Below are 57,671 nucleotides of genomic sequence, written 5' to 3'. Positions count from 1 at the left end.
GAAAATGTTAAGGAGAATCCGCCCATGACTCGCCCACCGCAGTTCGAACTCGGTCTCTCGCTGGCCGGCGGCGTGTCCTGCGGCGCCTTCACCGCGGGCGCGATCGACTTCATCGTGGAAGCGCTGGACGCCTGGCAGGACGCGCAGGAGCGCAACGACGCCGACGCGCCGGCGCACCGGGTGGTGTTGCGCACCGTGATGGGCGCGTCGTCGGGCGCCTTGACGACCGCGGTACTGGGCGCCGCGTTGCCATATGACATTCCGCCAGTGCGCCCGGGCACCTCGTACGACGACGCATGCCGCAACCCGCTGTTCGAAAGCTGGGTTCACATGACCGGCCTCGACAACCTGCTCGACACGCGCGATGCCGCGAGCGGCAGCGTGCGCTCCCTGCTGGATCCGACACAACTCGAAGGCGCCGCGCGCCAGGCCATCGAGTTCGGCCAGCGGGCCACGCCACGGCTTCGCCGCTGGCTGCCCGACCCGTTTCGCGTGGCCTTCTCGGTGACCAACCTGCGCGGCGTGCGCTACCCGTTGCTCCACGCTGGCCGCGCGGCAACACCGCCGCACACAACGGTGCATGGCGAGCTGCTGCGCTTCGCACTCACCGGCCTGGGCGACGGCAGCCACCCGCAAACCGCGCGGCGCGCCGACGAAAAAGAGATTGCCGTCGGCGCCGATCCCGCGGCCGCCTGGGATCGATGGGGGCACGGGTATGCCACCGCAGCCCTCGCCTCGGCGGCTTTCCCGCTGCTGCTGCCGGCCCGGCCGCTGCAGCACCTCGCCACCGATGCCCGCGCGTTGCAGATCGTGCTGCGCGGTGGCGCCTGCGCCCCGGATCAAGTGGTGGCCGCATCTCCGGCCGGCGCCGCCACCGAGCCGCACGACCGCGCGTTCGACGGCGTCGATGGGGGCTTGATCGACAACGACCCGGTCGACGCCGTCCGCTCGGAGCTCAACGATCGCGACCCGCTGGCCTGCAACCCGCGCGACGGCCTCCTGAGCGACCGCGCGGTGCTGCTGGTCAACCCGCTGCTCGGCACGTCGTCCACCTCGGGCGCGCCCTGGTTGCCGACAAATCTGGGCAATGCGCTGCCACGCCTGCTGTCGACGCTGCTCGACCAGGCGCGACTGCGCATGGAAGACATTGCGCTGGCGACGCGCGAAGACGTCTACAGCCGCTTCCTGATCGCGCCGCACGCCGAAGCGGACTCGTCCACCGCGTCCAGCCGCGCCCTCGCCGGCGGGAGCCTCGGCGGTCTCGGCGGCTACCTGTGCCGCGAATTCCGGCTGCACGACTACCGGCTCGGCCGCCGCAATGCACAGCAGGCGCTGGCAAACCACCTGCTGCTGCCCGAGGACAACCCGCTCTTTGCGGGGTGGACGACGACGCAGCGGGCGCGCTATGCGGCCGGCGACCGCGAGCTGCCGGTCATCCCGCTGGTCGGCCGGCTGCACCCGCGCCATGGGGAGGAAGAGCCGTCGCCCGACTGGCCGCGTGGCCAGGCCGACCCGGCCGCTTTCGGCCCGGCCTTCGACCGGCGTCTGAACCTCGTGTACCGCCACCTCATGCCCTGGTGGGCGCGCTGGCTGCTCGCACCGCTCTGGCACTTGTTCGTGCGGCGGCGCATCCGCAACGGCCTCGTTGAGGCGATGGCCTCCGGCCTGCGGCAGCACGGACTGTCGTGACCGCCGCCCTACCAGCGCGCGGGCAAGGCCCGCAGCAACAACAGGCAACGCTGCTCGACGGCGATGTAGCCGCCTTTTTCGAGGTCTTTCAGCAATCGGCTCACCATCTCGCGCGACGAGCCGATCTCGCCCGCGATCGCCTGGTGGGTCAGCCGCTCGGCGATGCGCCGGGTGCCGTCGGGCTCGGTCTGGGCCCGCTCTTCCAGCACGCGCTTGAGCCGGCTGTAGACGTCGAGCAGGGCCATGCTGCGCGCGCTTTCGGTCGCCAGCCGGGCCCGCTGGATGAGCCGGACGATCAGCCCCATCGCGAAGTCGGCGTCGGCCGCGATGTGGCGCAACAGGGTTTCGCGCGTCACCACCGCGCAGACTGTCGGCTCCACCGTCTGCACGCTGGCCGAACGCGGGCCGCCGTCGAGCGACATCTCGCCGACGTATTCGCCCGGCCCGTGGTGGCCGAGCGTGACCTCGCGGCCGCGCGCGTCAGAGACGAAGGCGCGCAGCCGGCCGGTCAGCACGATGTAGATGGCGTCACCCTGGTCACCCTCTTCGATCAGCACCGCGTGGGTGCGGTAACGGCGCTGCACGCCCAGGGCTGCGAGCTTGAGCAGTGAGGTCGGCAAGGCGGCAAGAGGGTCGGCGCGATTTCCGGCGGCGGGCGGCGGCATGCGCGGACTATAGAGCCACGCGGCGCAGCACGCCTGCGGGCCGCGGCCGCCGCGATCCTAGTCGTGCGTAGCCAGCCTGAGCGCCGACACGATCTGGGGCATGCGCGTGACGCGGTGCACCACCTCGCGGATGCTGCTGCTGCCGGTTTTCTGGCGCACGTTCTTGATGTGCGTGCGCACCGTCGACAGGCGGATGCCCTGAAGCCCGGCGATTTCCTCGGCCCCGTGGCCGGCGCAAAGCTGGGCCAGCACGTTCTGTTCGGCCCGCGTCAGTTGCTTGGCCCGGGCGAACATCTGCATGGTGAGCATTTCGCAGCCGGCGGCGCGGCTGCACATGATCAGCACGGTGTCGATCACGGCGCCGGTGTCACGCGGCTCGAGCGGGATGAAAGCCAGCGACAGTGGGTCGCTCACGTGCTCCAGCTCGACGATGCTGCGGCAGCCGCGCTCGGCGTCCCTGAGCGCCTGCCGAATGCGCACCTGCCAGGCCGGCTGGCCGGCGCACAGCATGCCGTCGGCATTGCGCAGTGCGCGCGCGGCCGCCAGCTCGCGCCGCGCAGGGTGGTTCGAATGGAGGATGCGGCCGGTCAGGTCGACCAGCACCAGCCCGTGATCGATTTCGTCGAGCACGCGCGCCAGCATGCCGGCCTGCAACGCGTCCGGCGGGGCGACCGTGGCGCCACTGAAAGACAGTGGGCTTTTTTCATGGATTGCCAGATTCATTTCGCTTCCTCATCCGTTGTGGTGAGGACAGTGTCTGGAATCCGTGCGTCGGCAGGCAGGGACTATTGCCGCGCAGTTTGTGACTTATTAACATTTGTTAAAAAACAACCCGCCCCGCCGGCCGGTCAGTCAGTCAGTCGCTGCAGCGCTTCGCGGTACTTGGCGGCGGTCTTCTCGATCACCTCGGCCGGCAGGCGCGGCGCGGGTGGGGTCTTGTCCCAGGGCTTGCCGTTGATCTTGGTGGCTTCGAGCCAGTCGCGCACGAACTGCTTGTCGTAGCTCGGCGGATTGGTGCCGTTGCGCAAGGCTTCTTCGTAGCCCTCGATCGGCCAGTAGCGCGAGCTGTCGGGCGTGAGCACCTCGTCCATCAGCACCAGCGTGCCGGCCTCGTCGAGGCCGAACTCGAACTTGGTGTCGGCAATGATCATCCCCTTGGTCAGCGCGATGGCCGCCGCGGTTTCGTAGATCTGGATGCTGGTTTCGCGGATCTGCTGGGCGAGCGCCGGGCCGACGATTTCGACCACGCGGTCGTAGCTGATGTTCTCGTCGTGCTCGCCCGCAGCCGCCTTGGCAGCGGGCGTGAAGATCGGGCGCGGCAGCTTGCTGGCGTTGGTCAAGCCCTCGGGCAACGGCACGCCGCAGACGGCTCGACCCTCCTGGTACTCCTTCCAGCCGCTGCCGGCCAGATAGCCGCGCACCACGGCCTCGACCGGGATCGGCTTCAGGCGCTTGACCAGCATCGAGCGGTCTTTGACCTGCGGCGCCTCTTCGGCCGTGACCACACTCTCGGGTGTGTCGCCCGTCAGGTGGTTCGGGCAGATGTGGCCAAGCCGGCCGAACCACCAGAGCGCCATTTGCGTGAGGATCACGCCCTTGCCGGGAATCGGCTCGCCCATGATCACGTCGAACGCGCTCAACCGGTCGCTCGCCACCATCAGGATGCGGTCGTCGCCGACCGCATAGTTGTCGCGCACCTTGCCGCGCGCGAGCAGGAGCAGGCTCTTGATGGAGGACGTGTGGACGGTGGTCATGGCAAAAAAGCGGTGTGGAAACGGAGGGGGGAACGGAGGGGGAATGGCGATTGTGCGCGCAGAAAAAAGCCACCGCGAACGGTGGCCGGCATGCGGGCAGAACGCGCCTTGGGTCAGGTGATCGAGGCGCGGTAGATCGACTCGATGGCTGCGTCCAGCGCGCTGTTGAACGCCGCGTCGGACTGCTGTGCACTCAGGCCTTCGGTCAAGGCGCGGCTGAAGCTGGCGATGATGCCGGGGTTGCGCGCCAGGCGGGCATTGGCGTCGTCGCGTTCGTAGCCGCCGGAGAGCGCCACCACGCGCACCACTTGCGGATGCGCCACGAGTTCGCTGTAGAAGCCGTCGACGGTCGGAAGCGTGAGCTTGAGCATCACCTTCGATGCGGCGGGCAACGCGTTCAGGCGCTCCAGAAAGCCCTTCTTGAGCACGACTTCGGCCTGCTGCTTGTCGGCCGCGCCGATCGAGACTTCGGGCTCGAGGATCGGCACCAGGCCGGCGTTCAGGATCTGCTGGCCGACGGCGAACTGCTGGTCCAGCACGGCAGCGATGCCCTTTTCGTTGGCAGCATTCACCACCGAACGCATCTTGGTGCCGAAGACGCCCTTGGCCGCGGCGCGCGCGAGCAGGTCGTCGAGTTCGGGCATCGGTTTCATGAGTTGCACGCCGTCGGCTTCGGCGGCCAGGCCCTTGTCTACCTTGAGAAAAGGCACGACCTGCTTGCGCTGCCACAGGTAGGCGGCGGCATCGAGGCCGTCGATCTGCCGATCCATCGTCGCCTCGAACAGGATGGCGCCGAGCACGCGGCGGCCGTCGAACGCGGGGCTGGCCACGATACGACTGCGCATCGCGTGCACGAGGTCGAACATCTCGGCGTCGCCCTGGTAGGCGCTTTCCTCGATGCCGTACAGCTTGAGCGCCTTCGGGGTGCTGCCGCCACTCTGATCCAGCGCGGCGATGAAGCCGTTGCCCTTGGAGACTTTGTCGAGTTGTTCCTGATTCACTGCGTCGCTCTCTCTCGTTCGTGGCCGTTGACACGGCGGTAGGGGGGTGGTGCAAGATTGTATCGGCGGGCCCGGATCGGCTCGATCGGCTATTTCGGCTATTTCCCGGTGTCTGGCGGGAGCCCCAGGAAAGCCAGCACCGGCGGCAGCACCGGGCCGCCCAGCCACCGCAGCGGCTTGGCCACGGCAACGATCAGCGTGATGTGGCCGAGGTCGTCGAACTCGCGCGTCTGCACCGGCACGCCCGCTGCCTGCAATCGGGTCGCCATCTGCCCGGTATTGCGCACCGGATTGACCACCTTGTCCTCGCGCGCCACCAGCAGCAGCGCGCGCGGCGAGGCGGCCGAGGCATGGGTCAGCGGCTGCGAATCCGGCGGCGTGGCCGGCCAGTTGAAAGCCACCTGCGCGTCGGGGTTCACGATCGGCAGGAAGTCATAGGGGCCGGCCAGCCCGATCCAGCCGGCGAGCTGCTTCGGGCTCGCACCCACCGCGTCGAGCCAGCGCGCGTCGAGCGCCACCATCGCCGTGTTGTAGCCGCCCGAGCTGTGGCCCATCACATAAACCTGATTCGGGTCGGCGCCGAGCCGCGCCGCGTTGTCGAGTGCCCATTTGACGGCGAGCGCACTGTCCTGCACGAACACCGGGTACTTGAACGCGGGCGACCGGCCGTAGTCAGGCAACACGACCACGGCGCCGCGCGCTGCCAGCGCCTCGCCGACGAACCTGAAGCTGGCACGCTCACCGGTCGTCCAGGTGCCGCCATAGAAGAAGACGACCAGCGGGCGCTTGCCCTCGGCGGGCACGGTGCTGGCCAGCGGCCGGTAAACGTCGAGCTGCTGGCGCGGCGCCGGCCCGTAAGACACGTCGCCCTCCAGCGCGTAGGTGTCGCTCGGCACCACGCGATTCAGCAGCTTGACGGGGGAGCAGGCGGCCAGCAGCACGGCGGCAGCGGCAATCAGCAGCGCGGGGCGCGGCTTGGGAAGGGGGTTTCTCATGGGGCAGGTACGCGCGGCGAGCCAAAACGGTTTCGCCAGCATGCGCATTGCCGCCGGCCGCACCGGTAGGACGCGGCCGGGCTTTGTGCCGACGGCGTCAGGTCGCCCGGCAGATCTTGAGCATGTTGGTGCCGCCGGGTGCACCCATGGGCTCGCCGCAGGTGATCGCATAGACGTCACCGCTCTGCACGATCCCGCGCTTCTTCAGATGCGTCTCGGCCTGCTCGAGCGCCGTGTCGCGGTCGCTCTCCGGATCCATCAGCAAGGGGCGCACGTTGCGAAAGAGCGCCATTTTGCGTTGGGTGGCAAGGCGCGACGTCAGCGCATAGACCGGGATGTGCGCCGCATGCCGGCTCATCCAGAGCGGCGTGGAGCCCGACTCGGTCATGGCCACGATCGCCTTGGCGCCGAGGTGGTGCGCGGTGAACAGCGCACCCATGGCGATCGATTGGTCGATGCGGTTGTAGGTGTGGCCGCTGAAGTCGGTGTCGAGTGTCTTGTCCTCGGCCTGTTCGGCCGCTTCGCAGATGCGGCTCATCTCCTGCACGGTCTCGAGCGGGTAGCGGCCCGAGGCGGTTTCGGCCGAGAGCATCACGGCATCGGTGCCGTCGAGCACGGCGTTGGCCACGTCGCTGACCTCGGCGCGGGTGGGCACCGGGTTGGTGATCATCGATTCCATCATCTGCGTCGCGGTGATGACCACCCGGTCCATCTCGCGCGCCATGCGGATCATCTTTTTCTGCAGCGCCGGCACGGCCGCGTTGCCGACTTCCACCGCGAGGTCGCCGCGCGCGACCATGATGCCATCGCTGGCGCGGATGATTTCTTCCAGCTTGGGGATTGCCTCGGCGCGCTCGATCTTGGCGATCAGCCCCGGCTTGTGGCCGAATTCGGCCGCCGCCACGTTGCAGAGCTGGCGCGCCATTTCCATGTCGGTCGCATTCTTCGGAAAGCTCACGGCCACGTAGTCGGCCTGGAAGCTCATCGCGGTCTTGATGTCCTCCATGTCCTTGCCGGTCAGCGCCGGTGCCGTGAGGCCGCCGCCCTGCTTGTTGATGCCCTTGTTGTTGGACAGCTCGCCGCCGAGCCGCACGGTGGTGTAGACCGCGTCGCCCTTGACCGCATCGACGATCAGCACGATCAGTCCGTCGTTCAGCAGCAGCCGGTCGCCGGCCTTCACGTCGCGCGGCAAGTCCTTGTAGTCGAGGCCGACGGCGTCCACGTCGCCGAGCTCGGTGCGGGCGCCGTTGAGCACGAACTTGGCGCCGGGTTCGAGCCAGATCTTGCCCTCGGCAAACTTGCCGACGCGGATCTTGGGGCCCTGCAGGTCGGCCATGATCGCGACCTCGCGGCCGGTGCGGCGTGCCGCCTCGCGCACCATGAGCGCGCGGTCGATGTGATCCTGCGCCTTGCCGTGGCTGAAGTTGAGACGCACCACGCTGACCTTGTTCAGGATCATCTGTTCCAGCAGCGCCGGGTCGCTCGAAGCGGGCCCGAGAGTGGCGACGATCTTGGTGGCGTGGCGCGGAATGCGGGGGTCGTTCATTTGTCTCTCGCTGTTGGTTTGGCTTTGCTGCCTTTGACGCAATTCTCACATGCGGAAATGACAGCGCACGATACGGCAAGTTCAGCCGGCAATCGGCCGGATGTTGATTTTCGTCATGGCCGGTGCGCGCCGGACACGCTACGGTTCGACCATGAACGCCCTGCCTGACTCCGCCCTGCCCCTGCCCGTGCCGCCTGAAGCGCCGCTGCCGCACCGCAAGACCCTTCGTTCCTGGCTCATCCCGCTCTCGCAGCGCAGCACCGTGCGGGCGCTGGCGTTGCTCGCCTTCGATTACACGCTGTTCATGGCGCTGCTGACTGCCGCGGTGTGGCTCGAGTCCGGCTGGCTCAAGCTGCTGTGCGGGCTGGCCACGGGATTCGTGATCGGGCGCCTGTTCATCATCGGGCACGACGGCTGCCACCACAGCCTGACGCCGCACCGGGGGCTGAACCGGTGGCTGGGCCGAATCGCCTTCCTGCCATCGCTCACGCCGTTCAGCCTGTGGGACATGGGGCACAACGTGGTGCACCACGGGTTTACCAACCTGAAGGGCGTCGACTTCACCTGGGCGCCGCTCACGCAGGCCGAGTACGGTGCGTTGTCGCCGTCGCGCCGCTTCATGGAGCGCGTCTACCGCAGCGGCTGGGCGCCCGGCCTCTACTACATGGTCGAGATCTGGTGGCACCGCATGGTGGCGCGCGACAAGTCCGGCAAGGCCGAACGCCCGGTGTTCTCGCACGATTGCTGGCTGGTGGGCAGTTTCGGCACGGTCTGGTTCTGCGCGCTAGCGGCGGCGGCGCTGGCCACCGGCCAGTCGGTGCTGCTGCTGGTCGCCACGGCGTTCGTGGTGCCGCTGCTGTTCTGGTTCGCAATGATCGGTTTCGTGGTCTACGTGCACCACACGCACGTGAAGGTGAGCTGGCACGACGACCGTGCCGCCTGGCAGCGCGCGCAGCCTTTCGTCTCGACCACAGTGCACCTGACGTTCCCGCTGCGAATCGGCTCCCTGCTGCACCACATCATGGAGCACACCGCGCACCACGTGGACATGAGCATCCCGCTCTACAAGCTGAAGGCGGCGCAGGCGCGCCTCGAGGAACTGCTGCCGAACCGCATCGTGGTGCAGCGCTTTTCATGGGGCTGGTATTTCGGCACCGCGCGCAGTTGCAAGCTCTACGACTTCACGCGCCGGTGCTGGACGGATTTCAAGGGCCGGGCGACCAGCGAGCCACGCGCCGCGCCGGCCTGAGCCGGCCGCGGCGACGCAGCTCAGCCGGCGGCGCGCTGTTCCAGGATCTGCAGCGCCGGCAGGGTCTTGCCCTCGAGGATCTCGAGGAACGCGCCGCCGCCGGTGGAGATGTAGCCGATCTTGTCTTCGATGCCGTACTTGGCGATTGCGGCCAGCGTGTCGCCGCCGCCCGCGATCGAAAAGCCCGGGCTGGCCGCGATGGCCTGCGCGATGACCTTGGTGCCGTTGGCGAAGGCATCGAACTCGAACACGCCGACCGGGCCGTTCCAGACGATGGTGCCGGCTTCGCCAAGTTGCGCCGCAAGCTGCGCTGCGGTTTGCGGGCCGATGTCCAGGATCAGGTCGTCTTCAGCCACGTCGCTCGCCGCCTTCACCGAGGCCGGTGCATCGGCCGCAAAGGTCTTGGCCGTGACCACGTCGACCGGAATCGGCACGGCAGCGCCGCGCGCGCGCATCGCTTCGATCACGGCTTTGGCCTGGTCCAGCAGATCGGGTTCGGCCAGCGACTTGCCGATCGGCAGGCCGGCCGCCAGCATGAAGGTATTGGCGATGCCGCCGCCGACGATGAGCTGGTCGACCTTCTCGGCCAATGCCTTCAGGATGGTCAGCTTGGTGCTGACCTTGGAGCCCGCGACGATCGCCACCAGCGGGCGCTTCGGCGCGGTGAGGGCGCGGGTGATGGCGTCGATTTCAGCCGCCAGCAGCGGGCCGGCCGAAGCCACCTTGGCGTATTCGGCGATGCCGTAGGTGGTGGCCTCGGCGCGGTGCGCGGTGCCGAAGGCATCGTTCACGTAGATGTCGCAGAGCGCAGCGAGCTTTTGCGCCAGCGCCGGGTCGTTCTTCTTCTCGCCCTTGTTGACGCGGCAGTTCTCGAGCAGCACCACCTGTCCGGGCTTCACCTCGACGCCGTCGACCCAGTCGGCCAGCAGCGGCACATCGCGGCCCAGCAGCTCGCCCAGGCGGGCAGCCACGGGCGCCAGCGAATCGGCAGGCTTGAAGGCGCCTTCGGTGGGGCGGCCAAGGTGCGAGGTGACCATGACGGCAGCGCCCGCGGCGAGCGCCTGCTGGATGCAGGGCACGGAGGCGCGGATGCGCGTGTCCTCGGTGATGCGGCCGGTGTCGTCCTGCGGCACGTTGAGGTCGGCGCGGATGAAGACGCGCTGGCCGGCAACTTTGCCTTGGGCGCACAGATCGGTAAAGCGGATGACGTTCATGCACCCGATTCTAGGAGCGCCTACCAGCCGAGCCACAGATGCAGCGGCAGGTAGACCGCCATGCCGACCACGATGGTGCCCAGCACGCCGCGGCGCCAGAAGTAGTACGCGGCGCCGGCCGCGGCCGCAAAGAGCCGGCCGTCCTGCCAGGTCGAGACGAAGTGTCCCTGCGTCATGACGATCTCGGGAATCACCACCGCCGCCAGCGCGGCCACCGGTGCGTAGTGCAGCGCCCGGTGCGCCCAGGGCGGAAAGCCCCAGGGCCGGTCGAGGATGAAGAAGAAGCAGCGCGTGAGCACGCTGACGCCGGCCAGGCCGACGATGATCAGCAGCGTCCAGGCATCCGTCACACCCTTCACGCCTCGTCTCCTTCGTTGGGATCGAGCCCGAGCTGCCGCTCGAACCAGAAGCAGAGCAGCACCGCAACGCCGATGCCGACCACGATGTTGAGCTTGAGCGGCAGGCTGTAAGCCGCCACCGCAGTGCCCCCCGCGATGGCGATGGCCAGCATTCGCAGCCGGCTGGTGGCCATGGAGCAGAGGATGCCCACCAGGCTCAGCACGCCCGCGAAGCCCAGGCCCCACGCCAGCGGAATGAAGTTGGCCAGCGTCACGCCGAGCAGGCTGAGCGCCATCCACGAGCACCAGGTCACGCAGTAGCCGCCTGCGAGGTAGGCCTCCTGCGCGGCGCGACCTGCCGCGTCGTCGGCCGGCACCGGGTAGCGGCGCGTGAACAGCGCATAGCTGAGGTCGGCTGTCAGGTAGCCGTTGACCAGCCGGCGCCAGCGCGGCAGGTGCATCAGATAGGGCCGCAGGTGCAGGCTGAACACCACAAAGCGCAGGTTCACGCAGAAGCCCGTGGCCAGAATCACCCAGCCTGGCGCACCGCCCACCAGCAACGGGATCGCGGCGAGCTGCGAACTGCCGGCGTAGACCAGCAGCGTCATCGCCACCGCCTCGACCACGCTCATGCCCGACTGCACCATCGCCACGCCGGTCATCAGGCCCCAGGCCGAGATGCCGAGCGCGAGCGGCGCCATCTCGCGGGCGCCCTCGCGAAACGTGGGCTGGTTGCGGACGCTGGCGAGGAAGAACACCCGTCAGAGCCCGAAAACCTGGCCGGCCTTGACGTCGAAGCCGCGCAGAAAGTCGGCGGCCGCCAGGCGTTTGCCGCCGGCGCGCTGCAATTCCGTCATCAGCACGACCGAGTTGCCGGCCGCCACCGCAATGCCGCTGGGCGCTACGGCCAGAATGGTTCCGGGCTTTTCGCCGGCCGCGCCGGACTGGACGCGGGCCGCCCAGAACTTGACGGCCTCGCCGTCGAGTGGGCTGGTGGCGCCGGGAAAGGGGTCGAAAGCGCGAATGCGGCGCACGATGGCCTCTGCCGGCTGGCACCAGTCGATCTTCGCTTCGTGCTTTTCGACCTTGTGGGCGTAGGTCACGCCTTCGGCCGGCTGCGCGACGGGCTTCAATGCGCCGGCTTCGGCCAGACGCAGCGCCTCGATGACCAGCCGGCCACCCACGTCGGCCAGCCGGTCGTGCAGCCTCGCCGTGCTGTCGTCGCCAATGGCCAGCGCCTCGCGCAACAGCATGTCACCGGTGTCGAGGCCGGCGTCCATCTGCATGATCGTGATGCCGGTTTCCAGGTCGCCCGCCTCGATCGCGCGGTGGATCGGCGCGGCGCCGCGCCAGCGCGGCAGCAGGCTGGCATGGATGTTCAGGCAGCCCAGCCTGGGCACGTCCAGCACCCATTGCGGCAGGATCAGGCCGTAGGCCGCGACCACCATCACGTCCGCACTTGCGGCGCGCAGCGCTTCGGCCGCCGCAGCTGCGTCGTCGGGGTACTTTCCGTCGAGACGCAGGCTGCGCGGCTGCGCGACCGGCCAGCCGTGTTGCTGCGCCAGTTCCTTGACCGGGGACGCCTGCAGCCTGAGGCCGCGGCCGGCGGGCCGATCGGGCTGCGTCAGCACCAGCGCGATGTCGTGGCCCGCGGCGGCAAGCTGCGCCAAGGCAATGGCGGCAAAGGCGGGGGTTCCCGCAAAAATGACTCTCAAACGGTGCTCGCAGACTTCAACGGATCAGAATTTCGAGGGACAGATCGTCACCCACGTTGTAGTACTGCACCAGGCCCTGGGGGTCTACATAGATGTAGAGCAACCGGCGTGTGTTCTGCGCCTTGTAGCGCCAGGCCCAGACCCCACCGTCGAAGGACGACACGCGCGTGATCTCGAAGGGGCGGCCATACGTCCGCAGGATGTCGGCCTCGCGCCAGACGCCGGGCCGGATGGTGCCGGCGAACAGGCCTTCGTCGAGTTCCTGCCGCACCGAGAACACGCGGCCGGCGGCGTCGACATCGACGTTGTTGACCTCGAAACCCGAAGGTGCGCGCGAATACTGCAGACGCTCGACGCCGCTCGGCAAGGCGTAGACGGCGGTGGGTGTGCCCAGCCGCTGCAAGGCTTCGGCCTTGCTGGTGTTGGGTGGCAGGCGGGTCGGTTCGCTGATGCAGGCCGTCAGTGCGAACGCCAGCGCCACCGAGGTGAGCCCTCGCGCGCCACGCAGCACGGTCATTCGCGCCCTTCGCGCTGTTCCTCGCGCTGCGCCTTGAGCAGCTTGCTCTTGATGCGGTTGCGCTTGAGCGGCGAAAGGTATTCGACGAACACCTTGCCGAGCAAATGGTCGAGTTCGTGCTGGATGCAGACCGCGAGCAGGCCTTCGGCCTCGACGGTGCGAAGCTCGCCGTCGAGGTCGAGCGCGGTGCACCGCACGGCGGTGGCGCGTTCGACCCCGTCGTAGATTCCGGGCACCGAGAGGCAACCCTCTTCGTTCAATACTTTTTCGTCGCTGGCCCAGACGATCTCGGGATTAATCAGCACCAGCGGTTCGTTGCGTTCTTCCGACACATCGATCACCACCAGCCGCTCATGCACGTCGACTTGGGTGGCGGCGAGCCCGATACCATGCGCGTCGTACATGGTTTCCAGCATGTCGGCCACCAGGGACTTGATGCGCGCATCGACGCCCTGCACCGGCTTGGCCACCGTGTGCAGACGCTTGTCGGGGAAACTCAGAATGGGTCGTTTGGCCATGAAAGCGTGCGAAAGTTGTGGCTATTTTCGCCAATTCCGCGACGGCGCGCGGCGTCCGAAAGGGATAAACGTTGCCCAATCAAGGGCTTCAGCGCAAAATTCGTTGCAAATTGTGAGGATTCGTTTCGCCCGGCGTGGCGCAGTGTGTGCACACCATCAAACCATGAAAACAACCCGAATCAACGCTCGCCTGCGCCCCAACATCCTTGCCACGCTTGGCGCACTGGCACTGCTCGGCAGCGTGACCGTCGCCAACGCACAGAACTATCCGGTCACTCCAGCGCAGCGCGCGACCGCGCAGCAGACTGCCCAGACCGGCATTCCGCTGAGCGAGTTGAACCCGAACGCGCCCGACGAATACACGGTCAAGTCCGGCGACACGCTCTGGGCCATTTCGCGCCTGTACCTGAAGAGCCCGTGGCGCTGGCCCGAGCTCTGGGGCATGAACCTGCGCGACATCGCCAATCCGCACCGGATCTACCCGGGCCAGGTGCTGTTCCTCGACAAAACCGGCGGCCGTGCCCGCCTGACGCTGCGCCGCGGCGTCGGCTCGGGTGATGGCGGCACCATCAAGCTGTCGCCGCGCACCCGCCAGGACACCGTCACGGGGCTGGCGCTGCCGACGCTGAATCCGGCGCTGATCGAGCCGTTCCTCAGCGAGCCGATCGTGGTCGACGAAGACACCCTCAAGACGGCTCCGCGCATCGTGGCGGGCAATGACAGCCGCGTGCTGCTGGCGCGCGGCGACCGTGCCTATGCGCGCGGCGAGCCGAATGCGCCGCTGCTCGAGAAGGCCGGCCCGATCAACCAGTTCCGCGTGTTCCGTACGGCCACGCCACTGAAGGATCCCGCCACCAGCGAAATCCTTGGCTACGAAGCGCAATACGTCGGCAAGGCCCAGTTGCAACGCAGCGAGTCGACCCAAACCATGATGGAGGGCGGCAAGGAGGTCACGAACGTGGTGCCCGCCACCATCGACATCGTGGCCGCGCGCGAAGAAATACGCGCCGGCGACCGCCTGCTGCCCGAGCCGCCGCGCCAGCTGCTGAGTTACACGCCGCGCGCGCCGATCGACACCATTACCGATGGGCGCATCGTCTCGGTTTATGGCAACGCAGTGCAGTTCGCCGCCCAGAACCAGGTGGTGGCGATCAACAAGGGCACCCGCGACGGCATCGAAAGCGGCCACGTGATGGCCATCCTCAAGAACGGCGAAACCATCGTCGACCGCACGGGCGGCGGCAAGGAAACGCTCAAGCTGCCGAACGAACGCATCGGCCTGCTGATGGTGTTCCGCCCGTTCGAGAAGGTCTCTTACGCCCTGGTGCTCGAGATCAACGACACGCCGAAGGCCGGCGACCTGCTCGTCAACCCATAATCCCGCGCGGCTGTCGTGGAGCGCGCAGAACTCGCGGGCTGGCTGCGGCTCACGCTGACGCCGGGCATCGGCAACAGCGCGGCGCGCAAGCTGCTGGCGGCTTTCGGCTTGCCGGCCGCCGTGTTTGCCCAGCCGCTGGCAGTGCTCGCGCAGGTGACCACCGACGCCCGGGCCGCGGCGCTGCGCGAGCCGCCACCGGCACTCGATGCGCTGGTGGATCAAACCTGGCAGTGGCTCGACGGCACCGATGACACCGGAGCCACCCGCCGCATCGTGACCCTGGGCGACCCGGGCTATCCGACGGCGCTGCTGGAAATGGCCGACCCGCCCCTGCTTCTTTACACGCTGGGCGCCCCGGCTTTCGACCTGACCCAGCTGGGCCGCAGCCTCGGCGTGGTCGGCAGCCGCAATCCGACGCCGCAGGGCGCGTCGAACGCGCGGGCGTTTGCGCGCTCGCTCGGCGAGGCGCAGATCGTCGTCGTGTCGGGGCTGGCGCTTGGCATCGACGGTGCCGCGCACGAGGGCGCACTCGATGCAGCCGGCGACGCGCCGAGGCTTGCCACCGTTGCGCTGGTCGGCACCGGGCTGGACCGTGTCTACCCGGCGCGCCACCGCGATCTGGCGCGGCGCATCGTGCGGCAGGGCATGCTGATCAGCGAGTTTCCGCTGGGCACCCCGCCGCTCACGCAGAATTTTCCGAAGCGCAACCGGCTCATCGCAGGCCTCTCGCAGGGCACGCTGGTGGTGGAAGCGGCGCTGCAATCGGGCTCGCTGATCACGGCGCGGCTGGCGGCGGAGCAGGGCAAGGACGTGTTCGCGATCCCCGGCTCGATCCACGCGCCGCAATCGCGCGGCTGCCATGCGTTGATCCGCCAGGGCGCCAAGCTGGTCGAGTCGGTGCAGGACATTCTGGAAGAGCTGCGGCTGCCGAAGGCCATGACTTCCACTGCGTCCGACGCCCGGCCAGCAGCCGCCACAGGCGCGTTCGACCCGCAAAGCCCCTTGCTCGACCCGCGAAGCCCGTTACTCGACGCGCTCGGCCACGACCCGGTAAGCCTCGACGCACTGAGTGCCCGCACCGGCTGGAGCGCCGGCGATCTTCAGGCCCAGCTGCTTGAACTCGAGCTGGATGGCCACGTGGCCCGCTTGCCGGGCGGCCTGTTCCAGCGCAGCGCGTCGGCCTGAACCCGCACGTCGCGCCGGCACAACGCACGATCGGCGAGTCACGCCGGATGGTGGGCTATATTGGGGCCATGTTCGAAGTGCTCGTGTTCGTCTATGAAAACTACTGGCGCGGCGACGCGTGCCCCGAACCCGAGCAACTGGGCCGCAAGCTCAGCGCTCACGGCTTCGACCCCGACGAGATCCGCGACGCGTTGCAATGGCTGGACGGGCTCAGTCTCGCGACGCAAGGCGTGCAGGTGGCGCGCGATGCCGACGGGACGTCAGGCACCGTCACGCTGCGCGGCACCGGCGAAGCCGCCCTGCCCCAATCGGCCAGCGCGATGCGGGTCTACTCCAGCGCCGAACAGGATCATCTGGGCGCTGAATGCCTGGGCTTCATCAGCTTTCTCGAAACTGCCGGCGTGCTCACCGGCGGGCTGCGCGAGATCGTGATCGAGCGGGCGATGGCCGCGCCCGGTGACCCGGTCGCGCTCGACGAACTCAAGATCATCGTGTTGATGGTGCACTGGAGCACCGGCATCGAGCCCGACGCCCTGGTGCTGGACGAGCTGTGCGAGAGCCGCGAAGGCCGCACCGCCCACTGAGCAGCCCTAGTTCAGCAACCGCTCGGGGTTGGCGTCCAGCTTGGCCAGCGCCTCGCGCGTGGCGCGCACGGTGAGGGTTTCCTCTTCGGCGGGCACCAGCAGACCGGCCTGCAGGTAGGAGGCCAGCCGCCCGGCCTGAATCAGGAAGCTGCGGCCATGGGTCGAAGCAAACAGATGCAACTGTTTCCGGTCGCTCCGCCAGACGAACTGCACCTGGTTGACCTGGCCGTTGTGGTCCAGCATGAACCAGGTGCCGACCTGCAGTTCGTGCGCCCAGGCCAGCATGTCTTCGCTGACCTTGCTGCCGGCGTTTGGAATCACCTCGATCGATGCCGCGTCGACGCCCAGCAGCAGTTCGATGCTGGCCTCGTCCATCGGCAATTCGCCCGAGGACTCGCCGCCTTCATCGGTCACGAAATCCTCCAGATTGCTCAGGCGCTGGGCCATGGCTTCGATCTGGGCCTGCGGAATGGCCTCGGTCTTCGACATGAACGCGTCCGACAGCGTGGCGCCGATGGTCTTGATGTGCGCTTCCTGCGGGTCGCCGACGATGCCTAGCAGGGTCATGCCGGCGCGAAGGCGCTGCAGCAGCTTGGGCAAATCCTGGATCACCCGGGTGCGGTCGTTGCGGTTGGGCTTGGCGCTCGCGGCCCACACCAGCTCGGAGGCGGCGCGCTTGAGCGTGACCGTCTGTTCGTCCTGGCCGCCATAACGCAGCGCGGCGATGGCCAGCACCTCGGCCCAGACCTTGAACAGGAACTCGCGGATTTCCTCGCGCACCGGCATGTCGTTGAGCATCTTGCGCAACTCGATGGTGTACTGGATCGCCATCGTTTCCTTCTGCTCGACCTGCTGTGCCACGCTCATCAGGCGCTGGGTGGCATCGCTCTGCGTCAGGTACTTGTTGAGGAAGGCGACGAATTCGTCGAACACCAGCTTGAACACGCGCTGGCCGGTCTCGGGGTATTGCTCGATGACCTGCACCACGCGGCGGATCTCGCCCTCCAGGGCGCTGCCCGAGATGGCGGCGGCGTCGAAACCCATCACGCAGGAGCCCATGCGGTCGATCAGCATGCGCGCAGGGTGCTGCAGCGTGCCGAAGAACTCGGGCTCGGCAATGGCCACCCGCAGCACCGGCATCTGCAGGCGGGCGAACCAGACGCGCGCCGAAAACGGAATGCGTTCTTCGGCCAGGATCGCCTGGAACATCAGGGCCACGATCTCGACCGTGGCCTTGTCGGCCGTGGTCGGTGCCTTTTTCTTGAGTTCGGCGGTGCGTCGGCGGATATCGAGCGCGGTTTGCTGCACCGCCGTAGCCTCGTCGCCGAGCACGTACTGCGAGGCAGCGATCTGGTAGGCCGCCTCGGCATCGGCAATGGCTGCAGCGAATACCGCCCCCCCCGCGCCGCCGCCCGCCATGCCGCCACCACCCATGCCCGCGCCGGCCACGCCGCCGCTTTGCATCCCGCCGCGTGTCGTGAAATCGCCGCCGATGCGTGCGGTGACAAAGCGCTTGAGATTGAGCAGCACGCCCTGCGCACGGTGGCGTGCCATCAGCAACGGTGAGCCGCCGGTCGGGCCGTCGGCACCACCCGCGCCGTGGCCGGCGCCCACCACCTGGCCCGATGTGACACCGATGGCGGCAGGCGCAAAGCTGCCCGGCGGCGCGCCGAAGCCGAACTGCTGCCCGGCGAAGCGTTGGCTCGCCGACATGCCACCAGGGGTGGTGGGAGGCACGCCACTGCTCACAAAACTGCTGCCAATCGCGCCGGGGCCCGTGTTGGTCACCCCGCCTGTGCGCTTGACGAAGCTCTTCAGGTCGATTTCGGGCATCACGCCCTTGCTGATCAGGAAGGCGTTGGCCTCCTTGTACGCCGAGACCACCACCTCGAGCAGCCGCTGGTGCACGACATCCTGCACCTTGGTCCAGAGTTGGCGCGACAGCCCGGCGGCCAGCCATTGCTCCACCAGCATCTTGGCCAGGGCCTCCGGGCGCAGCACGTCCTTGGCATCGAGTTCGCTGGTGCCTTCGAGAGACTGGATGCGCAGCCGCAGGTCGTTGAGCTCGAAGCTGGCCTTGTCCTGGATCACCAGCGCGAGCCGCGACGACAAAATGTTGTTTTCCACCACCTCGTCACCGATCAGTTCGAGCCGTGACAACGAATTGAGCGACCCGCTGCCGGTGGCGGCCTGGGCCAGCGCCTTGCGCCAGCCCTCCTGCGTCAGGGACACCCAGCTCGACGCCTTGGTCTGGAACGCCATGAAATCGTCGCGGTGTTCCTGCATTTCCCGCGCATTGGTGACCTGTTGCGACAGCGACGTCAGCCGGTCGCGGATCGCAAGTGCGGCGGGCGCGATCACCCCGCCGGTCGCAGCCACAAAGCGCTCACGCGTCTCTCGGGCAAGTTGCAGGGAGGTGGCGGGAGGCCTCACGGTGCTCATGAAGGTTCAGGACAGCTCAAAAAATCGGGGGTAGGCGCCGAGCTTGCATCGGGAAGGCATTTGGCACAAGGCCCGCCGCATGCTCGGCTGCCCGAAATTCGGCCACCCGGCTCACACCACGGCGCCCGAATTCGGATCTTCGGGGTCGCCATCGCGCTTGATTGGGCCCTTGACCAGGTCTTCACGCTTGACGCCGAGCCACATCGCGATCGCCGCCGCAACGAAGGCCGACGAGTAGATGCCGAACAGGATGCCGATGGTCAGCGCCAGCGCGAAGTAATGCAGCGTCGGGCCGCCGAAGAAGAACATCGACAACACCACCAGCTGGGTGGAACCGTGGGTGATGATGGTTCGGCTGATGGTGGAGGTGATCGCGTTGTCGATGATCTCGACCGTGGTCATCTTGCGGTAGCGCCGAAAGTTCTCGCGCACCCGGTCGAAGATCACCACCGATTCGTTGACCGAATAGCCCAGCACCGCCAGCACCGCCGCCAGCACGGCCAGCGAGAACTCCCACTGGAAGAAGGCGAAAAAGCCCAGGATGATCACCACGTCGTGCAGGTTGGCCAGCACGGTCGCGACGGCGAACTTCCATTCGAAGCGGATGGCCAGGTAAATCATGATGCCGACCACCACCATCGCGAGCGCCTTGAGCCCGTTGGTCGTGAGTTCGTCGCCGACCTGCGGGCCGACGAACTCGTTGGCGCGCAGTTCCACGCCAGGGTCGGCCGCCTTCAGCGCGTCCATCACCTGCGTGCTCTGCTGGGACGCGCTCATGCCCTTCTGCACCGGCAGGCGGATCTGCACGTCGCGTGTCGAGCCGAAGCCCTGCACCTGCACGTCGGGATAGCCGAGCTTGCTGACGATCTCGCGCACCTTGCCCACATCGGCCGACTGCTGGTAGGCCACGTCCATCACGGTGCCGCCCGTGAACTCCACCGAAAGGTGCAGGCCGCGGTGCAGCAGGAAGAACACGGCGAGCGCGAAGGTGGCGAACGAAATGATGTTCAGCACCAGCGCATAGCGCATGAACGGAATGGTCTTGTGGATTCTGAAGAATTCCATGGCGTGCCTCTTACTTTGCTTCGGCCACGGCCGTGGAATCAGTGTCGGTCTTGGGCTTCCAGACCGTGCCGATCGACAGCGTCTTGAGTTTCTTCTTGCGGCCGTACCAGAGGTTCACCAGGCCGCGCGAGAAAAACACCGCCGAGAACATCGAGGTGACGATGCCGATGCAGTGCACCACCGCGAAGCCGCGCACCGGGCCCGAGCCGAAGGCCAGCAGCGCTATGCCGGCGATCAGCGTGGTCACGTTCGAGTCGAGGATGGTGCCCCAGGCGCGGTCGTAGCCGGCGTGGATCGCGGCCTGCGGCGAGGCGCCGTTGCGCAGCTCCTCGCGCACGCGCTCGTTGATCAGCACGTTGGAGTCGATCGCCACGCCGATGGCCAGCGCCATGGCCGCGATGCCGGGCAGGGTGAGCGTGGCCTGCAGGATCGACAGGATCGCCACCAGCAGCAGCAGGTTCACCGCCAGCGCGATCGACGAGAACATGCCGAACAGCGCGTAGTAGATGCACATGAAGACCATGATGGCGGCAAAGCCGTACATCACGCTCTCGAAACCCTTCTTGATGTTGTCGGCGCCCAGGCTCGGGCCGATCGTGCGCTTCTGGATGATCTCCATCGGCGCGGCCAGCGAGCCGGCCCGCAGCAGCAGCGCCAGATCGTTGGCTTCCACCACGCTCATCGAGCCGGAAATCTGGAAGCGGTTGCCGAGTTCGCCATTGATCGACGGGGCGGTGAGCACTTCGCCCTTGCCCTTCTCGAAGATCAGCATGGCCATGCGCTTCTTGAAGTTCTCGCGGCTCACGTCGCGCATGATGCGGCCGCCCTTGGCGTCCATCGTCAGGTCGACCTTGGGCTGGTTGTTCTGCGAGTCGAAGCCGGGTTGCGCGTCGGTGAGGTTCTCGCCGGTCACGAGCACCTGCTTCTTGACGATCACCGGCCGGCCGGTGCGATCGAGAAACTTCTCGGAGCCGAACGGCACCGGCCCACTGCCGGTTTCGGCCGCGCGGCCTTCGGCACTCTCGTCGACCATGCGCATTTCGAGCGTGGCGGTGCGGCCCAGGATGGCCTCGGCACGGGCCGGGTCCTGCACGCCGGCCAGCTGCACCACGATGCGGTCGATGCCCTGCTGCTGGATCACGGGCTCGGCCACGCCGAGTTCGTTGATCCGGTTGTGCAGGGTGGTGATGTTCTGCTTGAGCGCCGCGTCCTGCAGGCGGCGTGCCGCCTCGGGCTTGATCGAGCCGACGATCTTCCAGTCGCTGCCTTCCTGGCTGTCGACCGTACTCAGGTCGGCAAACTGATCCTGGATCAGCTGTTTGGTGGTCTCGAGGCTGGCCGCATCGCGCATCCGCACTTCGACGGTCTGCCCGTTGCGGGTGACGGCCGTACCGCGGACGCTCTTGTCGCGCAGGGCGGTGCGGATGTCGCCGGCGAAGGACTCGGCCTTCTTGTCGAGCACGCCCTTCATGTCGACCTGCAGCAGGAAGTCGACCCCGCCGCGCAGATCCAGGCCGAGGTACATCGGGTAGGCATGGAGCGCCGTGAGCCAACCCGGCGAGCGTGACACCGACCCCGGCGTGACGACGTAGGAAGGATCGTCGCTGCTGGGCGCTAACGCGCGCTGCAGCGCGTCCTGCGCCTTGAGCTGTTCGTCGGTGCTGCCGAAGCTGGCCCGCACCGACGTGCCTTCGAGCGCAATCTTGCCAGGCGTGAGGCCGGCCGTCTTGAGCGTCTCTTCGATGCGCGCCAGCGTGGCGGCATCGACCTTGACGGTGGACTTGGCGGCCGACACCTGCACCGCAGGCGCCTCGCCGAAGAAGTTGGGCAGGGCGTAGACGAGCCCCAAAAGAAGCACGATCACGATGACCGTGTATTTCCAGACCGGATAGCGGTTCATCAATTCAACCTATTGGTGAAACACCGCGGAACCGGCTCTGCCGGGCCGCTGGTGTTGCCCCCGGCAGGGGGTTGGCGAAGCGACACGAAGTGCGCGCAGCCTGGGGGCGAGCATTATTTGATTGCGCCCTTGGGCAGCACCTGAACCACCGCGCTGCGCTGGATCCGGACCTCGACGCCGTTGGCGATCTCGAGACCGAGGTACTGGTCGCCGATCGAGGTGATCTTGCCAAGAACGCCGCCGGCCGTGGCGACTTCGTCGCCCTTGGCCAGCGCTTCGATCATGGCGCGCGCTTCTTTCTGGCGCTTCATTTGCGGGCGGATCATCACGAAATAGAGCACCACGAACATCAGCACCAGCGGCAGCATGCTGCTGAGCGAGGACAACATGTCGCCACCACCGGCAGCGGGGGCGGCAGCCTGGGCAAAAGCAGAGGAAATGAACAAGAGAGTCTCCAGCAGGGGGAAGGTAGGAACGCGGGCCCGGCCCGCAGTTCCGCGGCCGCAGCATGCGGCCCCGCGGCGCGGGGCAGGCCCGCGCGCAGCACCCAGCATTGTATTCGGCGGGGTCGGGCGGCGGTTCGCGCTAATCCGGCGCCGTGGATGGGGCTTTCAGCGCGCGGTCAGGCCGCCACCCGCCCGGCCTGCGGATTGCGCCATTTCGCCAGCAACTCCGCCCGGCGGATGCGCGCGGCGACGAGGTTGCGCTCCTTCACATGGCCATAGCCGCGGATCTGCTCAGGCAGGCTGGCGATGGCCAGCGCCGTCTCGTGGTTGGCCGCGTTCAACCCGGCCAGCACTTCCTCGATGCCGGCGCGGTACTCGCCAATCAGGGCGCGCTCGGCTTGGCGCTCTTCGGTGCGGCCGAAGATGTCGAGCGCCGTGCCGCGCAGGCCCTTGAGCCTGGCGAGGAGGCGGAAGGCGGTCAGCATCGCCGGGCCAAATTTGCGCTTCTGCAGTTCGCCCTTGGCGTTCTTCTTCGCGATGATCGGCGGGGCGAGGTGGTAGTTGAGCTTGAAGTCGCCCTCGAACATGCCGTTGACGCGGTCGAGGAAGGCCGTGTCGGTGTGCAGCCGCGCGACCTCGTACTCGTCCTTGTACGCCATCAGCTTGAACAGGTAGCGCGCCGTGGCCTCGGTCAGGCTGGTCTTGCCGGTGGCGGTGCTTTCGGCCTGCTGCACCTTGCCGACAAAGGCACGGTATTGCTCGGCGTAGGCCGCATTCTGATAGCCGGTGAGGAACTCGACGCGGCGCTTGACCAGGCTGTCGACTGTGTCGCGCTTCTTGAACTCGATCACCTGACCCGGCGACACCAGCTTTTGCACCGATGCCAGGTCGTGCGCGGCGCGGCGGCCCCATTCGAAGGCGGTCTTGTTGTTCTCGATCGCGACGTTGTTGAGATCGATGGCGCGCATCAGCGACGCGTATTCCAGCGGCACCCAGCCCTTTTGCCAGGCAAAACCCAGCAACATCGGGTTGGCATAGAGGCTGTCACCCATCAGCGCCACGGCGGCGGCATCGGCGTCGAAGCTGCCCACGCCGTCGATGCCGACCGCACGCGCGATTTCGTTGGCGCAGTCGTCCTGCGGGTTCTGCCAGTTGGCATTGCGCACGAAGGCGGCCGTGGGCGTGCTGTGCGTGTTGAGCGCCACGTGCGTGCGCCCTTCGCGCATGCGCGCCAGCGTCTCGGCGTTGACCGCCACCAGCGGATCGGCCGCCAGAATCAGGTCGGCCGCCGCGGTGCCGACGCGCGTGGTGCGGATCGCGTCCTGCGATTCGCCGATCAGCGCATGGCTCCAGGTGGCGCCGCCCTTTTGCGCGAGGCCGGCCGCATCCTGCGTGACGATGCCCTTGCCCTCGATGTGCGCCGCCATGCCGAGCAGCTGCCCGATGGTGATGACGCCCGTGCCGCCGACGCCGGCAACCACGATGCCCCAGACCTGGTCGCGTGCCAGGGTCGGCACCGCCGGCTCGGGCATCGCGCCCATTTCGAACGGCGAGTTGGCCTTGTTCTTCGACTTCTTCTTGAGCGCGCCCCCTTCGACGGTCACGAAGCTCGGGCAGAAGCCCTTGAGGCAGCTCATGTCCTTGTTGCAGGTGCTCTGGTTGATGGTGCGCTTGCGGCCGAACTCGGTTTCGAGCGGCTCCACGCTGAGGCAATTGCTCTGCACGCTGCAGTCGCCGCAGCCTTCGCACACCAGCTCGTTGATGACGACGCGCACGGCCGGGTCGACCGCGGTGCCGCGCTTGCGGCGGCGCCGCTTTTCGGTGGCGCAGGTCTGGTCGTAGATGATGGCCGTGGTGCCGGAAATCTTGCGGAACTCGCGCTGGATCTCGTCCAGGTCGTCGCGATGGCGGATCTTGACGTTGTCGCCCGGCACGTGGACGCCCTCGTACTTCTCGGGCTCGTCGGTGACGATGACGACCTTCATCGCGCCTTCGGCATGCAGGCTCTCCGCGATCTGCAGTACCGAATGGCCTTCGGGCCGCTCGCCAACCTGCTGGCCGCCGGTCATGGCGACCGCGTCGTTGTAGAGGATCTTGTAGGTGATGTTGACGCCGGCCGCGATGCTCTGGCGAATCGCGAGCAGACCGCTGTGGAAGTAGGTGCCGTCGCCCAGGTTGGCAAAGATGTGCTGGTCGGTGGTGAAGGGCTGCTGGCCCACCCACGGCACGCCCTCGCCGCCCATCTGCGTGAAGCCGATGGTGCTGCGGTCCATCCAGGTCGCCATGAAGTGGCAGCCGATGCCGCCCATGGCGCGCGAGCCTTCGGGCACGACGGTGCTGGTGTTGTGCGGGCAGCCCGAGCAGAACCAGGGCTGGCGGCCTTCGGTCACGCCACCGGCCTGCAGCACGTTCATCGAGCGCTCTTTCGCTTCGAGGATCGCCATTTGCGCCTCGACGCGGGCGCGCATGTCGGCGCCGGCCTGGCCGAGGATGCCCAGCTTCTTCAGGCGCTGCGCGATCGCCTTGGCGATCAGCGCGGGGCTCAGGTCGGCATTGGCGCGCAGCAGCGTGTTGGCGGTGGGGTTGGGCATCGACCATTCGCCGCCCGAGAAATCGCCGTCGTCGAGTTCGTTGAACTTGCCGAGCACATTGGGGCGCACGTCGGCGCGCCAGTTGTAGAGCTCTTCCTTGAGCTGGTATTCGATGACCTGCCGCTTCTCTTCGACCACCAGGATTTCCTGCAGTCCGGTCGCGAACTCGCGCGTGAGCTGCGCTTCGAGCGGCCACACCACCGCCACCTTGTGCAGGCGGATGCCCAGCTGGCGGCAGGTGACATCGTCCAGGCCCAGATCGATCAGGGCCTGGCGCGTGTCGTTGTAGGCCTTGCCGCTGGCCATGATGCCGAAGCGGTCGTTGGGGCCTTCGATCGTGTTGTGGTTGAGCCGGTTGGCGCGGATGTAGGCCAGCGCGGCATACCACTTGTAGTGCATCAGGCGCGCCTCCTGCTCCAGCGCATGGTCGGGCCAGCGGATGTGCAGGCCGCCCGGCGGCATCTGGAAATCGGTGGGGATGACGATCTCGACGCGCTCGGGGTCGATCATCGCGGTGGCGCTGGATTCGACGATCTCCTGGATTGTCTTCATGCCCGACCAGATGCCCGAGAAACGGCTCATCGCGAAGGCGTGGATGCCGAGGTCAAGGATTTCCTGCACGTTGGTCGGAAAGAACACCGGCGTGCCGCAGGCCTTGAAGATGTGGTCGCTCTGGTGCGCCGCCGTCGAGCTCTTGGAGATGTGGTCGTCGCCCGCCACCGCGATCACGCCGCCGAACTCGGTGGTGCCGGCCATGTTGGCGTGCTTGAACACGTCGGAGCAGCGGTCCACGCCCGGGCCCTTGCCGTACCAGATGCCGAACACGCCGTCGAACTTGTTGGTGCCCGCGGGCGAGAAGCCGAGCTGCTGCGTGCCCCAGAGCGCGGTCGCCGCCAGCTCTTCATTCACGCCCGGCTGGAACACGATGTTCTGCGCCTTGAGGTACTTGCTCGCCTTCCACAGCGCCTGGTCGTAGCCGCCGAGCGGCGAGCCGCGGTAGCCGCTGATGAAGCCGGCCGTGTTCTTGCCGTTCTGCTGATCCCGCAGGCGCTGCAGCATGGGCAGCTTCACGAGGGCCTGCACGCCGCTCATGAATGCGCGGCCGTAGTCCAGCGAATACTTGTCGTCGAGCGTGACGGTTTCGAGGGCCTTGCGAATGTGCTCGGGTAGGGGCGCGTTCATCGTGTCTGTCTCCAATTTGGCATGGCCTTGTGGGCCTGGCTGAAGGGTCTTGGCCCGGGTAGGGCTGGCGCCCATGATGCTCGCAAAGTGTATGCCTGGGTGCGCGATAGGTGTTTGCGTTCTTTGCCCTGATAACGAGGGTTTTAGAAAGATTCTTTCTTAGAATCGCCAATTATGGAAAGCCTTGATAAGTTCGACCTCGCCATCCTGCAAGAACTGCAGGCCGATGGCCGCCTCACCAACGCCGAGCTTGCGCAGCGCGTCGGTCTCTCGGCCGCGCCCTGCTGGCGCCGCGTGCGCGCGCTGGAAGAGGCCGGCTTCATCAAGGGCTACCACGCCGAGATCGACCGCCACAAGATCGGCCTGGGCGTGCTCGCCTTCGTGCGCGTCGACACGGAGCGCGTGCAGGGCGACGCCACCCGCAAGCTCGAGGACGCGATCCGCAAATTGCCCGAGGTGGTGGCCTGCCACTACATCAGCGGCACCGGCACTTTCGAGCTCCAGGTCGTGGCACAGGATCTGGACAGCTTCTCTGGCTTCGCGCGCCAGCACCTGATGAACCTGCCCAACGTAAAAGACCTGCAGACCAGCTTTTCGCTCGGCGAGGTCAAGGCCAGCCATGCGTTGCCGCTGGGGCATCTGGCCCCGAAGCGGTAACAATCGGGGCTGATGCCACCGATATCCCCCGAGGAGACACCCCTGCCGCCCCTGCGCCCCGAGCCGGCGCGCATAGGGGCGCTCACGCCGCTCAAGCTGCCGGTGTTCCGCATGCTGTGGAGCACCTGGCTGATCGCCAACATCTGCATGTGGATGAACGACGTGGCGGCGGCGTGGATGATGACCACGCTGACCACCACGCCGATCTGGGTCGCACTGGTGCAGTCGGCTTCCACGCTGCCGGTGTTCCTGCTCGGCCTGCCGAGCGGCGCGCTGGCCGACATCCTGGACCGGCGCCGCTGGCTGGTCGCCACGCAGTTCTGGCTGGCGGGCGTGGCGATCGTGCTGTGCGCGGCGGTGGCGCTCGACGTGATGAGTGCGCCGCTGCTGCTGGCGCTCACCTTCGCCAACGGCATCGGCCTGGCGCTGCGCTGGCCGGTGTTCTCGGCCATCGTGCCGGAGCTGGTGCCGCGCATCCAGCTGCCGGCCGCGCTTGGGCTCAACGGCATTGCGATGAACGCCTCGCGCATCATCGGCCCGCTGGTGGCCGGCGCGCTGATCGCGAGTGCCGGCACCGTGTGGGTGTTCGTGCTCAACGCAGTGATGTCGGTCGCTTCGGGCTTCATCGTGCTGCGCTGGCGGCGCGAGCACACGCCCAATCCGCTGGGCCGCGAGAAGCTCATCAGCGCGATGCGCGTGGGCGTGCAGTTTGTGCGCCAGTCGCAGCGCATGCGCGCGGTGCTGACCCGCATCTCGATCTTCTTTTTTCACTCGACGGCGCTGCTCGCGCTGCTGCCCTTGCTGGCGCGCGGCCTGCAGGGCGGCGACGCCGGCACCTTCACCCTGCTGCTGGCCGCGATGGGCGCGGGCGCGATCGTCGCGGTGCTGTTTCTGCCGCGGCTGCGCCAGGCCTACGAACGCGACCAACTGGTGCTGCGCGGCACCATGGTGCAGTCGCTCGCCACGGCCGTGATGGCCTTCGCGCCCAACGTCTGGGTCGCGGTGCCGGCCATGCTGTTCGGCGGCGCGGCCTGGATCACGGTGGCTAATTCACTGGCGGTGTCGGCGCAGCTCGCGCTGCCCGACTGGGTGCGTGCGCGCGGCATGTCGATGTACCAGATGGCGATCATGGGCGCGACCGCGGTCGGTGCTGCGATCTGGGGCCAGGTCGCGACCGTGAGCACGCTGCAACTGAGCCTCAGCATCGCAGCCGTGAGCGGCACGCTGCTGATGCTGGCGGCGCTGCGCTATGTGCTCGATCACGGCACCGACGACGACGTGAGTCCGGCCCAGGCCGGCTGGAGCACCGCGCCAGCCCACAAGGTGCCTGACGACGGGCGCATCGTGATCAATGTCGAGTACCTGATCGACCCGGCGCGCGCGGCCTCGTTCCATCTCGTGATGCACCAGACCCGGCGCACGCGCCTGAGCGAAGGCGCGATCGGCTGGGAGCTGCTGCACGACATCACGCAGCCCGAGCGCTATGTGGAGCAGATCATCGACGCGTCGTGGACGGAGCACCTGCGGCGCTTCAACCGCGCCACCGCAGCCGACCTGGCGCTGCGCGAACGCCGCCTGGCGTTTCACCTGGGCGAAGACCCGCCGGTGGTGACGCGCTACGTCGTACAGCGCTAGCAGGCGCTCAGTTCAGCGCAGCCAGCCGAGCCCGTCGGAGGTTCCCTGCGGCACTGCGCCGCGGGACGGCCGGTACTCGCAGCCGATCCAGCCGTCCCACTGGCCCGCGGCCATGAGTTCGTCGATCACCCGGAACAGGTAATCGTGGTTCAACTCGCCGATGTCGGGTTCGTGCCGCTCGGGCACGCCGGCGATCTGCAGATGGCCGACGCGGCCGGTCGGCAGGTATTTGCGCAGCTTCATCGCGACGTCGCCCTCGACGATCTGGCAGTGGTACAGATCCATCTGCACCTTCAGGTTGGGCGCGCCGACCGCTTCGAGGATCTGGTGGGCATGGTCTTGCCGGTTCAGGAAGAAGCGTGGAATGTCGCGTGTGTTGATCGGTTCGATCAGCAGGTCGCGCCCCGCCTTGGCAGCCTGCTCGGCGGCCCAGCGCAGGTTGTCGACGTAGACCGGCTGCACGTCCTCGCGCAGCGTGTCCTCGGCCACCAGTCCGGCCATGACGTGCACGCGCGGGCAATCGAGCGCCGCCGCATAGTCGAGCGCCTTCAAAACGCCTTCGCGAAATTCGGCCTCGCGGCCCGGCAGGCTGGCCAGTCCGCGCTCGCCGCCGTCCCAGTTGCCGGGCGGGCCATTGAACAGCACCTGCTGGAGCCCGTTGGCTTGCAGGCGTGCCGCGAGCTCCTGCGGCGCGTACGCATACGGAAACAGGTATTCGACCGCGCGAAAGCCGTCTTTGGCGGCAGCTTCGAAGCGGTCTAGAAAATCGAACTCCGGATAGAGCATCGACAGGTTGGCGGCAAAGCGGGGCATTCAAAAACTCCTACCAGCGCGCGCCGAAAGTGCGGCGCAGTTCATCGATCTCGGCGGCGCCCAGCGGCGCTGGTTTGGCGTTGCCCAGCAGCCAGAGCTTCGCCGTTTCTTCCAGTTCTTCAAGCGTGGCCATTGCGGCGGCCGGCGTGTCGTGCCACACGTTTGGGCCCAGGCGCTGCAGCATCACGGCGCGGATCGGCGTGCCCTGTGCGCCGTAGCGCTCGATCGCCTGCGCCACCTGTTCGGCCGCCTCTGGCGCACCGGGCCGGTGGTAGTCGATCACCGGCACATGGCCGACCTTCATCACGAAGTACGGCGTGAGCGCGGGCAGCAACTCGGGTAGCGGGTCGGGCGGCTGCGACGGGCCCAGCGGCGGCGCCAGCGTGAGGGCGACGCAGTGCGTGGAATGTGTATGGATCACGCAGCGCGTGGCCGCATCGAAGCGGGTCGCCGCTGCATAGATGCGGGCGTGCAGCGCGATCGTCTTGCTCGCCCGGTCGCCACCCGTCTGCTGCAGGTTGGCATCGAGCCGCGCGAGCCGCGCAGGGTCCAGCAACCCCAGGCAGGCATCGGTCGGCGTGATCAGGAAACCATCGTCCAGCCGCACGCTGATGTTGCCGGCCGTGGCGTGCACGTAGCCGCGCGCGAACAGGCTCGCGCCAATGCGGCAGATTTCTTCGCGGGCTTCGCTTTCCGTCATTCGAGGACTGTAAAGGCCTTGGTGAAGAAGTCCTCGGTGCCGAAGTTGCCCGACTTGAGCGTGATGTGCAGGCCGGCGCCGCCGGCGGCTTCGGCCTTGGCGTGGCACCACGGCACGCCCGGATCGATCTGCGGCCCGATCTGCAACTGCGCGATACCGAGCGCCTGCACGCAGGCGCCCGAGGTTTCGCCACCGGCCACGATGAGCTGGCGCACGCCCTGCTCGACCAGCCCGCGCGCAATGGCCGCGACGCAGCGCTCGACCATGGCGCCCGCCGCTTCGACGCCGAGTTGCCCCTGCACCGATTTCACGGCGCCGGCTTCGGCCGTGGAGTACACCAGCAGCGGCCCCGATGCCAGCAGTGGCGCGGCCCATGCCAATGCGTCGGCCACCACATCGTCGCCGGCCGCGAGGCGCAGCGGATCGATCGGGAAGGTCGGCCGGCCCGCTGCGATGAAGTGGGCCACCTGCTGGTTCGTGGCCAGCGAGCAACTGCCCGACACGACGGCCTGCAGACCGCTGGCAGCCGGCAGCGCGCTCGCTTGCGGCGACGGCGCCAGCCCGAAGTTGGCCGGCAGGGCGATTGCCACGCCGGAGCCGGCCGTGAGCAGCGGCATGTCGGCCAGCGCGGGGCCGAGCCGCAACAGGTCGTCGTTCGACACCGCGTCGACCACCGCGATGCCGACGCCTTCCGCCTTGAGTTGCGCGATGCGCTCGCGCACCGCATCGGCGCCGCGCGCCACCGCCCCGTGGTCGATCAGCCCGACCTTGCGGCGGCACTGTGCCTGCAGCACGCGCACCAGGTTCGCGTCGGTCATCGGCGTGAGCGGATGGTCTTTCATGCCGCTTTCACTCAGCAGCAGGTCGCCCACGAACAGGTAGCCCTTGAACACCGTTCGCCCGTTGTCGGGGAAGGCCGGCGTGGCAATGGTGAAGTCGCAGCCGATGGCGTCCATCAGTGCCTCGGTGACCGGGCCGATATTGCCGCGCGGCGTGCTGTCGAAGGTGGAGCAGTACTTGAAGTAGACCTGCTGCACGCCCTGCGCGAGCAGCCAGCGCCAGGCGTCGAGCGACTGGTCGACGGCTTCGACCGGCGCGATGGTGCGCGACTTGAGCGCCACCACCACCGCATCCACATCGGCATCGAGCGGCGCACCCGGCACGCCGATGGTCTGAACCACGCGCATGCCCGCGCGCACCAGGTTGTTGGCGAGGTCGGTCGCGCCGGTGAAGTCGTCTGCGATGCAGCCGATGCACAGGGCCCCCACGCTCGGCACCGTGTGTCCTCGCTGCCCCCCGAGAGGGCTCTCGCTTGCTTGGGGCGGCCCGGCGCGGCGCTCGGTCATTGCCTGCCTTTCGGGAGCTCTATGCCCGGAAAGATCTTGATCACCGCGCTGTCGTCTTCCTTCGCGAAGCCGGCCGTCGAGGCCTGCATGAACATCTGGTGGGCGGTGGACGAGAGCGGCAGCGGAAACTTGCTGGCGCGCGCCATGTCGAGCACCAGCCCGAGATCCTTCACGAAGATGTCCACGGCCGACAACGGCGTGTAGTCGGCGGCCAGCACATGCGCCATGCGGTTCTCGAACATCCAGCTGTTGCCCGCGCTATGCGTGATGACCTCATACAGCGCGGCCGGGTCGACGCCTTCGCGCAAACCCAGCGCCATGGCCTCCGCCGCAGCCGCGATGTGCACGCCGGCCAGCAGCTGGTTGATGACCTTGACCTTGCTGCCGGCGCCGGCCTTGTCGCCGAGCCGGTAGACCTTGGCGGCCATCGCGTCGAGCACCGGGTCGGCCTTCGCATAGGCCTCGGGCCGCGCGGCCGTCATCATCGTCATCTCGCCGCTCGCAGCCTTGGCCGCACCGCCGGAGATCGGCGCATCGACGTAGAGGATGCCCTTCTCCGCGAGGCGCGCCTCGAACCCGATCGACACGTTCGGGTCGACGGTGGAACACATCACGAACACGCTGCCGGGCTTCATCGTCGCGGCCACCCCGTCGGTGCCGAACAGCACGCTCTCGGTTTGCGCCGCGTTGACGACGACCGACACGACGACGTCGCAGCGGGCGCCGAGCTCGGCCAGCGTGGCGCAGGCGTGGCCGCCCTCGCGCACGAAGGCGTCGGCTGCGCCGGCTCGCACGTCGAAAACATGCAGGTCGTGGCCGGCACGGCGCAGCGACTGCGCCATGCCGCCGCCCATGGCGCCGAGGCCGATCAATCCGGTGGCGATCTTCACTGGTGTTTCTCCTCGAACAGCACGAATGATCGCCGAAAAAAAACGGCGCGCCCCTCCCGGAGCGCGCCGCTTGCGCGAAACCCGATGACGCTCAGGTGCCGACGATGCCGCCGTCGTTTTTCGTGATGACGATGGTCGCCGAGCGCGGCCGTGCCGTGGCGCCGCCCGGGCCATAGCCGGCATTGCCGGGCCAATGGCTGGTGAACTTGCTCGGGTCGGTCACGTTGGCCTTGGTGATCGTCTCGCCGGGATGCTGGATGTTCACGAACACTGCCTTTCCGTCGGGTGTTTCGCAGCAGCCTGTGATCTCGCAGTCCTTCGGGCCGACGAGGAAGCGCCGCAACGTGTCGGCGGTCGGCTTCTTGCCGACACGCGTCTGCACCGTCAACGTGGAGGTGTCCGCCTTGGTGTAGTTCAGCGTCGCCGTCGTGCCGTCGCCCACGGTGCCGGGGATGCCGACCACCATCATGCAGTTGCTGACGTCGGTGTAGGCACCGTCGTCAGTCTGGATGAAGCAGAAGCCGGTTGTCGGGCTGAACCACAGCCCATCAGGGCTGGAGAAATCCTGGTCGTTGGTCAGCCCCGACAGGTTGATCCGGACCGGGTCGGCGTCGGCCTGGGCGCCAAACAGGTACACGTCCCAGGTGAAGGCGGTGGCGGCCGACTGGTCGCCGCTTTCCTTGATGCGCACGATGTGGCCGTTGACGTTGCGCGGCGATGTCGGGGCGCTCGGCGCGTCGGTGTAGGAACGCGGGTTGGCCGCATCCACCTGTGACTGCGTGCCGGTCGGCTCGACCTTGCGGTTGGCATTGTTGGTGAGCGTGTAGTAGATCTCGCCGGTAACCGGGTGCACCGCGCACCACTCGGGGCGGTCCATCTTGGTCGCGCCCACCGCGTCTGCGGCCAGGCGGGCGTTGACGACCACGTCGGCCTGATCGGCGAACGCGTAGCCGGCGTAGCCCGCGATCGCGGGGTTGCCGATGTCGAGCTCGATCCACTGGCCGCTGCCGTCGGCGGCGAACCTGGCCACATAGAGCTTGCCGCTGTCGAGGTACTTGTCGCCGGTGGTGATGCGGTTGGCCGGGGCGGCATCGGCCGCGTCCCAATTGGCGGTCGACACGAACTTGTACATGTACTCGTTCTGCGAGTCGTCGCCCATGTAGACGGCCAGCGGCTTGCCCGGCACGAGCTTGCCGAAGTTCGCGCTCTCGTGCGCGAAGCGACCAAGGCCGGTGCGTTTGCGGATCGCGACGTTCTTGTCGTAGGGGTCGATCTCGACGATGTAGCCGAAGGTGTTGAGCTCGTTGCGATAGTCGTCGCTGCCGTCCAGCGAGGCGCCGGTCTGCGCGATGTTCCAGCGTGCGTACTTGTCGTCCGGCCCGGCGGTTTCCCAGCCATGGCGGCTGGCAACGCCTTCGGCACGGCCGTAGCGCTTGAGCGAGATCACGCTGCGTGCCACGGCACCGCCGCGGGCGGCATCGTCGCCGGCGGCGCGGGTGAAATAGCCGGCCCAGTTCTCTTCGCCGGTGAGGTAGGTGCCCCACGGCGAGTACCCGGTGCCGCAGTTGTTGATGGTGCCGCGGCAGTCGTTGCCGCTGGTCGAATACTTGGTCCTCATTAGCGCGTTGCCGCGCGCCACGCCCGACAGGATGACAGGCGTCAACGGGGTGATGCGGCGATTGAAGCCCGACGCCTTGTCGGTCGCGAACTTGCCGTTGCTGCCCTTGCGGATCTCGACGACCGAAACGCCGTGCGCCGGGATCTCCTTGTCGGCCTCTGCCACCGGACGCGGGTTCGCGGTGGTGCCATTGACGTGCAGGAACTGGTCGGTCAGCGCCTCGTGGTTCATCACGAGCAGGCCCCGGTCGGTTCCCTTGGCGTCGCGCGCCGTCCCTGCCGCGTTGAGGCCATAGAACTCCATGCCGTCGTGGTGGTCGCCGGCACGGTTGTCGAAGTCGGTGTCGCTGCCGTCGTTCACATACGCAGGCGTCGCGGACGCGAGGGGATCGCCCAGCGCGTAGATCACGGTGGCGGTGTAGCCGGCGGGCACGCTGACCACGTCGGCCAGGCTCTTCGGCACAGCCGTGAAGCCGAGCTTGGGCGCCACCGGCGCAGGGGCAGGCGCCGGGCTCGGTGCGGGCGCGGGTGCCGGAGCTGGCGCAGGGGCAGGCAGCACCGGGAAGCTGCCGCTGCCGCTGCCACCGCCGCCGCAGGCCTGCAAGACGGCAACGCCGGCGCCGCCGACGCCCAGACCGAACAGGCGACGCCGGCTCAGGCGCGCCTCAATCAGATCGCTGATGGCGGGATGGGAAGTGGGGTTGTGGTCAACCTCGTCCGGATCGATCAGGGCGGTTTCAGTGCGGGTGTTCGCGGTCATGCTCTATGGCTTTCGTGGGGTGAACGGAAAATCAACCCGCGACGGTAGGCAATGCCGATGACGCTGTCGCGGCAGCGGTGTGTCAGAACGATGAAGGGCTCAGGGCGGCGCTGGTTGCTCGTTGCGGGTCGCCGGGGTCGGCACCGGGCGCTGCGGGCGCTCCTGCAAACTCAGCCTGCACAGCAACGCCAGCATCATCAACGCGCCGAAAAACAGATAGGACTGCAGGAAATTCAAGCGCGTGTCGGCCAACAAGTTGGTAGCGGCATTGAACGACTGGCTCGTGAGCACGAAGGTTGCCCACAGGAACGGCAGCGTCCACCGACCCCACGGCCGTCGTTGCAGTGCCGCCGGGAACACCACCGCAAAAATCGGGAAAAGCACGCCGTAGTGGTGATCCCAGGCGATCGGCGAAGCGATGGTCAGTGCCAGCATGATGAGTGCCAGATCGAGCGTGCCGGGGCGCTTGGCCATGTTCCAGAACAGGGCCAACCCGAGAACCAGCATCGACGACACGAGCGTCGCCGCGTACACCACCGGATGGAACGGCGGAAAGTCCGTGCCGGACCACACCAGCCCCGCGCCCTGCAGGTTGACGCCATTGAAGAGCAGGCGGTTCATGAGCCCGTTGACGGACTGGTTGATGAAATAGCTCTCGCCGTGGCGGCCCAGGAACGACACCACCGAGACGTAGTCAAGCATGTTGCCAAGCCCGTACATGGCGATGGCGATCAGGAGGACCACGCCGGTGGTCAGTGTGGCCGACACGGCAAAGGCCCACTGCCGCCGCAGCAGCGCCCACAGGATGACGATGGCCCACTGCGGCTTGATGACACAGCACAGGGCGATCAGCACGCCGGCGAGCTTCGGATTGCCGCGCTGCCATGCCAGCAGCGCCAGCGCCGCGGCCAGCGTCATCGAGGTCTGGATCTGGCCATGAAACTCGGAGCGCGAGATCGGGTAGAACAAGACCACGCTCACGAAACACAGGCCCATGAGGAACGCAGTCGACTGCAGCGGGAGGCGGCTGTCCGGATTCGACGGTTGCGCAGCGCCCATGAAGAGCTTGAAGAACACCACGCCGATCACCGGAACGCAGAGTCGCGACAGGATCTGCAGCGCCGTCACGACGGTTGCGCCGTCGACCCGGAACAGCGCCATCGGGAGGTCGAGCACCAGCAGGGCTGTGAGCGGGTACTGGAACTTCACATGCTGTTCGAAGAACACGGCGGGGAACACGGGGATGTCGGGATGCATCCGCAGGTGGTCCGACGCGCGCAGCATCGGCATCCAGGAGTCGGTGCCCGCGTGCGCCGAAAAGAGCCAGCGGGCGTAGCCCAGGGCGCTTTCGATGCCAGGCGCATCGACCAGCAGCATGAGCGCGGAACTTGCCGCCATGCTGCTCAGCAGGAAGCACGTCCAGGTGCGCCAGTACGACTCGACATCGGGGGTTGCCGACGAGCGGGGCCAACCCGGAATGCCAGGCCGAAATCGCCAGACCAGACAGAGCAGCACGACGGACAGGGCCATCAGGCCAGCCAGAATTGACATCTTCATGCGGCAGCCTGAAAACAGAACGGATTGAAAGAGTGTCGGAGCACGTGCAATACCCGTGCGGACGATCGATTGCGCAACGCGCTGCAGCGGCAGGTCATCGCTAGCACGCGTTAAGCGCAGGCGCAGCCGAAAGCGCCGCGGGGGTGCGTTGCACCAGCTGATGGGCCGCCGTCGTGAAGACCGCCGTGTTGTTGGCTGCCGCGAAGCCCGCGGCCGCGAGCGCCAGGGCGGGGGCCAGGCGGCCCAGCGGCGAACGCTGCGCGAACACCGCCAGCGCCAGGAGCATCGGCAGGAAGTGCGCGGCATAGAGAAAGGTCTCATCGCCGTAGAAGAGGTGCATCAGTGCGTGGCCGCCGAGAGTCAGACCAAGCACCGTGGCAAAACCGCGCCAGCGCGATGCCGATGCCGATGCCGATGCCAGACCCCAGACACCTGCCACCAGCAACAGGCTCCACAGTCCAAGCGCGAAGGCCCCGGCCCAGCTGCCCGACGCCGGGGTGCTCAATTGCACCGTCAGAAAGTTCAGCTCGGGTCCGGCCTGGCGTTCGGTCAACACCCCGGGCACGCTCAGCGGTGACCAGAAGATCGCCGCCAGCTTGTCGAACAGCGAGCCGCCCCGCGCAAGATTCACATAGCCCAGCTCTTCGCTGCTGCCGAGAAAGAAGAGCTTGGCGACGCTGTAGTAGCTGCGCTGCACCACCGCCAGGACGGCCACCACCGCAAAGGCGATGGCGCTGATCCGGACGGCGCGGCGCCAGGGTCGCTGCGAGATCGCCAGCGCCAGGCCGGCGATCCAGTTGGTGACGGTGATGCTCAGGCTCACCGCGCTGGCGATCGTCAGCAGGCGGTCGCTCACAGGTCGATGCACGGCGAGCGCCGCTGTCAGCAACACCAGCAGCAAGCTCAATGAACTGAATGCGTAGGTTTCCGGCACCGAGAACCAGAACTGGAAGCCGGCGCTGCCGATGGCCAGTGCCGAAAAGCAGGCAGCCGCGATGCGTCCGGAACCCAGCAGTCGGCACAGCGCGTAGAAACCGGCCACCCACAGCATCCCGCCGCCCCACACCACGCGCATGGCGGCCTGGAGATCGCTTCCCGGCCACAGCGCCCGCAGACCGGCAACCAGCGGATGGATCGTGATCGACGCGATCGGATGAACCTTGGTTCGGTAGTGGTTGCTGCTGGCGTCCACCATGTTGCACAGTGCCCGCGAAAGGTCACCCTGAAACCATGCATCGTTGCCTTCCGGGGTGAACAGCGCCCCCGGCAGCTGGGCCGACAGCGCCGGCAGCACGAACAGTGCCACACTGCCCAGCGTCCCCGCGATGAGCGCATCGAATGCCAGACTCCTGCGTCTCATCCGGCCTCAGCCCGCGATCCACAAGGCCGCAGCGCCGATGCACACGGCCACGCGACTGACCCAGTCGCGCGCGGCGAACACCACCGGATCGTCGTGCAACACGCCGCGCACCGCCTTGAGCCAGATGCGAATGATCCAGAACAGGAACACCGGGATCAGCATCCACAGGTAGGCCGGGTGGGCGTAGCGCGACATGATGTCCTGGTTGTTGATGTAGAGGCTAAGCAGCAGCGCCGACATCTGCCCGGCGCTGACGCCTGCGCACAGCACGAAGGTTGCGTCGGTGATGTAGTAGCCGCGATCGTTCTTCTCGGCCGTCACCGTACTGTGCGGGCCGGTGAGTTCCACATAACGCTTGGCGAGGGCCAGGCTCAGGAAGATGAACAACGAGAAGGAAAGGATCCAGAACGAAAGCGCCAACCCGGTCGCCGTTGCGCCGGCGGCGAGCCGGATGGTGTACAGACCGGCCAGCGCGAAGACATCTACCACCGCGCGCCGCTTCAGGAACACCGAGTAGGCGGTGGTCAGTGCCATGTAGAGCAGGAGGACGCCGACGAATTCCCGCGGCAACAATGCCACCGAGAGCACCAGCGACGCCATGCCGAGCGATGCCGAGATCAACAGCCCCTGCCCGATCGGAATCTCGCCGGAAGCGAACGGTCGCCGGTACTTGCGGTGATGGCTCCGATCGGATGCCAGATCGAGCAGATCGTTGAAGACGTAGATGCCCGACGCCATCAGGCCGAAAACCAGGAAGCCCAAGGCGGCGTCGACCAGGATCGCCGCCGTGAGATCGTGCAGCAGAGGCATCAGGGGCAGAAAGACCAGCAGGTTTTTGAGCCACTGGTGCAGGCGGATGCCATAGAGGTAGCGCCCGAACGGCGCTGCCGCCGGCTCGATCACCGCCTCGGTGTGCGTGCTCCGGCTCGCCTCCCGCGCGAGTCCGCGCGATCGACTCACGACCACTGCGGCGCCGGAGCCGCGCCAGACGGGCATGTCGGCCGCGCGGTCGCCCGCATAAGCGAAGGCTGCGCCGCCCGCGTCGGCCTGAATCGCCGCGAGCTTGTGCACGCCGCCGAGGTTGCGCGCGCCATCCGAGGCGATCACCCCGTCGAACAGTCCGAGGTGCGCCGCCACCTGCTTGGCGAACTTGGCGTCGCTGGCCGTAGCCAGCACGATCCGCCGCCCGGCAGCGCGCGCCTCGCGCAGGTGCTGGATCACCTGCGGCCGATACGGCAGGGTGGTGACGTCGATCTCTACTCGCCGTGCCACCTCGCGCTTGAGAACCGCCTTGCCGCGCAACAGCCAGCCCGGCAATTGCAGCAACGACAGGGGTTCGGTGCGAACCAGTTGCAGCAGCGATTCATGCAGCAGGTCCGTGGCGATCAGCGTGCCATCCAGATCCACGTACAAAGGCAATGAGGCCATGGCTTACCTTCTCCCCGATGGTTCGGCAGCGTCGGTCTGCGCGCGAAAATGAAATTTCAACTTCTGCCTAACACCACGACCCCGATCAGGATGATGGCAATGCCGATGATCCTGCCGGCGGTCAATGACTCGCCGAAGAGCTGCCACGCGAGCAATGCAGCGATGACGTAACCCATCGACAACATCGGATAGGCGATGGTGACGTCGACCCTCGTCAACGCCACGATCCAGAGCGCCGCGCTGAGAAAATAGCACCCCAGCCCGACGCCGATCCAAGGCTGGGTGGCCGCGCCCCATGCAGCCTGAACCAGTGACGCCGTGCTTCCCATCGACACTGCGCCCAGCGCTCTCGCACCGGCCTTCAACATCAGCTGTGCTGCAGAGTTCAGCAACACGCCGGCGAAGATGATGGAAAAAGTGCTCAGGTTCATGGATGCTTCCGCAAAAGTGGTGCGCAAGCACCATGCCGCACGCAGTTCATGAGATCGCTCATTTCGGCCACAGCGCCCACAGCCGCAGCGGCTGGTTCACGGCCGCTGCGAGCCGGCCGGCCTCGTCGCCGGTGCCGGCGAAGTAGTCGGCGCGCACGGCGCCGGTGATGGCCTTGCCGGTGTCCTGCGCGACCACCAGCTTCTGCAGCTGTACGGTCGGGCCGCTGGAGGCGAGCCAGACCGGCGTGCCGTACGGGATGCTGTCGCGGTCGACCGCGATCGAGCGCCCGGCGGTGAGCGGCACGCCCTGCGCGCCGCGCGGGCCGGTCGAGGCATCGACCTCGTTCAGCGGTTCTTCGCGGAAGAACACATAGCGCGGGTTGCTCCACAAGAGTTGTGGCACGCGTTGCGGGTTCTGCACGGCCCAGTCCTTGACGTCGTCGGGCCAGCGGCCGGCACGCACCCCCTGCCCGGTGAGCCATTGCTGGATGCTGCGGTAGGGCTGGTCGTTGGTGGCCGAGAAAGCCACGCGCACGGTGCGCTGCACGCCATCGGCCTCGACGATGCGCAGGCGCCCCGAACCCTGAATGTGCAGCATCATGGCGTCGATCGGGTCGGCCAGCCAGGCGATCTCGCGGCCGCGCAGCGCGGCCTGGGCTTCGGGCAAGGTCTCGATCTGCTGGCGCGTGAACCAGGGCTTGCGCGCCGCGATGCCGTCCGGCGCGCGGTACAGCGGCACGCTGAACTGCGCACCCGGCCGGCGCGCGGCGTCGTAGACCGGCTCGTAGTAACTGGTCAGCTGGCCTTCGCTCTGGCCCGCGAGCGATTCGATGCGATAGGGCTGCAGCCGATCGGTCATCCATTGGCGCTGTGCCTCGCCGTCGGCGATGGCGAGGCGGCGCACGTCCTGGCACAGCGGCGCAAAGGCCGCGTTGGGCCGCGCGCAGTTCGACACCAACGCCACCCAGCCTTCGTGCAGCGGATCGGCGCCGAAGCCCGGCAGCTCCGACCAGCCCACCGGCACCCAGCGGCTCTTGGGATGCGTGAGCGAGCCGGCGAGCGGGCCGAGCGGTGGCGGTTCGCCGACCCCCGGCACCTCGGGCGTCATGGGTGCGCGCGGCCCGAAGGAGCAGCCTGCCGCCAATGCCACTACGATCGCTGGCCCGGCAATTCGCCACAGGAGTCCTTTGTTCATGGGTCTGATTTTGCTTGAAGCCCTTGGTGCGGGATTGGTGCTGGTGCTGATCGTGTGGTGGACCATGTTCTCTGGCCGCAAGGGCGGCGAGATCGACTATGGCGATAACGCCAACGATAGCGGACCGCCCAAAGAGCGCGACTGACGCCTTGTAAGGCATCGCCGCGTGAGCGCGTCGTCCGATGACGCGAAGGGTTCCGGTTCGCACGGACAGCGCTTTGGCATCCCGATAATCGCGGGCTCCAAGCCACCATTGTCGAAAGGGACTGCCATGAAAAAATTCGTTCTCACCTCCTGCGCCCTCGCCGTGCTGCTGACCGGCTGTGCCGGTATCAGCGACACACAGCGCAACACCGGCATCGGTGCCGGCGCAGGCGCACTGGCCGGCGCGGCCATCGGCTCCGCCACCGGCGGCAATCGCGGCGCGATCGGCACCGGTGCGGTCGTTGGTGCCGCCGCCGGCGCACTCGGCGGCTACCTCTGGTCGCAGCGCATGGAATCGCAGAAGCGCCAGATGGAACAGGCCACGCAGGGCACCGGCATCGCCGTGTCGCAGACCGCGAACAACGAACTCAAGCTCGCGATCCCGAGCGACGCCTCGTTCGACGTGGGCCGCGCCGCGATCAAGCCCAACTTTGCGGCCGTGCTCGATCAGTTCTCTACCGGCCTGCGCAACAACGGCAACGCCGAAGTGCGGATCATCGGCCACACCGACAGCACCGGCACCGATGCGATCAACAACCCGCTGTCGGTCGAACGTGCCGCCAGCACGCGCGACTTCCTGATCTCGCGCGGCGTGCGTTCCACCGCTTTCCAGATCGACGGCCGCGGCTCGCGCGAGCCCGTTGCCGACAACAACAGCGATGCCGGCCGCGCGCAGAACCGCCGTGTCGAGATCTTCGTGGGCGAGCGTCCGCCGCAAGGCTGACGGTTGGCAGGGCTGACGGCTAGATCCCGCGCAGCAGGTTGGCCAGTTCGACGGCCGACTTGACTTCCATCTTCTCGAACACGCGGGCGCGGTGCACTTCCACCGTGCGAACGCTGATGGCAAGCTGATCCGCGATCAGCTTGTTCGGCAGGCCCTCGACCACCAGCCGCATCACGTCGCGTTCGCGCTCGGTGAGCTCGGTCATGCGGGTTGTCAGGCGCAGGCGCTCGCGCTGGCGTTCGATCGCGCGCAGCGACGCGCCGAGTGCGTGCTCGATGCGGTCGACCAGTGCGTTGTCGGAGAACGGCTTCTCGCAGAAGTCGAAGGCGCCGCGCTTGACCAGATCGACCGCCGTCGGCACATCGGCATGGCCGGTGAGAAAGATCACCGGCATGGCTTCGAGCAGCCCGCGCGCGGCGAGACGGTCGAACAGCACCAGCCCGCTGGTGCCGGGCATGCGCACATCGAGCAGCAGGCAGCGCGGCTGCACCGGCGTGTCGATCGAATGATCGTGCGCAAGGCGCTCCTCGAAGGCCTCGGCGTTCTCGAAATGTTCGCTCATCAGGCGCCGCGACCGCAGCAGCCAGGCCAGCGCCTCGCGCACGCTGGCGTCGTCGTCGACGATAAAGATCAGGGCATCGATCAGTGGTTGCATCGGTTCAGGGTGAAATGGATTCGGTGACCAGCGGCAGCGGCGCCGTCGGCACCGCCGCCAGCAGGGTGAAACGGAACACGGTGCCGCGCGGGCGGTTCGGCTCGAACAGCAGTGCACCGCCGTGCTGCTCGACCACGGTGCGGCACAGACTCAGACCCAGGCCCATGCCGTCGCTGCGCGTGGTGAAGAAAGGCGTGAACAGGCGTTTTGCGACCTCTTCGCTGATGCCGCTGCCGATGTCGGCCACCGAGAACTCGAGCCAGCGGCGGGCTTCGCCGGCGCTGTCGACGCTGCTGCTGTTGCTGCCGCCGCCGCGCGCCGCGCGAATCTGCAGCACGCGTTCATCAATGCCTGCCACGTCCATCGCCTGCATGGCGTTGCGCGCCAGGTTCAGCAGCACCTGCTCGACCAGCGTGCGATCGCACAGCACCTGCGGCAAGTCGCGCTCCAGCACGATGTCGATGCGCACACCGAGCTTGCGCGCCTGCAGTTGCACCAGCGGCAGCACGGCGTCGATCAGGGCGCGCGGAGTGACCGCCTCGCGCGTGCGATCGCGCCGGCGCACGAAGTCGTGCACGCTGCGGATCACCTGGCCGGCGCGCTCGGCCTGTTCGCCGATGCGGCGCAGCGCCATGGCGAGCTCCGCAGGCGCGCCGTCGGGCTCGCCATCGAGCAGGTTGAGCGAGCCGGTGGCGTAGCTCGCGATCGCGGCCAGTGGTTGCGTGAGTTCATGGCTCAGCAGCGAGGCCATTTCGCCGACGGTGGCCAGCCGTGCGCTGGCCTGCAGCCGTTCCTGGCTGGCCCGCGACAGTTCTTCGACGCGGCGCTGCTCGCTGACGTCGATGAAGGCGCTCATCCAGCCGGTCTGGACGCGCTGCGCATTGAGCAACGGGGCCTCGAAAATCAGCACCGGAAAGCGCGTGCCGTTCTTGCGCATGTAAACCGACTCGAAGCCTTCGCGCGGGGGCATGCCACCCGCCAGCCGCAAGGTCTGGCGCTGCTGGTACTCGTGCACCAGCTCGGTCGGCCAGTAGGGCGCATCGGGACGGCCGATCAGCTCGTCGAGGCTGAAGCCGACCATCGCGCAGAAGGCAGGGTTGGCATAGGTGATGCGGCCCTGCAGATCGCGCGCGCGCAGGCCGGTGATGACCGAGTCTTCCATCGCCTTGCGAAACGCCAGCGTGTCGGCCAGCTCACGCTCGGCCCTGAGCCGGCGCCGCGTATCGCGCGCCAGCAGGATCAGCACCGAAATCAGCGCGATCGACACGCCCGTCACCAGCCCCGTCAGCAGGTTCGGAAACAGGTCGGGCTCGGCGCGCCAGCCGTCCACCCGCAGCATCAGCGTGACGCCGGGCAGGTCGATCAATTGCTGCGACGTGAAGATCCGGTTGCCGCCGCGGCGCGGCGCGCCCACCGTGGCCAACCGGGTGCCGTCGGGCTCGGCAAAGGCCACCTCCTGGCCGCGCCGCAGGCTCGGGCCGACCAGTTCGATCAGGGTTTCGCGCATGGCGTAGCTCGCGATGAGGTAGTCGCCGGCTTCGCTCGGCAGGCAGATCTCCATCACCTCCACGCCGGTGCCGCTGCCGACCGGCACGTAGTGGCTCGGTGAATAGGCCGCGCCGCCGAGCTTGCTGGCCGCCGCGCAGGCCAGCGCAATGTCGGATCGGCTCGCCTCGCGCGTGGCCTCGTCGAACAGCCGAACGCGGTACGGCGAGTCGGCCGCCGCCCGCAACTGCAGTTGCGGATCGCGCCATTCGAGCCGGACCCATTCGCGGTGCGCACGCAGCAACGCCGCGGCTTCTTCCTCCGGCCAGCGCACGCGGCCGCGGGTGTCGGTCATCAGTGCGTTGAGGCTCTGCGCGTTGCGCTGCAGGCCGCTGCGCAGCTCGGCCACGGCGTCGGAGGTGTCGCGGTCGAGCGCGGCCTGCACCTGGTCGGCCTCGTGCCGACCCGCGAGCCAGACCACCGTGCCGAGCAGAACCATCACCAGCAGCGCCAGCAGCACCCAGAGAAACCAGCGCTGCCAGAGCGAGCGCAGTCGCGCAACGGCCTGTCGCGCCAGCACGATCGATTGCTGCGGCAGGGCGGCCACGTCAGAGTACGCGGTGCGACAGCGCGGGGAGCTGGCGCCGCGTCGCTTCAATCTGCGCGACGTCGATGTCGCACAGCACCACGCCCTCGCCGCTGGCCTGCTGCGCGGCGATCACGCCCCACGGGTCGACCACCATCGACTGGCCCCAGGTGCGGCGGCCGTTCTCGTGCGTGCCGCCCTGTGCCGGCGCCATCACCCAGGCCAGGTTCTCGATCGCACGGGTGCGCAACAGCAACTCCCAGTGGGCCGAGCCGGTGGTGTGGGTGAACGCGCTCGGCACCAGCAGCAGCTCGGCGCCCTGTGCGGCCAGCGCCCGGTACAGCTCGGGAAAGCGCAGGTCGTAGCAGACGCTCATGCCGACGCGCCACAGGTGGCCGTCGCGCGAGGGCAGCTCGAACAGCACCGGCTGCGTGCCCGGCGTGATGACGCGGCGCTCGTCGTAGTGCTCGCTGCCGTTGTCGTAGCAGAACAAATGGATCTTGTCGTAGCGCGCCACGCAATCGCCGGTCGGCGAGAAAGCCAGCGAACTGTTGAACACATGCTGGTCTTCCGGGCTTTCCATCGGCAAGGTGCCGCCGACGATCCAGAGGTCGAATTCGCGTGCCGCGTCGGCCAGAAAGCCCTGCACCCGGCCGTCGCCCGGGCGTTCGCGCAGTGCGAGCTTGTCGGTGTCGCGCCGCCCCATCACGCAGAAGTACTCGGGCAGCACGGCCAGCTCGGCACCGGCCGCCGCCGCCGCGCCGAGCAACGCATGGGCGCGCGCCAGATTGGCCTCGCGTTCGACCGACGACACCATCTGCAGGGCTGCAACTTTCATGGTTTTCCTTAAGGGATCAGCTTGCGCGGCACCTTGGTGATCTTGGGGTCGGCCCAGGTGCCGTCGATCTGGAACTCCTGCGTGGCGGCGGCGGAGAGCGGCCGGCTCAGCGCCGCCTGCGCCAGGAAGGTGGCGAGCCCGATCGCCGGGTTGATCGCCGTGGCGACCAGCGCCGCCGTGCCGGCACTGATCTCCGGCACCACCACCACGTGCAGCGACTGGGTTTCGCGTGCGATGTCGGCACTGCCTTCCATCAGCACGGCGGCGTTGACGCCCTTCATCTGCAGGTTGTTGGTGGAGGCCACGCCGCCCGCGATTTTCGCGTCGCCGCGCAGGAAGTCGAACTGGAAGCCCTGGCTGAAGATGTCGCGGAAATCGAGTGTGAGCCGACGCGGCAGCGCCTGCAGGCTCAGCACGCCGAGCAACTTGGCCAGGCCGGGGTCGGCCTTGAGGAACTGCCCTGATTCCACGTCGATGTGCAGTTGCCCGCCCAGGCTGGGGTAGTCGAGCGAGAAGGGCGAGCCGCGCCAGTCCACTTCGCCCTCGAGTCGGCCGCGGCCTCGCCGCACCACGTCCTTCATGTTGAAGCGGCCGAGCAGCGCACCGGCATCGCTCATGTCGAGCTTGAAGCTCATCGTCATGCGGCGCCCCTCGCCGCGGGCGCGCGACGCGGCCCAGCTGCCCTGGGCGGCAAACGTCCCTTCGGGTGTCGTGAAATTGAGCCTGTTGAGCCGCCACTCGCGCCCGGCCCCGCCGAGGTTGACCGCAATGATCTCGGCGCGGCCGAGCCGTCGGCCGAGCAGCTCGAAATCGTCGACCACGATGTCGAGCGCGGGCAAGGTGTCGGATTTCTCGTCCAGCAGCGATTCGACCTCGGGCGCCTCGCTAGGGGCGATCCTGAGCCGGGCCAGCCGCGCATAGAGCCGGCCGTCCTGCGACTGGCGGTACTCGGCGTAGCCGCTGAGATCGTTGGCGTCGATGTTGCCGCGCCAGAGCGTGCCATCGCGGCTGCCGCCGAACACCACGTTCTGCAGCTTGCGGCCGGCCACTATTAACTCCTGCGCGCGCAATGCGATCGAAGTGGGCAAATAGGTCGAGGCTTCGTCGTCCTTGCCCGCTGCCGCGCCCGCCGCCGCCGCCTCGGGCGCAGCGCCGGCGGCCCCGCCGAACAGCGACTTCCAGGCATCCACATCGACCCGCGCGAGCCGGATGTTGGCCAGCACGCCGCGCGCCGGCAGCGCGGCCGACTCGCCGCTTTCGAGGCCGACGCCGATGCCACCGGCCAGCACTTTCGGCTCGGCGCCTGAGATGTCGCGCAGATAGCGCGCCGACAGCACGCGTCCGAGGTCCAGCGAGAGCTCGTCATGCAGCGGCGCGGCGGGGCTGGCACGGGTTGCCAGCTTCTTGGCGAGGCGCAGCGGCATCGCTTCGTCGGCCGCCTTGGCCAGCGGCGCTGGCAACTGCAACGCCAGGCCCTGCAGGCTGCTGTCCAGCTGGAATTCGGCGTTACCGTCGCGCAGCGAGAACGCGGCCGTGTAGGGCGTGCTGCCGCTCGCGTTCTTCGCGAGCCGGGTGAGCCAGCCAACCTCGCGCACGCCGCGCAATCCTTCGGCCGTGGTCGTGCCCTGGGCCTTGAAGCTGAGCTCGCTGCCGGTGCCGGCGTAACGCCCGCGTCCTTCGATCTTGACCTCGCCGCCCGCCAGCCGGGCCTGCACGCCGGCCAGCGCAAAGCCGCTTTCGGTAAATGTCAGCGTGCCGCGCGCCTGGGTGAACGGCGGCGCCTCGGGCACCGGCTGCAGTTCGTTGTCGGCCAGCACCAGGCTGGCCTGCAGCTTGAACTTGTCAATGGCCGCCAGCGGCAGTTCGAGCCGCAGCTTGTAGTCGGCATTGCCGGTGGCGCGGGCGCGTGCAGCGGCCTCGCCGGTAGCGCCGCCCGCGACCGGTGCGGCCACGCGCAGCAGTTCGGCCAGTGGCCCCTTGGCCTGCGCATCGACCTTGAGCAGCGACGCGTGGTGTGACATGTCGGCGATCTCGGCCTCGGCCTTGCTCACCTCGATGCCAGGCGCGCCGACGATACGCCCGCGCGCATTGCGCACCAGCATGCCGGCCCGCTCGAAAACCAGCTCGCCCGACAGGCCGGTCAACGCCGGCCAGTGGGTGCCGGCGGCGGCACCGGGCACCGGCGGCACATAGGCATAGGTCACGTCGGCCACCTTGGCGGCGATGCGGAACTCACCCTGTCGCGGATCCATGAACGGCATGTCGCGCAGGTCGCCGCGCACCTTGAAATCGACCGTGCTCGCGGTGCCCTTGGTCACGCTGTCGCGCACGTAGTCGCGCGTGTGTTTGGGAATCGCCAGCGGCAGGTAGCGGAACACGCGGGTGCCGTTGGCCCGCGTGAGCTGGCCCTGGAGATCGAGCACGCCCGGGTAGCGCGCGCCGGAGCGCGTGGCCGGGTCGCTGGTGCGCCAGTCGGCCCTGGCTTCGCCCTGCGCATCGGCATTGGAGAAACGCACGCCGGTCACCTGCAGCTGCGCCTTCGGGCCATCGAGCTTCCAGCTCAGCTTGCCGGTGAGCTGGTCGATCGGCACCACGGGCTCCTCGAACACGCCGGGCAGCTCGAGCGCACCCTGCGCGATGCTGACGTCGGCCGTGCCGCCGGCATGGGTGGCGTCGAACGCGATGGTGGCACCGCGCACGCCGGGCGTGCCGACCGGCGGATCGCCCGGCGAGGCTGCCGGCGCGGTGCCGGCCTGCGAGGCAATGCTGAGTGCGCTGACGCGGCCGCGTGCCTGGTACTGCTCGGGGGAACCAAGCGGGCCCTGCCAGCTGGTATCGATGCGCTCGACCAGCCCGCGGAGGGCATAGGTCGACAGCGCGCGATGGGTGGCCGCGTCCAGCGGCAGCCGGTTGGCGATCAGCGCCAGCGCTGCCAGATCGAGTCGGTCGGCCTTGAACACGCCGCGCTCGGCGATGCGGCCCTTGGCCCGTGTGCGCTGGAACGACAGGTTGCCGCCGGGCCAGCGCAGGCCGTCGACGGTGTCGAACTGCAGGTTGGTGGTCGAGAACTGGAAGCTCTCCTCGCTCACGCTGCCTGCCAGCCGGCCGGTGACGGCGCGCAGCACCAGCGGCTCGAGCTTCTCGCCGAGCACGGCATCGACCCGCGCCAGCGCCAGGTCGACCGCGCCGCCGCTGACCTGGCCGTCGTCCAGGTCGGCCCACACGCGCAACGCCCCATTGCCCTCGCGGATGCGCCCATCGAGTGCCACGTACTGACCCAGCCGCGTGACGTCGATGTAGGGCAATTCGGCGTACATCTGGCCGTCCCAGGTCTGCCACTTGCCGCTGCGCACCGACAGCAGCGGCTGCCGGAACAGGCCGCGGAAGGTGAAGCGCTGGCCCCAGCCCGCGGGCGGCGTGGCGTCGAGCCGCATCGTATGGCGGCGCGCGCTGTTGCGGGCGACGAAGCTCACGTCGCTCAGCAGGAGCGGCGGCGCGCCGCGCTGCTCGTCGGTCCAGCGCACGGTGCCGCCTTTGACCGCGAACTCGCGCTGCGAGAAAAACCAGTCGGCGGCTCGGGTTTCTCCGCTGGTTTCGGCCGACATGTCGAGCCCGGCCACATGCAGCTTGCCTGCCGCGTCGCGCCGCACGTCGACCTCGGGGCTTTCGACGTAGACCTGTTCGAAGTTGAGGCGCCAGAGCGAGCGCGGCGACACGCTGGCCACCACGCGCGCGAGCTTGAGCGCCTCGCGCCGCTGCGCATCGTGCAGCACCACGTCGCGCAGTTCGAAGGTGGGAAAGAGACTGCCCGATTCGGCCGTGATCGAGCCGATGCGAACCGGCACCCCGATGGCCTTGCTGGCCTGCGCCTCGAGCGCACCACGGTAATCGCCGATTCGCGGCACAATCCAGCCGTGTAGGACAACGACTGACAGCGCGAACAACAACCACGCGGCGATCAGCAAACCCAGCATCCAGCGCGCCGTCGCAGCGGTGATTCTGAGCAGACGTGAGGGAGAAGACGTCGTGTCGTTCATTGAGGATCGCGCTGTGTCAGGAATTATGACTGCCAGCCTCCAGACCAGTTCCAGCGCCGACCCGCGCAGTAGCGATGCCATGGCGGCATCGGGGGCATTGCCGTTGCCATTGCCATTGCCGCTGTCGTCCCATTCGCGCTTCGTGCAACGTCTGCGGCGGCGCTATGCCGGCGAACTGGCGCTTTTGCCGCCCGGCGCGCCGGTGCGGGCCCACATGACCACGGCCTTCGAGGCGCTGCGGGCGCGCGGCGACGCGGTGGGCGATGCGCTGCGCATCGTGCGCCAGCTCGTGATGGAGCGGCTGGCAGTGATCGACTGCGACGCGCAGGCCCCGCTCGAGCAGATCACCACCGCCGTCACGCAACTGGCCGAGTTCGCGCTCGACACGGCCTGCTGCGAAGCCTGCCGCGAACTCGAGGGCGTGCACGGCGCGCCGCGCGGGCCCGAAGGCCAGCGGGCCCGGATCTGGGTGGTTGGCATGGGCAAGCTGGGGGCACGCGAGCTCAACGTGTCGAGCGACATCGACCTGATCTACCTGTACGACCTGGACGGCGAAACCGACGGCAACGCGACGGGCAGCAACCAGATTGCCAACCAGGACTTCTTTGCGCGCGTGGTCAAGCGCATCTACGCACTGGTGGGCGACACCACCGAACACGGTTTCGTGTTCCGGGTCGACCTGGCCCTGCGGCCCAACGGCAACTCTGGGCCGAGCGCGGTGTCGCTCGACGCGCTCGAAGAGTATTTCCAGGTGCAGGGCCGCGAGTGGGAACGCTTTGCATGGCTCAAGAGCCGCGTGGTCGCACCGCTCGACTGCATCGCCGACACCTCGGCGCAGGCGCTGCGCTCGGTGGTGCTGCCGTTCGTGTTCCGTCGCTACCTCGACTACAGCGTGTTCGACGCGCTGCGGGTGCTGCACCAGCAGATCCGCGACCAGGCGGCGCGACGCAGTGCCGGGCGGCCGGCCCGGGCAAACGACGTGAAGCTGTCGCGCGGCGGCATCCGCGAGATCGAGTTCACGGTGCAGCTGCTGCAGGTGGTGCGCGGCGGCCACTACCCCGAGCTGCGCACGCGACCCACGCTCGATGCGCTGCAACGTCTCGCGCGCGCCGGCCTGATGCCGCAGGAGACGGCCGATGCGCTGGCCGAGGCCTATGTATTCCTGCGCCGGGTCGAGCACCGCATCCAGTACCTGGACGACCAGCAGACCCATGTGCTGCCGGTGAACGACGAGGATCTGCGCTGGATCGCCCTCACGCTCGGCTGCCCGGACTGCTGCGCGTTCCTGAGCCAGCTCGACGCGCACCGCGAACTGGTGGCGCAGGAGTTCGACAAGCTGCTGGGTGGCGAGCCCAAGCCCTGCACCGGCAAGTGCAATGGCGGCAAGAACGGCAAGGCGGCTGCCGCCACACCGGCCGACCTGGCCGACCTGCTGGCCGAATTGCCGCCGGCCTTCGCGGACCGCATCCGGCACTGGGTCGACCACCCGCGCGTGCAGGCACTGCGCGAGGAGACGCAGGCGCGGTTGCGCCAGCTGGTGCACCGCACCGGTCGTTGGCTGCACGAAGAGCCCGATGGTGATGCCGCCGGCCAGACCACCAACCATGTACAGGCTGCGCTGCGCTGGGCCGACTGGATCGAGCCGCTGCTGCGGCGCGAAAGCTATCTGGCGCTGCTGGTCGAGCGGCCGGCGGTGCAGCAGCGCTTGCTGCGCCTGCTCGGCGCCGCCAAATGGCCGGCGCGCTACCTGCTGCAGCATCCGGGCGTGATCGACGAGCTGGCCAGCGACGAAATGCTGACCAGCCGCTTTCAGGCCGAGGAATTCGAACGCGAACTCGAAACGCGCCACGACGCCATGCGCCGCACCGGCGAAGCCGACGAGGAAGCGATGCTCAACATGCTGCGGCGCGCGCACCACGCCGAGGTGTTCCGCACGCTGGCCCGGGACGTGGAGGGCCGGATTTCGGTCGAACAGGTGGCCGACGACCTGAGCGCGCTGGCCGACGCGGTACTGCGCGTCACTGCGCGCTGGTGCTGGCCGCTGGTGCGCAACCACCATCGCGCGCAGCCGCAGTTCGCGATCGTCGGCTACGGCAAGCTCGGCGGCAAGGAACTCGGCTATGGCAGCGACCTCGACATCGTGTTCGTCTACGAGGACGAGGACGAACGCGCCAGCGAGATCTACGCCGGCTATGTGCGCAAGCTGATCAACTGGATGACCGTCAAGACGGCCGAAGGCGACCTGTTCGAGATCGACACCGCGTTGCGTCCCAACGGCAACTCGGGCCTGCTCACCATCAGCTTCGCAGCCTACGAGAAGTACCAGCTCGGGCGAGGCAGCAACACCGCCTGGACCTGGGAACACCAGGCCATGACGCGTGCACGCTTCGTGCTCGGCGACGCCGGGCTCGGCGCCCGCTTCGATGCGATCCGCGAGGCCGTGATCACCTCGCAGCGCGACGTGGCGGCGCTCAGGACGCAGATCGTCGCGATGCGCGAGAAGGTGCGCGCCGCACACCCGGTCAAGCCCGACCGCTTCGACGTGAAGCACAGCCCCGGCGGCATGGTCGACGCCGAGTTCGCGGTGCAGTTCCTGGTGTTGTCCGAGGGCGCCAGCCATCCTTCGCTGCTGCCGAACGTGGGCAACATCGCGCTGCTGCTGCGCGCGGAAGAGGCCGGCCTGCTGCCGGCCGGCGTGGGCCGCGCAGCGTCCGAGGCCTATCGCGAACTGCGCCGCGTGCAGCATCGGGCCCGGCTCAACGAGGAGCCGACCCAGATGCCGATGAGCGCGCTGGCCAGCGAACGCAGCGCCATGCTCGTGTTGTGGAAGGCCGTCTTTGGCTGAGCGCGCACAGCCGGCCTTGCAGCGCCACGCGCTGGCGCTGGTCATTTGCGCCTCGGCCGCGCTGCTGGCCGGCTGTGCCAGCGGCCCGCGCGGCGCAGCGACCGGGCGCGACGGCGCCGAGGCGAACCCGCCCGGCAACCTCGACCGGGTGCCCGACGCCGAGCCGCGCGTCGAGCCGATTCGCGCCGCTGGTGGTACCAGCAAGCCCTATGTGGTGCTTGGCCAGTCGTACGTCCCGATCGCAGACGACCGGCCGTTCCGCGAACGCGGGCTCGCTTCCTGGTACGGCCGCAAGTTCCACAGCCAGTCGACCGCCAGCGGCGAACCCTACGACATGTACGCGATGACGGCCGCACACAAGACGCTGCCGCTGCCGAGCTACGTGCGGGTGCGCAACCCGGCCAACGGGCGCGAGGCGATCGTGCGCGTGAATGATCGCGGCCCGTTCCACGAGGGCCGCGTCATCGACCTGAGCTACACCGCGGCGCTCAAGCTCGACCTGCTGCGCGGCGTTGCACCGGTCGAGATCGAGCGCATCACCAACGAAGACATCCGCACCGGCGCCTGGCGGCGACCGGGCGAGACCGCGCTGGCGCAAGCGGCGCCCACCACGGCCCTGCCGCCGACCGGCGTGCCGGTGCCGATCGCCATGACTGCGCCGGTGGTCGACCAGCCGCGCAGCACTGTGACCGATCTGGCGCCGCTGGCGCCGATGCCGCCGCCGGCACCCGTTGCGTCTTCGCTATCGCCGCCGCGTTCACCATCGCCGCAGCCGCAGCCGGTCGACACCGCCACCCCGTCGGCCGGTTTCTGGGTGCAGTTGGGCGCATTCAGCCAGCGCGATGGCGCGGCGAGTTTTCAGGAAAAGGTGGCCCGGCAGATGCCGTCGCTCGCCACCACGCTGGCGGTGTTCAGCGAGAGCGGCATGCACCGGCTGCAGGCCGGGCCCTATGCGTCGCGCGATGCGGCACTGATGCTGGGCGAACAGGTGCGCAACGGCCTCGGCCTTGCACCGATCGTCGTCGAGCGCCGTTAAGCGCCGTTAAGCGCCCTGGTATTCGGGCTTGGGGCCGAGCGTGGCGGCCAGTTCCTTGCGGTAGCGATTGAGTTCCTGCACGGTCTTGAAGCTGCGGTTCATCAGCAGGCTCAGGTTGTGCAGGATGCGCTCGCCAACCTTGTTTTCCCAGACCGCGTCGAACTTGATCTGGTTGTCGAGCCAGTGCTCGAGCCAGTCCGGGTCGGGCATCCGGCTCTGGATCGTGTCGCGCGGGAACAGCGCCTTGCTCACGTGCAGGTTGGTCGGGTGCAGCGCCTGCGCGGTGCGGCGGGCGCTGGCCATCAGCACACCGACCTTGGTGAAGGCGGCACGCGCCTCGTCGCCGAACTTTTCCATCGCCCGCTTCATGTAGCGCAGGTAGGCGCCGCCGTGGCGGGCTTCGTCCTGGCTCAACGTGGTGTAGATGTGCTTGATGACCGGTTCGGTGTGCCATTCGGCCGCACGGCGATACCAGTGGTTGAGGCGGATCTCGCCGCAGAAATGCAGCATCAACGTTTCAAGTGGCGGCGCCGGGTCGAAGTCGAAGCGTACGTCGTGCAGTTCCTGCTCGGTCGGCGCGTGCTCCGGGCTGAAGCGCTTGAGGTATTCCATGAGCACCAGCGAGTGCTTCTGTTCCTCGAAGAACCAGATCGACATGAAGGCCGAGAAATCGCTGTCGTGCCGGTTGTCGCGCAGGAACATCTCGGTGGCCGGAAGCGCCGCCCACTCGGTGATCGCGTTCATCTTGATGGTCTGTGCCTGCTCGGGTGTCAACCGGGTCGCGTCGAAAGACTGCCACGGGATGTCCCGGTCCATGTCCCAGCGGACGGATTCGAGTTGTCTGAAGAGTTCCGGGTAGAGCATCGGTGTCTTTCTTTAGCCTGCGGATTTTAGTCGGCCGGTTTGGCGCGCCCGTGACAAGCGCGCGATGATGCGCAGATGTGCGCACCGTCACGGTGGATGCGCTGCCCTTCCGGAGAAACCTGATGCATCTTGTCTCCCTGTTGAAAACGCTAGCCGCCCCTCTGGCGGCGGCGGTATTTGTCGTCCAGGCGCCAACGGCGAAAGCCGAGACGACACCCTGTCCGCCCATCCTGCAACATACCTTCCCACGTCTGCAAGACGAGAAACCCCAAGCCTTGTGCCAGTACACCGGCAAAGTGGTGCTGGTGGTGAACACGGCGAGCTTCTGCGGCTTCACCCCCCAGTACAAAGGGCTGGAGGCGCTCGACAGCAAGTACCGCTCGCGCGGGCTCGTGGTGCTGGGGTTCCCGTCGAACGACTTCTCGCAGGAATCGGGCTCCAACAAGGAGATTGCCGACTTTTGCGAAAGCACCTTCGGCGTCAAATTCCCGATGTTCGGCAAGTCGTCGGTGCGCGGGCCCGAGGCCAATCCGCTGTTCAAGCAGCTCGCGCAGGTGTCGGGCACGACCCCCAAGTGGAACTTCTACAAGTACCTGATCGGCCGCGACGGCAAGGTGGTCGAGAGCTATTCGAGCACCACGGCGCCCGACGACCGCGGCTTCGTGCGTGAACTGGAAAAGCAGTTGAGGTTAAATTGATACCAAGCAGTTCACAAGAAGACGAATCGGTATTAATATCGACCGATGCGTCCAATCCAGCCTGTCAACACGGTCACAAATGCTTACGAGTACACCGGGAACCGGGGTGAACGACGCTCGCTCATAAAGGCATCGGGCGACAAGAAAAGCCCGTCAGTTTTCATGCTGCGAGGTCTTCCGGATGCTTGTCGTCCGGTTGAAATTCCGAGGCGATTCTTCTCCTCCTCCCTCCCTCCCTCCTTCGCATCGGAGCGCCTCGCAGCATTTTTGTATTCACCCGGGATCGCGGCATGACCCGGCCGCACCCGACGGTTGCCGTCATCGGCGCAGGCATCTCGGGGCTCGCCGCCGCCCACGCGCTCCGCGCTGACACCCGCGTCACCCTGTTCGAAGCGGGTGACTATTTCGGCGGCCATGCCCACACGGTCGATCTCGAATTGCCGGTCGCTGCCGGGCAACAGCCCGTGCGCCATGGCGTCGACACCGGCTTCCTGGTCTACAACGACCGCACCTACCCCCACCTGATCGCACTGTTCGCCGAACTCGGCGTCGAGACAGCTGCTTCCGAGATGTCGTTTTCGGTGCAGGCGCACCGGCCGGCCGGCCAACGGCTGGAATGGAGCGGCAACAATCTGTCGACCGTGTTCGCGCAGCGGCGCAATCTGCTCGACGGCCGCTTCCTCGGCATGCTGGCGGATCTGCTGCGCTTCAACCGCCTCACCACGCGCATCGCCGAAGCCGGCACTGAAAACGAACTCGCGCAGCCGCTGTGCGACTTCCTCGATGCGCACCGCTTCGGCCGCGCATTCCGCGACTGGTATTTCCTGCCGATGATGGGCTGCATCTGGAGTTGCCCGACGCAGCAGATGCTGGCCTTTCCGGTCGCGACCATGATCCGCTTCTGCCACAACCATGGGCTGCTCCAGGTCGCCGATCGGCCGCAGTGGCGCACCGTCCGCGGCGGCTCCAGGCACTACGTCGACAAGCTCGTTGCCGGCCTCGACGATGCCCGGCTGGGCACGCCGGTGCGGCGCATCACGCGCACCGCCAACGGCGTGCTGATCGCCACCGACAACGGCACCGAGCGCTTCGACCACGTGGTGCTGGCCGCGCATTCCGACCAGAGCCTTGCGCTGCTGGCCGACGCCTCGCCCGCCGAGCGGGCCACGCTCGGCGCCATCCGCTACCAACCGAACCGCGCAGTGCTGCACACCGACGCTTCGGTGCTGCCGCAGCAGCGCGCCGCGTGGGCCGCATGGAACTACGAGGCTGCCAACGCCACCGATTCGCCGCAAGTCTGTTTGCATTACCTGCTCAACAAGCTGCAGCCGCTGCCGTGGCAGCAGCCGGTGGTCGTTTCACTGAATCCGCTGCGGCCGATCGCGCGTAGTCAGGTCATGGCCGAATACGACTACGACCACCCGGTGTTCGATCTCGCTGCGTTGCGGGCGCAGGCCGATGTGGAGCAACTGCAGGGCCGGCGCAACACTTGGTTCGCAGGCGCCTGGATGGGCTACGGCTTTCACGAAGACGGCCTGAAAGCCGGGCTGGCCGCGGCCGACGGATTGCGCAGGCGACTCGCCAGCGGCGACGACGCGAAGCAGGCGGCATGAACGCGATCGAGGCCAAGGAGCACGGCGGCAGTCTGCGCGCGCAGGCTGCAAAACCGCCTGCCACCTCGCCGGTGCCGCTGATGGGCTTTGGTGAAGTGAGCCACACCCGACTGCGCCCGGCCTACAACGCTTTTGTCTATCCGACCTACTTTCTCATGCTGCCAATGCGCGCGCTGCGCCGGCATGGCGGCGGCGCGTTGGCGCTCAACCGCTTTGCGTCGCTCTCCTTCCATGACCGCGACCATGGCGATGGCCGTGGCCCGGAACAGGGCGGCGCATTGGCCTGGCTCGACGCCCTGCTGGCCACCGAGCACATCCACGACGCGACCGGCGAGGTCTGGCTGCACTGCTACCCGCGCGTGTTCGGCTACACCTTCAAGCCCGTGAGCTTCTGGTACTGCCACAGCGCGGCCGGTGCGCTGCGCGCGATCGTGGTCGAAGTGAACAACACCTTCGGCGAACGCCATTGCTACGTGCTCGAGCACCCCGTCTACGGCGTGGAGCAGCGTGCGGCCAAGGCTTTCCACGTCTCGCCGTTCTGCCGTGTGCAGGGCGAGTACCGGTTCCGCTTTTTCGTCGACGCGCACCGGCAGCGCACCGTGGTTCGCATCGACCACGACGACGCGGGCGGCCCGCTGCTGCAGACCAGCGTCAGCGGCGCGCTCGAGCCGTTGACCGCGGCCAGCGTGCGTCGCGCGCTGTGGCGCTATCCCGCGATGACCTTCGGCGTCGTCGCACGAATTCACTGGCAGGCGGCCCGGCTCTGGCTCAAGCGCGTGCCCTTCGCCGGCAAACCGGCCCGCCCCGACCAAACCGTTTCGCGCGAACACAAGGCAACGCCATGAACCCGACCACCACCGCGCCCTGCTTTTCGCTACCGCAGGACGCGCCGTCTTCCGCCCGCACGGTGCTGGGCCTGCTGCAGCGCCTGGTGCACGGCTCCCTGACTGTGCGCTTGCCCGACGGCTCGGTGCAGCACTTCGGCACCGCGCCCGGCAGCGGCCCGACGGCCTCCCTCACGTTGCGCAACTGGGAGGTCTGCAGCGCCGCGCTCAAATCGGGCGACATCGGCTTCGCCGAGAGCTACATCGCCGGCGACTGGACAACGCCGAACCTCACCGAGCTGATCAAGGTGTTCATTGCGAACCGCCGCGCGATCGAGGACGTGGTCTATGGCAGCTGGTTCGGCCGGCTGCTGTATCGCGTGCGGCACCTCATGCACCGCAACAGCAAGGCCGGCAGCTCGCGCAACATCCATGCGCACTACGACCTCGGCAATGCCTTCTACCGGCTCTGGCTGGACGAGACGATGAACTACTCGTCGGCCTGGTTCGAAGGCGACTTCGGCAAGCCGATGGCGGCCGCCCAGCATGCCAAGGTGCAGCGCGCGCTCGAGCTGGCGCAGGTCAAGCCCGGCGACCGCGTGCTCGAAATCGGCTGCGGCTGGGGCGCGCTGGCCGAGATGGCGGCCAGCCGCTTCGGCGCCAGCGTGACCGGCGTGACGCTGTCGACCGAGCAGCTCGCCTTTGCGCAGCAACGCACCGCCGGCCTGCCCGCCGACCTGCGCCTGCAGGACTATCGCGACATCACCGATGCGCCGTTCGACGCGATCTGCTCGATCGAGATGGTGGAGGCGGTCGGCCGCGAATACTGGCCGACCTACTTCGAAAGCGTGGGCCGGCTGCTCAAGCCGAGCGGTCGCGCCTGCATCCAGAGCATCGTG

General features: G+C 67.8%; 47 protein-coding genes (1 of these 47 running past the window's edge). 15 read left to right on the top strand and 32 right to left on the bottom strand.

Going from position 1 to position 57,671, the window contains the following annotated elements; all coding sequences use genetic code 11:
- Positions 1 to 24: 24 nt before the first annotated feature.
- Positions 25 to 1,689 carry a patatin-like phospholipase family protein gene (locus ACSFA8_RS08225; protein ID WP_435478996.1) on the top strand — a complete coding sequence of 555 codons (1,665 nt, stop codon included), beginning with the start codon at positions 25 to 27 and terminating at the stop codon, positions 1,687 to 1,689.
- Positions 1,690 to 1,697: 8 nt separating this feature from the next.
- Here the strand turns inward: ACSFA8_RS08225 and ACSFA8_RS08220 are convergent, their stop codons facing one another.
- From ACSFA8_RS08220 to pyk, 6 genes are all read right to left on the bottom strand, one after another.
- Positions 1,698 to 2,354, bottom strand: coding sequence for a Crp/Fnr family transcriptional regulator (locus tag ACSFA8_RS08220; RefSeq protein ID WP_435478995.1), 657 nt, complete (start codon positions 2,352 to 2,354; stop codon positions 1,698 to 1,700).
- Positions 2,355 to 2,411: 57 nt separating this feature from the next.
- On the bottom strand, positions 2,412 to 3,077 hold the full coding sequence (locus ACSFA8_RS08215) for a helix-turn-helix transcriptional regulator (protein WP_435478994.1): 666 nt from the start codon (positions 3,075 to 3,077) through the stop codon (positions 2,412 to 2,414).
- Between the two features lie 125 nt (positions 3,078 to 3,202).
- The gene (locus ACSFA8_RS08210; protein ID WP_435478993.1) at positions 3,203 to 4,108 is read right to left on the bottom strand and encodes a phosphoribosylaminoimidazolesuccinocarboxamide synthase; all 906 of its coding nucleotides are present in this window, start codon (positions 4,106 to 4,108) and stop codon (positions 3,203 to 3,205) included.
- A 113-nt stretch (positions 4,109 to 4,221) separates the two neighbouring features.
- A complete protein-coding gene (locus ACSFA8_RS08205) occupies positions 4,222 to 5,109 on the bottom strand; it encodes a fructose bisphosphate aldolase (RefSeq protein WP_435478992.1) in 888 nt (295 codons plus the stop codon).
- Positions 5,110 to 5,207: 98 nt separating this feature from the next.
- On the bottom strand, positions 5,208 to 6,104 hold the full coding sequence (locus ACSFA8_RS08200) for an alpha/beta hydrolase (protein WP_435478991.1): 897 nt from the start codon (positions 6,102 to 6,104) through the stop codon (positions 5,208 to 5,210).
- A gap of 97 nt (positions 6,105 to 6,201) precedes the next feature.
- The gene (pyk, locus tag ACSFA8_RS08195; RefSeq protein WP_435478990.1) at positions 6,202 to 7,650 is read right to left on the bottom strand and encodes a pyruvate kinase; all 1,449 of its coding nucleotides are present in this window, start codon (positions 7,648 to 7,650) and stop codon (positions 6,202 to 6,204) included.
- Positions 7,651 to 7,801: 151 nt separating this feature from the next.
- On the opposite strand from pyk, the gene ACSFA8_RS08190 reads away from it, so the two are divergent.
- Positions 7,802 to 8,899 (top strand): fatty acid desaturase, encoded by a 1,098-nt coding sequence (locus tag ACSFA8_RS08190; RefSeq protein WP_435478989.1) that lies wholly within the window; start codon positions 7,802 to 7,804, stop codon positions 8,897 to 8,899.
- A gap of 20 nt (positions 8,900 to 8,919) precedes the next feature.
- Here the strand turns inward: ACSFA8_RS08190 and ACSFA8_RS08185 are convergent, their stop codons facing one another.
- From ACSFA8_RS08185 to def, 6 genes are read right to left on the bottom strand one after another with little or no spacing between them, the layout of a single operon-like run.
- Positions 8,920 to 10,113, bottom strand: coding sequence for a phosphoglycerate kinase (locus ACSFA8_RS08185; RefSeq protein ID WP_435478988.1), 1,194 nt, complete (start codon positions 10,111 to 10,113; stop codon positions 8,920 to 8,922).
- Positions 10,114 to 10,133: 20 nt separating this feature from the next.
- Positions 10,134 to 10,472: an AzlD domain-containing protein gene (locus tag ACSFA8_RS08180; RefSeq protein WP_435478987.1), complete on the bottom strand. Its 339-nt coding sequence runs from the start codon at positions 10,470 to 10,472 to the stop codon at positions 10,134 to 10,136.
- The gene (locus ACSFA8_RS08175) at positions 10,469 to 11,152 is read right to left on the bottom strand and encodes an AzlC family ABC transporter permease (RefSeq protein WP_435479216.1); all 684 of its coding nucleotides are present in this window, start codon (positions 11,150 to 11,152) and stop codon (positions 10,469 to 10,471) included. Before ACSFA8_RS08175 ends, ACSFA8_RS08180 begins: the two co-directional genes overlap by 4 nt.
- A gap of 60 nt (positions 11,153 to 11,212) precedes the next feature.
- Positions 11,213 to 12,166, bottom strand: a complete 954-nt coding sequence (fmt, locus tag ACSFA8_RS08170) for a methionyl-tRNA formyltransferase (protein WP_435478986.1) — start codon at positions 12,164 to 12,166, stop codon at positions 11,213 to 11,215.
- A gap of 16 nt (positions 12,167 to 12,182) precedes the next feature.
- A complete protein-coding gene (locus ACSFA8_RS08165; RefSeq protein ID WP_435478985.1) occupies positions 12,183 to 12,683 on the bottom strand; it encodes a hypothetical protein in 501 nt (166 codons plus the stop codon).
- Positions 12,680 to 13,201 (bottom strand): peptide deformylase, encoded by a 522-nt coding sequence (def, locus tag ACSFA8_RS08160; protein ID WP_435478984.1) that lies wholly within the window; start codon positions 13,199 to 13,201, stop codon positions 12,680 to 12,682. The genes ACSFA8_RS08165 and def overlap by 4 nt, the downstream gene beginning before the upstream one ends.
- A gap of 163 nt (positions 13,202 to 13,364) precedes the next feature.
- Here def and ACSFA8_RS08155 point away from each other — a divergent pair, with 163 nt between their 5' ends.
- The 3 genes from ACSFA8_RS08155 to ACSFA8_RS08145 all read left to right on the top strand — a co-directional run bounded on the left by ACSFA8_RS08155 (position 13,365) and on the right by ACSFA8_RS08145 (position 16,348).
- Positions 13,365 to 14,579 (top strand): LysM peptidoglycan-binding domain-containing protein, encoded by a 1,215-nt coding sequence (locus ACSFA8_RS08155; protein ID WP_435478983.1) that lies wholly within the window; start codon positions 13,365 to 13,367, stop codon positions 14,577 to 14,579.
- Between the two features lie 15 nt (positions 14,580 to 14,594).
- Complete coding sequence (dprA, locus tag ACSFA8_RS08150; protein ID WP_435478982.1) at positions 14,595 to 15,764, top strand: DNA-processing protein DprA; 1,170 nt, start codon at positions 14,595 to 14,597, stop codon at positions 15,762 to 15,764.
- Between the two features lie 68 nt (positions 15,765 to 15,832).
- Positions 15,833 to 16,348, top strand: coding sequence for a Smg family protein (locus ACSFA8_RS08145; protein WP_435478981.1), 516 nt, complete (start codon positions 15,833 to 15,835; stop codon positions 16,346 to 16,348).
- Between the two features lie 6 nt (positions 16,349 to 16,354).
- Here ACSFA8_RS08145 and ACSFA8_RS08140 read toward each other — a convergent pair whose 3' ends face one another.
- From ACSFA8_RS08140 to ACSFA8_RS08120, 5 genes are all read right to left on the bottom strand, one after another.
- Entirely contained in the window at positions 16,355 to 18,790 is a 2,436-nt protein-coding gene (locus ACSFA8_RS08140) for a DUF1631 family protein (protein WP_435478980.1), read from the bottom strand.
- Between the two features lie 111 nt (positions 18,791 to 18,901).
- The gene (gene secF / locus ACSFA8_RS08135) at positions 18,902 to 19,855 is read right to left on the bottom strand and encodes a protein translocase subunit SecF (protein ID WP_435478979.1); all 954 of its coding nucleotides are present in this window, start codon (positions 19,853 to 19,855) and stop codon (positions 18,902 to 18,904) included.
- A 10-nt stretch (positions 19,856 to 19,865) separates the two neighbouring features.
- The gene (gene secD, locus ACSFA8_RS08130) at positions 19,866 to 21,755 is read right to left on the bottom strand and encodes a protein translocase subunit SecD (RefSeq protein WP_435478978.1); all 1,890 of its coding nucleotides are present in this window, start codon (positions 21,753 to 21,755) and stop codon (positions 19,866 to 19,868) included.
- A gap of 113 nt (positions 21,756 to 21,868) precedes the next feature.
- Entirely contained in the window at positions 21,869 to 22,201 is a 333-nt protein-coding gene (gene yajC / locus ACSFA8_RS08125; protein WP_435478977.1) for a preprotein translocase subunit YajC, read from the bottom strand.
- 176 nt (positions 22,202 to 22,377) lie between these two features.
- Complete coding sequence (locus ACSFA8_RS08120) at positions 22,378 to 25,974, bottom strand: indolepyruvate ferredoxin oxidoreductase family protein (protein ID WP_435478976.1); 3,597 nt, start codon at positions 25,972 to 25,974, stop codon at positions 22,378 to 22,380.
- A 174-nt stretch (positions 25,975 to 26,148) separates the two neighbouring features.
- Here ACSFA8_RS08120 and ACSFA8_RS08115 point away from each other — a divergent pair, with 174 nt between their 5' ends.
- Both ACSFA8_RS08115 and ACSFA8_RS08110 read left to right on the top strand, forming a co-directional pair.
- Positions 26,149 to 26,631: an Lrp/AsnC family transcriptional regulator gene (locus tag ACSFA8_RS08115; protein ID WP_435478975.1), complete on the top strand. Its 483-nt coding sequence runs from the start codon at positions 26,149 to 26,151 to the stop codon at positions 26,629 to 26,631.
- A gap of 12 nt (positions 26,632 to 26,643) precedes the next feature.
- Positions 26,644 to 28,266, top strand: coding sequence for an MFS transporter (locus ACSFA8_RS08110; protein WP_435478974.1), 1,623 nt, complete (start codon positions 26,644 to 26,646; stop codon positions 28,264 to 28,266).
- A gap of 12 nt (positions 28,267 to 28,278) precedes the next feature.
- On the opposite strand, the gene otnI is transcribed toward ACSFA8_RS08110, so the two are convergent.
- The 10 genes from otnI to mltA form a co-directional block, all read right to left on the bottom strand.
- Positions 28,279 to 29,079, bottom strand: coding sequence for a 2-oxo-tetronate isomerase (otnI, locus tag ACSFA8_RS08105; protein ID WP_435478973.1), 801 nt, complete (start codon positions 29,077 to 29,079; stop codon positions 28,279 to 28,281).
- Between the two features lie 10 nt (positions 29,080 to 29,089).
- Positions 29,090 to 29,779 (bottom strand): class II aldolase/adducin family protein, encoded by a 690-nt coding sequence (locus tag ACSFA8_RS08100; RefSeq protein ID WP_435478972.1) that lies wholly within the window; start codon positions 29,777 to 29,779, stop codon positions 29,090 to 29,092.
- Positions 29,776 to 31,047: a 3-oxo-tetronate kinase gene (otnK, locus tag ACSFA8_RS08095; protein ID WP_435478971.1), complete on the bottom strand. Its 1,272-nt coding sequence runs from the start codon at positions 31,045 to 31,047 to the stop codon at positions 29,776 to 29,778. Before otnK ends, ACSFA8_RS08100 begins: the two co-directional genes overlap by 4 nt.
- A gap of 74 nt (positions 31,048 to 31,121) precedes the next feature.
- On the bottom strand, positions 31,122 to 32,015 hold the full coding sequence (ltnD, locus tag ACSFA8_RS08090; protein WP_435478970.1) for an L-threonate dehydrogenase: 894 nt from the start codon (positions 32,013 to 32,015) through the stop codon (positions 31,122 to 31,124).
- 91 nt (positions 32,016 to 32,106) lie between these two features.
- Complete coding sequence (locus ACSFA8_RS08085) at positions 32,107 to 34,392, bottom strand: PhoX family protein (protein WP_435478969.1); 2,286 nt, start codon at positions 34,390 to 34,392, stop codon at positions 32,107 to 32,109.
- Positions 34,393 to 34,491: 99 nt separating this feature from the next.
- A complete protein-coding gene (locus ACSFA8_RS08080) occupies positions 34,492 to 35,949 on the bottom strand; it encodes a glycosyltransferase family 87 protein (RefSeq protein WP_435478968.1) in 1,458 nt (485 codons plus the stop codon).
- 100 nt (positions 35,950 to 36,049) lie between these two features.
- Positions 36,050 to 37,309: a hypothetical protein gene (locus ACSFA8_RS08075; protein WP_435478967.1), complete on the bottom strand. Its 1,260-nt coding sequence runs from the start codon at positions 37,307 to 37,309 to the stop codon at positions 36,050 to 36,052.
- 6 nt (positions 37,310 to 37,315) lie between these two features.
- Positions 37,316 to 38,737 (bottom strand): UbiA family prenyltransferase, encoded by a 1,422-nt coding sequence (locus ACSFA8_RS08070; protein WP_435478966.1) that lies wholly within the window; start codon positions 38,735 to 38,737, stop codon positions 37,316 to 37,318.
- Between the two features lie 56 nt (positions 38,738 to 38,793).
- Positions 38,794 to 39,168, bottom strand: a complete 375-nt coding sequence (locus tag ACSFA8_RS08065; protein WP_435478965.1) for an SMR family transporter — start codon at positions 39,166 to 39,168, stop codon at positions 38,794 to 38,796.
- Between the two features lie 58 nt (positions 39,169 to 39,226).
- Positions 39,227 to 40,363, bottom strand: a complete 1,137-nt coding sequence (mltA, locus tag ACSFA8_RS08060; RefSeq protein WP_435478964.1) for a murein transglycosylase A — start codon at positions 40,361 to 40,363, stop codon at positions 39,227 to 39,229.
- Here mltA and ACSFA8_RS08055 point away from each other — a divergent pair.
- Together ACSFA8_RS08055 and ACSFA8_RS08050 are read left to right on the top strand one after the other, a co-directional pair.
- Complete coding sequence (locus tag ACSFA8_RS08055; protein ID WP_435478963.1) at positions 40,362 to 40,508, top strand: hypothetical protein; 147 nt, start codon at positions 40,362 to 40,364, stop codon at positions 40,506 to 40,508. The genes mltA and ACSFA8_RS08055 overlap by 2 nt on opposite strands.
- Before the next feature lie 126 nt (positions 40,509 to 40,634).
- Positions 40,635 to 41,291 (top strand): YiaD family glycine zipper/OmpA-like lipoprotein, encoded by a 657-nt coding sequence (locus ACSFA8_RS08050; protein WP_435478962.1) that lies wholly within the window; start codon positions 40,635 to 40,637, stop codon positions 41,289 to 41,291.
- 19 nt (positions 41,292 to 41,310) lie between these two features.
- Here ACSFA8_RS08050 and ACSFA8_RS08045 read toward each other — a convergent pair whose 3' ends face one another.
- From ACSFA8_RS08045 to ACSFA8_RS08030, 4 genes are read right to left on the bottom strand one after another with little or no spacing between them, the layout of a single operon-like run.
- Entirely contained in the window at positions 41,311 to 41,946 is a 636-nt protein-coding gene (locus tag ACSFA8_RS08045; protein WP_435478961.1) for a response regulator transcription factor, read from the bottom strand.
- Positions 41,947 to 41,950: 4 nt separating this feature from the next.
- Positions 41,951 to 44,038 (bottom strand): sensor histidine kinase, encoded by a 2,088-nt coding sequence (locus tag ACSFA8_RS08040; protein WP_435478960.1) that lies wholly within the window; start codon positions 44,036 to 44,038, stop codon positions 41,951 to 41,953.
- A gap of 1 nt (position 44,039) precedes the next feature.
- The gene (locus ACSFA8_RS08035) at positions 44,040 to 44,855 is read right to left on the bottom strand and encodes a carbon-nitrogen hydrolase family protein (protein WP_435478959.1); all 816 of its coding nucleotides are present in this window, start codon (positions 44,853 to 44,855) and stop codon (positions 44,040 to 44,042) included.
- An 8-nt stretch (positions 44,856 to 44,863) separates the two neighbouring features.
- On the bottom strand, positions 44,864 to 48,892 hold the full coding sequence (locus ACSFA8_RS08030) for a YhdP family protein (RefSeq protein WP_435478958.1): 4,029 nt from the start codon (positions 48,890 to 48,892) through the stop codon (positions 44,864 to 44,866).
- Between the two features lie 79 nt (positions 48,893 to 48,971).
- On the opposite strand from ACSFA8_RS08030, the gene glnE reads away from it, so the two are divergent.
- Together glnE and ACSFA8_RS08020 are read left to right on the top strand one after the other, a co-directional pair.
- Positions 48,972 to 51,737 carry a bifunctional [glutamate--ammonia ligase]-adenylyl-L-tyrosine phosphorylase/[glutamate--ammonia-ligase] adenylyltransferase gene (glnE, locus tag ACSFA8_RS08025; RefSeq protein ID WP_435479215.1) on the top strand — a complete coding sequence of 922 codons (2,766 nt, stop codon included), beginning with the start codon at positions 48,972 to 48,974 and terminating at the stop codon, positions 51,735 to 51,737.
- A complete protein-coding gene (locus ACSFA8_RS08020) occupies positions 51,730 to 52,773 on the top strand; it encodes a septal ring lytic transglycosylase RlpA family protein (protein ID WP_435478957.1) in 1,044 nt (347 codons plus the stop codon). Before glnE ends, ACSFA8_RS08020 begins: the two co-directional genes overlap by 8 nt.
- Positions 52,774 to 52,779: 6 nt before the next feature.
- On the opposite strand, the gene ACSFA8_RS08015 is transcribed toward ACSFA8_RS08020, so the two are convergent.
- Complete coding sequence (locus tag ACSFA8_RS08015; protein WP_286540184.1) at positions 52,780 to 53,637, bottom strand: ferritin family protein; 858 nt, start codon at positions 53,635 to 53,637, stop codon at positions 52,780 to 52,782.
- A 122-nt stretch (positions 53,638 to 53,759) separates the two neighbouring features.
- Here ACSFA8_RS08015 and ACSFA8_RS08010 point away from each other — a divergent pair, with 122 nt between their 5' ends.
- The 4 genes from ACSFA8_RS08010 to ACSFA8_RS07995 form a co-directional block, all read left to right on the top strand.
- Positions 53,760 to 54,335 (top strand): glutathione peroxidase, encoded by a 576-nt coding sequence (locus ACSFA8_RS08010; RefSeq protein WP_435479214.1) that lies wholly within the window; start codon positions 53,760 to 53,762, stop codon positions 54,333 to 54,335.
- A gap of 290 nt (positions 54,336 to 54,625) precedes the next feature.
- Complete coding sequence (locus ACSFA8_RS08005) at positions 54,626 to 55,948, top strand: NAD(P)/FAD-dependent oxidoreductase (RefSeq protein ID WP_435478956.1); 1,323 nt, start codon at positions 54,626 to 54,628, stop codon at positions 55,946 to 55,948.
- A gap of 80 nt (positions 55,949 to 56,028) precedes the next feature.
- Positions 56,029 to 56,793 carry a DUF1365 domain-containing protein gene (locus ACSFA8_RS08000; protein ID WP_435479213.1) on the top strand — a complete coding sequence of 255 codons (765 nt, stop codon included), beginning with the start codon at positions 56,029 to 56,031 and terminating at the stop codon, positions 56,791 to 56,793.
- Positions 56,790 to 57,671, top strand: partial view of a class I SAM-dependent methyltransferase gene (locus ACSFA8_RS07995; RefSeq protein ID WP_435478955.1) — the 5' portion only. Its footprint extends 333 nt past the window's final position; only the first 882 of its 1,215 coding nucleotides appear in the window; its start codon is at positions 56,790 to 56,792; its stop codon lies off the right edge, out of view. Before ACSFA8_RS08000 ends, ACSFA8_RS07995 begins: the two co-directional genes overlap by 4 nt.

This window comes from Variovorax nitratireducens, assembly GCF_051216545.1.
Classification (GTDB): Bacteria; Pseudomonadota; Gammaproteobacteria; order Burkholderiales; family Burkholderiaceae_C; genus Variovorax.
This window is presented reverse-complemented; position numbering and strand designations above follow the sequence as displayed.

Coding starts and splice junctions, on each gene's coding strand:
- ACSFA8_RS08055 (WP_435478963.1), top strand. CDS start 40,362: ATGGGTCTGATTTTGCTTGAAGCCCTTGGTGCGGGATTGGTGCTGGTG.
- pyk (WP_435478990.1), bottom strand. CDS start 7,650: ATGAACGACCCCCGCATTCCGCGCCACGCCACCAAGATCGTCGCCACT.
- ACSFA8_RS08085 (WP_435478969.1), bottom strand. CDS start 34,392: ATGACCGCGAACACCCGCACTGAAACCGCCCTGATCGATCCGGACGAG.
- ACSFA8_RS08115 (WP_435478975.1), top strand. CDS start 26,149: ATGGAAAGCCTTGATAAGTTCGACCTCGCCATCCTGCAAGAACTGCAG.
- ACSFA8_RS08215 (WP_435478994.1), bottom strand. CDS start 3,077: ATGAATCTGGCAATCCATGAAAAAAGCCCACTGTCTTTCAGTGGCGCC.
- ACSFA8_RS08045 (WP_435478961.1), bottom strand. CDS start 41,946: ATGCAACCACTGATCGATGCCCTGATCTTTATCGTCGACGACGACGCC.
- ACSFA8_RS08070 (WP_435478966.1), bottom strand. CDS start 38,737: ATGGCCTCATTGCCTTTGTACGTGGATCTGGATGGCACGCTGATCGCC.
- ACSFA8_RS08185 (WP_435478988.1), bottom strand. CDS start 10,113: ATGAACGTCATCCGCTTTACCGATCTGTGCGCCCAAGGCAAAGTTGCC.
- ACSFA8_RS08005 (WP_435478956.1), top strand. CDS start 54,626: ATGACCCGGCCGCACCCGACGGTTGCCGTCATCGGCGCAGGCATCTCG.
- ACSFA8_RS08225 (WP_435478996.1), top strand. CDS start 25: ATGACTCGCCCACCGCAGTTCGAACTCGGTCTCTCGCTGGCCGGCGGC.
- ACSFA8_RS08190 (WP_435478989.1), top strand. CDS start 7,802: ATGAACGCCCTGCCTGACTCCGCCCTGCCCCTGCCCGTGCCGCCTGAA.
- ACSFA8_RS08200 (WP_435478991.1), bottom strand. CDS start 6,104: ATGAGAAACCCCCTTCCCAAGCCGCGCCCCGCGCTGCTGATTGCCGCT.
- otnI (WP_435478973.1), bottom strand. CDS start 29,079: ATGCCCCGCTTTGCCGCCAACCTGTCGATGCTCTATCCGGAGTTCGAT.
- ACSFA8_RS08100 (WP_435478972.1), bottom strand. CDS start 29,779: ATGACGGAAAGCGAAGCCCGCGAAGAAATCTGCCGCATTGGCGCGAGC.
- secF (WP_435478979.1), bottom strand. CDS start 19,855: ATGGAATTCTTCAGAATCCACAAGACCATTCCGTTCATGCGCTATGCG.
- mltA (WP_435478964.1), bottom strand. CDS start 40,363: ATGAACAAAGGACTCCTGTGGCGAATTGCCGGGCCAGCGATCGTAGTG.
- ACSFA8_RS08015 (WP_286540184.1), bottom strand. CDS start 53,637: ATGCTCTACCCGGAACTCTTCAGACAACTCGAATCCGTCCGCTGGGAC.
- ACSFA8_RS08030 (WP_435478958.1), bottom strand. CDS start 48,892: ATGAACGACACGACGTCTTCTCCCTCACGTCTGCTCAGAATCACCGCT.
- ACSFA8_RS08065 (WP_435478965.1), bottom strand. CDS start 39,168: ATGAACCTGAGCACTTTTTCCATCATCTTCGCCGGCGTGTTGCTGAAC.
- def (WP_435478984.1), bottom strand. CDS start 13,201: ATGGCCAAACGACCCATTCTGAGTTTCCCCGACAAGCGTCTGCACACG.
- ACSFA8_RS08035 (WP_435478959.1), bottom strand. CDS start 44,855: ATGAAAGTTGCAGCCCTGCAGATGGTGTCGTCGGTCGAACGCGAGGCC.
- secD (WP_435478978.1), bottom strand. CDS start 21,755: ATGAACCGCTATCCGGTCTGGAAATACACGGTCATCGTGATCGTGCTT.
- ACSFA8_RS08000 (WP_435479213.1), top strand. CDS start 56,029: ATGGGCTTTGGTGAAGTGAGCCACACCCGACTGCGCCCGGCCTACAAC.
- ACSFA8_RS08145 (WP_435478981.1), top strand. CDS start 15,833: ATGTTCGAAGTGCTCGTGTTCGTCTATGAAAACTACTGGCGCGGCGAC.
- ACSFA8_RS08010 (WP_435479214.1), top strand. CDS start 53,760: ATGCATCTTGTCTCCCTGTTGAAAACGCTAGCCGCCCCTCTGGCGGCG.
- ACSFA8_RS08050 (WP_435478962.1), top strand. CDS start 40,635: ATGAAAAAATTCGTTCTCACCTCCTGCGCCCTCGCCGTGCTGCTGACC.
- ACSFA8_RS08175 (WP_435479216.1), bottom strand. CDS start 11,152: ATGGCGCCGCTCGCGCTCGGCATCTCGGCCTGGGGCCTGATGACCGGC.
- glnE (WP_435479215.1), top strand. CDS start 48,972: ATGGCGGCATCGGGGGCATTGCCGTTGCCATTGCCATTGCCGCTGTCG.
- ACSFA8_RS08075 (WP_435478967.1), bottom strand. CDS start 37,309: ATGAGACGCAGGAGTCTGGCATTCGATGCGCTCATCGCGGGGACGCTG.
- ACSFA8_RS08140 (WP_435478980.1), bottom strand. CDS start 18,790: ATGAGCACCGTGAGGCCTCCCGCCACCTCCCTGCAACTTGCCCGAGAG.
- ACSFA8_RS08155 (WP_435478983.1), top strand. CDS start 13,365: ATGAAAACAACCCGAATCAACGCTCGCCTGCGCCCCAACATCCTTGCC.
- ACSFA8_RS08220 (WP_435478995.1), bottom strand. CDS start 2,354: ATGCCGCCGCCCGCCGCCGGAAATCGCGCCGACCCTCTTGCCGCCTTG.
- ACSFA8_RS08120 (WP_435478976.1), bottom strand. CDS start 25,974: ATGAACGCGCCCCTACCCGAGCACATTCGCAAGGCCCTCGAAACCGTC.
- ACSFA8_RS08165 (WP_435478985.1), bottom strand. CDS start 12,683: ATGACCGTGCTGCGTGGCGCGCGAGGGCTCACCTCGGTGGCGCTGGCG.
- ACSFA8_RS08210 (WP_435478993.1), bottom strand. CDS start 4,108: ATGACCACCGTCCACACGTCCTCCATCAAGAGCCTGCTCCTGCTCGCG.
- ACSFA8_RS08080 (WP_435478968.1), bottom strand. CDS start 35,949: ATGAAGATGTCAATTCTGGCTGGCCTGATGGCCCTGTCCGTCGTGCTG.
- ACSFA8_RS08110 (WP_435478974.1), top strand. CDS start 26,644: ATGCCACCGATATCCCCCGAGGAGACACCCCTGCCGCCCCTGCGCCCC.